49 protein-coding genes (2 of these 49 running past the window's edge) are annotated in these 57671 nt (G+C 45.6%); 38 read left to right on the top strand and 11 right to left on the bottom strand.

All coding sequences use genetic code 11. The features are described 5' to 3' along the window. Positions 1-1025, bottom strand: the 5' portion of a protein-coding gene (locus QNH28_RS02080) for a hypothetical protein (protein WP_283909959.1). It extends 427 nt beyond the left edge of the window; 1025 of the gene's 1452 nt are visible here — the first part of the coding sequence; the start codon lies at positions 1023-1025; its stop codon lies off the left edge, out of view. 80 nt (positions 1026-1105) lie between these two features. Beyond that, positions 1106-2320, bottom strand: coding sequence for an MFS transporter (locus tag QNH28_RS02085; RefSeq protein ID WP_283909960.1), 1215 nt, complete (start codon positions 2318-2320; stop codon positions 1106-1108). A 161-nt stretch (positions 2321-2481) separates the two neighbouring features. On the opposite strand from QNH28_RS02085, the gene QNH28_RS02090 reads away from it, so the two are divergent. The 7 genes from QNH28_RS02090 (at position 2482) to QNH28_RS02120 (ending at position 8065) form a co-directional block, all read left to right on the top strand. Then, entirely contained in the window at positions 2482-2901 is a 420-nt protein-coding gene (locus tag QNH28_RS02090; protein WP_283909961.1) for a pyridoxamine 5'-phosphate oxidase family protein, read from the top strand. Between the two features lie 160 nt (positions 2902-3061). Beyond that, complete coding sequence (locus QNH28_RS02095) at positions 3062-3736, top strand: response regulator transcription factor (protein WP_283909962.1); 675 nt, start codon at positions 3062-3064, stop codon at positions 3734-3736. Then, a complete protein-coding gene (locus QNH28_RS02100) occupies positions 3733-5157 on the top strand; it encodes a HAMP domain-containing sensor histidine kinase (RefSeq protein ID WP_283909963.1) in 1425 nt (474 codons plus the stop codon). The genes QNH28_RS02095 and QNH28_RS02100 overlap by 4 nt, the downstream gene beginning before the upstream one ends. A gap of 70 nt (positions 5158-5227) precedes the next feature. Beyond that, positions 5228-6139 carry an ABC transporter ATP-binding protein gene (locus QNH28_RS02105; protein WP_283909964.1) on the top strand — a complete coding sequence of 304 codons (912 nt, stop codon included), beginning with the start codon at positions 5228-5230 and terminating at the stop codon, positions 6137-6139. After that, complete coding sequence (locus QNH28_RS02110; RefSeq protein ID WP_283909965.1) at positions 6136-6852, top strand: ABC transporter permease; 717 nt, start codon at positions 6136-6138, stop codon at positions 6850-6852. Before QNH28_RS02105 ends, QNH28_RS02110 begins: the two co-directional genes overlap by 4 nt. Before the next feature lie 2 nt (positions 6853-6854). Next, a complete protein-coding gene (locus QNH28_RS02115) occupies positions 6855-7589 on the top strand; it encodes an ABC transporter permease (RefSeq protein WP_283909966.1) in 735 nt (244 codons plus the stop codon). A 110-nt stretch (positions 7590-7699) separates the two neighbouring features. Then, entirely contained in the window at positions 7700-8065 is a 366-nt protein-coding gene (locus tag QNH28_RS02120; protein ID WP_094869696.1) for an ArsR/SmtB family transcription factor, read from the top strand. 361 nt (positions 8066-8426) lie between these two features. Here the strand turns inward: QNH28_RS02120 and QNH28_RS02125 are convergent, their stop codons facing one another. Further along, positions 8427-9188: a CPBP family intramembrane glutamic endopeptidase gene (locus QNH28_RS02125; protein ID WP_283909967.1), complete on the bottom strand. Its 762-nt coding sequence runs from the start codon at positions 9186-9188 to the stop codon at positions 8427-8429. 229 nt (positions 9189-9417) lie between these two features. Here QNH28_RS02125 and QNH28_RS02130 point away from each other — a divergent pair, with 229 nt between their 5' ends. Then, positions 9418-11658, top strand: coding sequence for a heavy metal translocating P-type ATPase (locus tag QNH28_RS02130; protein WP_283909968.1), 2241 nt, complete (start codon positions 9418-9420; stop codon positions 11656-11658). Between the two features lie 72 nt (positions 11659-11730). On the opposite strand, the gene QNH28_RS02135 is transcribed toward QNH28_RS02130, so the two are convergent. From QNH28_RS02135 to QNH28_RS02145, 3 genes are all read right to left on the bottom strand, one after another. Continuing rightward, on the bottom strand, positions 11731-12693 hold the full coding sequence (locus QNH28_RS02135) for an L-lactate dehydrogenase (RefSeq protein ID WP_283909969.1): 963 nt from the start codon (positions 12691-12693) through the stop codon (positions 11731-11733). Between the two features lie 172 nt (positions 12694-12865). Then, positions 12866-13366, bottom strand: a complete 501-nt coding sequence (locus tag QNH28_RS02140; RefSeq protein ID WP_042184392.1) for a CcdC family protein — start codon at positions 13364-13366, stop codon at positions 12866-12868. A gap of 233 nt (positions 13367-13599) precedes the next feature. Continuing rightward, on the bottom strand, positions 13600-13860 hold the full coding sequence (locus tag QNH28_RS02145) for a GlsB/YeaQ/YmgE family stress response membrane protein (RefSeq protein WP_042123669.1): 261 nt from the start codon (positions 13858-13860) through the stop codon (positions 13600-13602). A 249-nt stretch (positions 13861-14109) separates the two neighbouring features. Here QNH28_RS02145 and QNH28_RS02150 point away from each other — a divergent pair, with 249 nt between their 5' ends. Continuing rightward, positions 14110-15159 (top strand): lactonase family protein, encoded by a 1050-nt coding sequence (locus QNH28_RS02150; RefSeq protein WP_283909970.1) that lies wholly within the window; start codon positions 14110-14112, stop codon positions 15157-15159. A gap of 128 nt (positions 15160-15287) precedes the next feature. On the opposite strand, the gene QNH28_RS02155 is transcribed toward QNH28_RS02150, so the two are convergent. Next, positions 15288-17555, bottom strand: a complete 2268-nt coding sequence (locus QNH28_RS02155) for a poly(ethylene terephthalate) hydrolase family protein (RefSeq protein ID WP_283909971.1) — start codon at positions 17553-17555, stop codon at positions 15288-15290. Between the two features lie 390 nt (positions 17556-17945). Between QNH28_RS02155 and QNH28_RS02160 the strand changes: the two genes are divergently transcribed. The 5 genes from QNH28_RS02160 (at position 17946) to QNH28_RS02180 (ending at position 21739) form a co-directional block, all read left to right on the top strand. Next, on the top strand, positions 17946-19073 hold the full coding sequence (locus QNH28_RS02160; protein WP_283912027.1) for a sulfate ABC transporter substrate-binding protein: 1128 nt from the start codon (positions 17946-17948) through the stop codon (positions 19071-19073). Between the two features lie 99 nt (positions 19074-19172). Next, on the top strand, positions 19173-20027 hold the full coding sequence (gene cysT, locus QNH28_RS02165) for a sulfate ABC transporter permease subunit CysT (protein WP_283909972.1): 855 nt from the start codon (positions 19173-19175) through the stop codon (positions 20025-20027). Positions 20028-20236: 209 nt separating this feature from the next. After that, positions 20237-20395 (top strand): hypothetical protein, encoded by a 159-nt coding sequence (locus QNH28_RS02170; RefSeq protein WP_283909973.1) that lies wholly within the window; start codon positions 20237-20239, stop codon positions 20393-20395. Between the two features lie 144 nt (positions 20396-20539). Continuing rightward, entirely contained in the window at positions 20540-21403 is an 864-nt protein-coding gene (gene cysW / locus QNH28_RS02175) for a sulfate ABC transporter permease subunit CysW (protein WP_042184404.1), read from the top strand. A 111-nt stretch (positions 21404-21514) separates the two neighbouring features. Further along, complete coding sequence (locus QNH28_RS02180; RefSeq protein WP_283909974.1) at positions 21515-21739, top strand: YezD family protein; 225 nt, start codon at positions 21515-21517, stop codon at positions 21737-21739. 439 nt (positions 21740-22178) lie between these two features. Here QNH28_RS02180 and QNH28_RS02185 read toward each other — a convergent pair whose 3' ends face one another. Next, positions 22179-22448, bottom strand: coding sequence for a hypothetical protein (locus QNH28_RS02185; protein ID WP_283909975.1), 270 nt, complete (start codon positions 22446-22448; stop codon positions 22179-22181). 321 nt (positions 22449-22769) lie between these two features. Here QNH28_RS02185 and QNH28_RS02190 point away from each other — a divergent pair, with 321 nt between their 5' ends. From QNH28_RS02190 to QNH28_RS02235, 10 genes are all read left to right on the top strand, one after another. After that, a complete protein-coding gene (locus QNH28_RS02190) occupies positions 22770-25007 on the top strand; it encodes a helix-turn-helix domain-containing protein (RefSeq protein WP_283909976.1) in 2238 nt (745 codons plus the stop codon). Positions 25008-25290: 283 nt separating this feature from the next. Further along, complete coding sequence (locus QNH28_RS02195; RefSeq protein ID WP_283909977.1) at positions 25291-26211, top strand: ABC transporter permease; 921 nt, start codon at positions 25291-25293, stop codon at positions 26209-26211. A 10-nt stretch (positions 26212-26221) separates the two neighbouring features. Next, positions 26222-27082, top strand: coding sequence for a carbohydrate ABC transporter permease (locus QNH28_RS02200; protein ID WP_283909978.1), 861 nt, complete (start codon positions 26222-26224; stop codon positions 27080-27082). Between the two features lie 59 nt (positions 27083-27141). After that, positions 27142-28764 carry an extracellular solute-binding protein gene (locus tag QNH28_RS02205; RefSeq protein WP_283909979.1) on the top strand — a complete coding sequence of 541 codons (1623 nt, stop codon included), beginning with the start codon at positions 27142-27144 and terminating at the stop codon, positions 28762-28764. Between the two features lie 78 nt (positions 28765-28842). Next, positions 28843-30792: an alginate lyase family protein gene (locus QNH28_RS02210; protein WP_283909980.1), complete on the top strand. Its 1950-nt coding sequence runs from the start codon at positions 28843-28845 to the stop codon at positions 30790-30792. Between the two features lie 10 nt (positions 30793-30802). Further along, positions 30803-31942, top strand: a complete 1140-nt coding sequence (locus QNH28_RS02215) for a glycoside hydrolase family 88 protein (protein WP_283909981.1) — start codon at positions 30803-30805, stop codon at positions 31940-31942. A 167-nt stretch (positions 31943-32109) separates the two neighbouring features. Then, positions 32110-35973, top strand: coding sequence for a CBM96 family carbohydrate-binding protein (locus QNH28_RS02220; protein ID WP_283909982.1), 3864 nt, complete (start codon positions 32110-32112; stop codon positions 35971-35973). 196 nt (positions 35974-36169) lie between these two features. Beyond that, complete coding sequence (locus tag QNH28_RS02225; protein WP_283909983.1) at positions 36170-36583, top strand: GNAT family N-acetyltransferase; 414 nt, start codon at positions 36170-36172, stop codon at positions 36581-36583. Positions 36584-36799: 216 nt separating this feature from the next. Further along, positions 36800-37432: an NAD(P)-dependent oxidoreductase gene (locus QNH28_RS02230; protein ID WP_283912028.1), complete on the top strand. Its 633-nt coding sequence runs from the start codon at positions 36800-36802 to the stop codon at positions 37430-37432. 46 nt (positions 37433-37478) lie between these two features. Further along, positions 37479-39119: an NAD(P)H-hydrate dehydratase gene (locus QNH28_RS02235; RefSeq protein ID WP_283909984.1), complete on the top strand. Its 1641-nt coding sequence runs from the start codon at positions 37479-37481 to the stop codon at positions 39117-39119. 7 nt (positions 39120-39126) lie between these two features. Here QNH28_RS02235 and QNH28_RS02240 read toward each other — a convergent pair whose 3' ends face one another. Continuing rightward, a complete protein-coding gene (locus tag QNH28_RS02240; protein WP_283909985.1) occupies positions 39127-39582 on the bottom strand; it encodes a hypothetical protein in 456 nt (151 codons plus the stop codon). Between the two features lie 323 nt (positions 39583-39905). Here QNH28_RS02240 and QNH28_RS02245 point away from each other — a divergent pair, with 323 nt between their 5' ends. The 4 genes from QNH28_RS02245 (at position 39906) to sdaAA (ending at position 42515) form a co-directional block, all read left to right on the top strand. Further along, the gene (locus QNH28_RS02245) at positions 39906-40481 is read left to right on the top strand and encodes a DUF4269 domain-containing protein (RefSeq protein WP_283909986.1); all 576 of its coding nucleotides are present in this window, start codon (positions 39906-39908) and stop codon (positions 40479-40481) included. After that, positions 40447-40776, top strand: a complete 330-nt coding sequence (locus QNH28_RS02250) for a GNAT family N-acetyltransferase (protein ID WP_283909987.1) — start codon at positions 40447-40449, stop codon at positions 40774-40776. Before QNH28_RS02245 ends, QNH28_RS02250 begins: the two co-directional genes overlap by 35 nt. Before the next feature lie 153 nt (positions 40777-40929). Further along, on the top strand, positions 40930-41640 hold the full coding sequence (gene sdaAB / locus QNH28_RS02255; protein WP_283909988.1) for an L-serine ammonia-lyase, iron-sulfur-dependent subunit beta: 711 nt from the start codon (positions 40930-40932) through the stop codon (positions 41638-41640). Then, a complete protein-coding gene (gene sdaAA / locus QNH28_RS02260) occupies positions 41637-42515 on the top strand; it encodes an L-serine ammonia-lyase, iron-sulfur-dependent, subunit alpha (protein WP_042184434.1) in 879 nt (292 codons plus the stop codon). The genes sdaAB and sdaAA overlap by 4 nt, the downstream gene beginning before the upstream one ends. A gap of 28 nt (positions 42516-42543) precedes the next feature. Here sdaAA and QNH28_RS02265 read toward each other — a convergent pair whose 3' ends face one another. Continuing rightward, positions 42544-42846 carry a hypothetical protein gene (locus QNH28_RS02265; protein WP_283909989.1) on the bottom strand — a complete coding sequence of 101 codons (303 nt, stop codon included), beginning with the start codon at positions 42844-42846 and terminating at the stop codon, positions 42544-42546. Positions 42847-42907: 61 nt separating this feature from the next. On the opposite strand from QNH28_RS02265, the gene QNH28_RS02270 reads away from it, so the two are divergent. Continuing rightward, positions 42908-43105, top strand: coding sequence for a YwbE family protein (locus tag QNH28_RS02270; protein WP_042184438.1), 198 nt, complete (start codon positions 42908-42910; stop codon positions 43103-43105). Positions 43106-43206: 101 nt separating this feature from the next. Here the strand turns inward: QNH28_RS02270 and QNH28_RS02275 are convergent, their stop codons facing one another. Next, positions 43207-43932 carry an HNH endonuclease gene (locus QNH28_RS02275; RefSeq protein WP_283909990.1) on the bottom strand — a complete coding sequence of 242 codons (726 nt, stop codon included), beginning with the start codon at positions 43930-43932 and terminating at the stop codon, positions 43207-43209. Positions 43933-44249: 317 nt separating this feature from the next. On the opposite strand from QNH28_RS02275, the gene QNH28_RS02280 reads away from it, so the two are divergent. From QNH28_RS02280 to QNH28_RS02320, 9 genes are all read left to right on the top strand, one after another. Continuing rightward, a complete protein-coding gene (locus tag QNH28_RS02280; protein WP_283909991.1) occupies positions 44250-44732 on the top strand; it encodes a hypothetical protein in 483 nt (160 codons plus the stop codon). A 51-nt stretch (positions 44733-44783) separates the two neighbouring features. Continuing rightward, a complete protein-coding gene (locus tag QNH28_RS02285; RefSeq protein ID WP_283909992.1) occupies positions 44784-45803 on the top strand; it encodes a LacI family DNA-binding transcriptional regulator in 1020 nt (339 codons plus the stop codon). A gap of 305 nt (positions 45804-46108) precedes the next feature. Beyond that, positions 46109-47446, top strand: coding sequence for a glycoside hydrolase family 30 protein (locus QNH28_RS02290; RefSeq protein ID WP_283909993.1), 1338 nt, complete (start codon positions 46109-46111; stop codon positions 47444-47446). Between the two features lie 28 nt (positions 47447-47474). Then, a complete protein-coding gene (locus QNH28_RS02295) occupies positions 47475-50702 on the top strand; it encodes a cellobiose phosphorylase (protein ID WP_283909994.1) in 3228 nt (1075 codons plus the stop codon). 276 nt (positions 50703-50978) lie between these two features. Then, entirely contained in the window at positions 50979-51968 is a 990-nt protein-coding gene (locus QNH28_RS02300) for an ABC transporter permease (RefSeq protein WP_481858347.1), read from the top strand. 17 nt (positions 51969-51985) lie between these two features. Continuing rightward, positions 51986-52876 (top strand): carbohydrate ABC transporter permease, encoded by an 891-nt coding sequence (locus tag QNH28_RS02305; protein ID WP_283909995.1) that lies wholly within the window; start codon positions 51986-51988, stop codon positions 52874-52876. 92 nt (positions 52877-52968) lie between these two features. Continuing rightward, positions 52969-54663: a type 2 periplasmic-binding domain-containing protein gene (locus QNH28_RS02310; RefSeq protein ID WP_283909996.1), complete on the top strand. Its 1695-nt coding sequence runs from the start codon at positions 52969-52971 to the stop codon at positions 54661-54663. A gap of 117 nt (positions 54664-54780) precedes the next feature. Beyond that, positions 54781-56691 carry a cache domain-containing sensor histidine kinase gene (locus QNH28_RS02315; protein ID WP_283909997.1) on the top strand — a complete coding sequence of 637 codons (1911 nt, stop codon included), beginning with the start codon at positions 54781-54783 and terminating at the stop codon, positions 56689-56691. Continuing rightward, a protein-coding gene (locus QNH28_RS02320; RefSeq protein WP_283909998.1) for a response regulator crosses the window boundary here: on the top strand, positions 56688-57671 show its 5' portion. The gene runs 579 nt beyond the window's last position; the window shows 984 of its 1563 coding nt (coding positions 1-984); its start codon is at positions 56688-56690; its stop codon lies beyond the right edge, outside the window. The genes QNH28_RS02315 and QNH28_RS02320 overlap by 4 nt, the downstream gene beginning before the upstream one ends.

Here is a 57671-nt window from a genome sequence, read left to right on the forward strand (position 1 = left end):
AAATTATCGATCTCATCATAATCGTGGTTTATGCGTAGTCGGGAATGCATATTTGCCAGCTTTAGCAGAACAATTTTGTGGAAAATATTGAGTAGAAATCCGTAATAATATTGCCCGTACATCTGGTTGGCCAGGTTAACGGCAATCTTCGGTTCAGCTCGTGTCATGCAGCAAAAGGTCTGCTCATTCATCATATAATACGTGTCTGGACCCCATCGATTATAGGAATGCTCATGACAATAGTTCGCAATATACGCTGGATCGCTGGCACTGGCATAGGGCTTCCCGTTCAGATCAATTCCATCAAGCTGAGAGGCGCGATAGCGTAGATTTACACTAATCTCATCAGAATCTTCTTCATTCTGAAAGCCGTAAAAGGCCTGCACCTGCATTCTTTCATCTACGAAAAAGGGGAGCGTCTCGAAATAAGCCCCATTGATATCCGAATGATCTAGAAAAGGCTCCAGTCCATCCACCAGATTTCGGAAGACAAAATCCTCCACCATCTCAAAGGTCTCTTCCCCGCAATGGATATAAGTATAGTCATCCTGTACGAAGGTGTTCTCAAGTGCTCGGAAGCGGTCCGCGAATTCGAGTGCAATACTAAAGGGAATCGAATCCCCCTCAAGCTGGACACGTATCGTCACAAATCCAAGCTGAAAAGGACATATGAATATATCCGTCGAGAGAACTTTAAAAAATATGGACTGCTGCGGAATCTCCAGAATACAGTCCAGATTATTTACTCTGGAAAAGCGGCGGAAAGAGTCAGCATCCTTCTGTCGTGGAAAAAGGATGTGTGCAGCAAACGGTAAATAGGTGCGCTCCATTCGTTCATGGGAAACACAGTAGCCTTCTCCATAATAGGCATTTTCCAGTTCTTTATTATCCAGAAAAAAACGTGTGAAGCCATCATCCTGCAACTGCTGGATAAGCTTTTTAGAATCGCCCTTTTTTATTGAAAAGGGAAAAATAAACTGCATAAGCGCAGTATGTAATAAAGGCTCAGTTGAAAGCTTATCCATTCATCGTCCATCCTTGTGCTCAGAATATGCTTATAGATGACATTACCCTAAAAGGATTAGGTTGATACCATTCTAACATTCTAAATACTGGAACTCTTTCTTTGCACTGCTTGCCTGGATTGGAATCTCCATGCGGCAATGCTCAGCAAGAACAAAAAGGCGGCAAAACCGGCAAGTAACCCAGCGGTTTGTGCCACTTTTAGATGGTCCATAGACCAGCCCATGAATAGGGGCAGCAGGGCTCCACCGACACCTCCAGCAGCGATCATTATACTAGGTGTCGACTCTTCGGCTCCTGGCAGCATCTTGCTGGAGAAGACTAAAGCAATGGAGAAAATACCAGACATAAATAGCCCAAGCAGTAAAATGACAATGAACGCAGCCACTCGATTCTCCGTGAACGGAAAAAGAGTCAGCAGTAACAAGGTCAGTAAACAGCTGCTCAAAATGTACACGCGATAAGAAATTTTCTCTGCGATCACTCCAGCAAACAGTCTTCCCGTAGACATAGCTAGCCAAAAGAAAGTGACTGTCAGCGCCGCCGCAGATTCCGTCATCCCTAGCTTGGCGATAAAGATGGCGGGCATAAAGTTGACCAGACTCATCTCTGTACCTACATAGAGAAAGAAGAAAAGGATGAAGATGCCCAGCAGAATCCATTGCTTCCCTTTATACGGAAGCTGTGTGCTGGACTGCGAGGAATGCGAAGTTACTGAGACTTTGCGAGGGGCTCGCTCGTCTAGTATGCGCTGCAGATTCCCAAAATGGCCTCTTCCCCAGAGAATGAGGGAAATTAATGAGAAGCCAGCGACAATTAGAAATGCCAATCTCCATGCTCCGGTAGCAATGAGCGGACTGGCGATAAGAGGCATTACGAGTGCTCCTATCCCAAATAGGACTTCAAGTCGGCTCATCGCAATAGCGGTTCCTTCTGTCACAGCTCCGATAATGATGGTGCCGATGACGGCTTCGATCATGCCGAAACCAAAGCCAGCCGCAACAGCGATGACATACATCCATCCCCAAGGTGGTAGAAAAGCATACGCAATTTCAGCGGTCAGGAGAAGAGCGGTGGCGATAATGATGCCTCCACGTTTGCCAAAACGGCGATTGAGTAGGGGAGAGACAAGCACACCAGCAAGAAAACCAGCGAATTGACTAAAAATTAATTGCCCGCCGGCACTATAATTTTGGTCATAATGCTTTAACAGAACGGGAAGAATAGATCCCAGCACTACATGAGCAAGTCCAATGACAAAGTAGGAAAGACAGCCAATCCAGATCAGTTTTTTCACGAAATAGGCTCCTTAGCTAGAAGTAGGTTTATGGGATGTGGTCGGATTCAATTTGGACCTAAAGGGTACATTATAACAAGCACCATAATTATGATAAGTCCAAACCGAGAGCTTGGATATATAAACTTTTGTTTATATGCATGAAAGGAGAGATTTACGTAATGGATAACAAACAACTAGAACAACTCATTATTAAGGCACTGGATAATAACAAGTTCGGTTCCTTCGGTACGATCGAAGGAGGAAACAAACCCAAAGTTCGTTACATGGCTATTTTCCATGAAGGATTGAAAATTTATTTAGCTACGAATCGGAAGACGCATAAGGTAGAAGAATTATCAGATAATCCGAATACATTTTTGCTACTTGGCTATGAGTCAGGTGGAAGCAAAGAGGTGCTGGAGATTGAAGCAACTGCTGCTGTCTCTATGGATGAAGGACTGCGCACGAAGGTGTGGAATAAAGAGCTTGAGCCGTGGTTTACTGGACCCGACGACCCTAATTATGTGATTCTTGAGCTTACTCCAACACGTATCGAGTACATCGGTAGTAATAAAGAGCATGGTGTTTGGACTCCCTAAGCCCATTTCAAATGATTCCGAAAGCCTTCCTATCCCACTGAGGATTAGGAGGGCTTTTTTTTGAAAATATAAGAAAGCATAAGTCCCTGAGTGTTCCTGTTAAAACATGTTATAATGACTTCAACTTTTTACTTAATTTCTCAGGGAGGACTTAAAATACATGAGCGTTACTCTGTTATATATTGAAGATGATCGTGAAATCGGCAGTGTTGTTTCTGCGGATTTAAGTGAACGTGGTTATAGTGTACGTTGGCTACGGAGCGGGGAGGGAGCGACGGAGGAAGCAGCATCTTGTCAATTGGCTATTCTGGATGTAATGCTTCCAGGTCTGGATGGATTTACTGTTGGACAACGCTTGAAGCGGGTGTACCCTAAGCTACCGATCTTGATGCTCTCCGCACGAACTTCAATTGATGATAAGCTGCAGGGGCTTGAGTTCGCAGACGATTATTTGACCAAGCCTTTTCATCCGGATGAATTGGCGGCCCGTATCGAGGTGCTGCTCAGACGGAATGGAGCATCTGCTCAGGAATCGCTCACGCTTAAGCACCTTGTCGTTTATGAAGGGGATAACCGAGTAATAAATGCTCAGACGCAAGAAGAAATCATGCTTACAGGTAAGCAATTTCAGATTTTTTCTTATTTGCTACGCCATCTTGGTCAGATTATGACGAAGGAGCAGATCTATGAAACGGTCTGGGGGGAGAGCTATATCGAAGGGGACAAGACACTGATGGTACATATTCGCTATTTGCGTGAAAAGTTAGAGCTAGATCCGGGAAGTCCGGAAATTATTGAAACGGTCCGGGGGATCGGATATCGGGTAAGAGCATGAGGGGGTTAGGACGCATTCGCAAGCAGCGTAGCTCCTCTTTGCTATCGGGATATTTGCTTATTATCGTTTCTGCACTGCTTTTTATTCCTGTGGTTCTGCCGTTATCTTTTGTTCTCTACAATATGATTAATGAAGTGACTAAAGGGGCTCCATCTGTAGACACCTCTCTGTATTCGAGTGTTGCAGCGCTGGAGACCATGTGGCATAAAGAGGCGCTTCAATTGGAGGATGTTTCTTCGGAAGCCATAAATGAGCGTCTACATGAACTGAGCCGGAAATACACTGAGGCTACTATGTTTTGGGTAGATGGGCAGGGAATGACCCAGTTGATTCTCACACCTGATGAAGGCAATCCGGATCATGGCAGCGGAGTTCCGGAGGAGTGGACTGCGGCTGAGGCTATTTTTTTTATGAAAGAAAGTACAAAGCGTGATCCTTTAGCCATCGTCGCCTTCATGGGAGACCGAGTGGATGCGGGTAAAGGGTTTATTGTAATGCAAATTCCAAACAAGCTGCTAAACAAAGGGGCCTATGGGGGAGTCGGGGCTTGGGCTTTGTATTACTTTGTGCTCTTTGTACTTTTTGGAGGGTTCGCACTGGTTTCTTTGCTGTTCTTTAGAAAAATACGCAAACGGTTATTGCAGCTACAAACGGCGATGACGATTACAGGACCGGATAGAATGCCTAGGCCTATAGCGACAGGCAAACTAGACGAGATCGGACGATTGGAGGAAGCCTTTAATACGATGGTCGTGAAACTGGATGAAAGTCGACGTAGGGAAATAGAAGAAGAGGAGCTACGCAAGCGTCTAGTATCCAACCTATCTCATGATTTGCGTACACCGCTTACAGTCATCCGCAGCCACATCCATGTAATGACTAAGGAGAGCTTAACTCCAAAAGGGCAACAGTCCCTACAGCTAATGGATGAGCGTATCGCGGATCTTAGCGTCTTGATTGAGAATCTTTTATCCTATAATCTACTGAGCAGCGGAAGGATCACCTTAAAGCCGGAACGTAAAGATGTCTTGCGTTTGCTGCGGGAAAGTGCGGCTGCTTGGTACCCCGTATGGGAAAAAGAGGGTTTCGAGATCGATATTGATTTGGAGGCTGAGCCGTTATTCTGGATGGTGGACGAGGTGTGGTTTCGCCGTATTCTCGACAATCTGTTTCAGAATATTGTTCGTCATGCTAGTAGTGGTCTTTATGTAGGAATTTCTACGGAGCCCCGTAATGGGCAACGTGTCGTTATGATTACGGACCATGGCAGAGGCATCCAAAGTCCATCCGATTACAAAGGGGCAGGATTAGGGCTGTCCATCGTAGATCTTCTAATAAAACATATGGAGCTAGAATGGGATATGGAAAGTACAGGAGATGGCACCTCCGTTGTAATCCTTAATCCGCAGAGCGAAATTTAAACAAAACTTAAACTTCGTGCCGCCTTGTTCTTAACCTTGGGACGTTATGCTAATTACCGAGGTGAGGAACATGAAAGAAACAGTGATTGAAACGAAGGATTTGTTGAAAAAATACCGTGGCCGGGCTGCGGTGGAAAGTTTAAATTTGAATATCCGTAAGGGAGAGATTTATGGCTTTCTAGGCCCAAACGGGGCTGGGAAAACAACGACGATTCGCATGCTGCTTGGACTGATCACTCCGACATCTGGAAGGATTGAAGTGTTCGGCCAGGATCTTCGCAAGCATAAGCTGCAAATTTTGCGGAAGGTAGGGTCGCTTGTTGAATCCCCGTCCTATTACGGGCACTTAAGCGCTGTGGATAATCTTGAAGCCATCCGGCGTATCCTTGGTGCTCCGAAGTCACGGATTGCTGAGGTGCTTGATATTGTTTCCTTAACAGGGGAAGAGAAACGTCCGGTTAAAGGATTCTCCCTCGGGATGAAGCAGAGACTAGGTATTGCTGCTGCCTTGCTCGGGGAACCGGAGCTGCTTATTCTGGATGAGCCGACGAATGGACTTGACCCGTCAGGAATTCAGGAAATTCGCGGACTGATTAAACGATTGCCACAGGAACAAGGGATTACTGTCGTAGTATCCAGTCATCTACTTAGTGAAATTGAGCAAATGGCGGATACCGTAGGTATCATTCGCCAAGGGCAAATGGTGTACCAAGATAGTATAACGAATCTGCAGCGTCAGGCTGGTGGAGAAATGCGTCTAGCGGTCTCGGACCCAGAGTCCGCGCTGCGTCTTGCTGAAGAACGGGGGTACACAGGGATACTTCAAGACCAAAAGCTAGTCTTCTCCCGGATGATCGATGCAAGAGTTGCCTTGCTAGTCAAAGCCTTGGTAGAGAATGGGCATGCTATTTATCGTGTAGAGGAGCGGAGACAATCACTTGAGGACTTCTTCCTGCAGGTTGTAGGAGGAGAGGAATCATGATGTGGCGGGCATTGTCGGCGGATTGGCTAAAAATCCGTGGCAAGGGACTCTGGTTTTTAGTGTTTCTTGGACCGCTTGGACTTGTGGCCATGCAAGGCTTGAACTTCGGACTTCGTTATGATTATCTTCGCGAGCAGTATAGCGCGGATTTATGGGGTGGGCTTCTGAACAATGTGGCTGCATTTGTGCCTATTGCTCTTTTTCTCGGAGGGACCTTATTATGCTCGTTGATTGCAAATGTAGAACATCAGATGAGCTCGTGGAAGCAGCTCTTGGCGCTACCTATCTCACGTACTTCAGTATTTATGGCTAAGCTGGTGTTATGTCTGGTGCTAGTGGCGGTTTCTTGTTTGCTGCTCTCGGTGGGTACAGTTGGTTTAGGGCTTGTCTTGGGCTTCAAGGTCGAACTGATTCCGTATTTGGATGTGTTACGAATTGGCTTTGTATCCTATATTGCGGCGTTGCCGGTTATCGCTTTGCAGCTGTGGCTTTCCTTGGCTAACCGTAATCAGACATTGCCGGTTGCTCTTGGAATAACCTTATCTCTGGTGTCTATCTTCTCCATGCTACTTTCGGAGTGGGTTCCTTTAACATGGCCATATATGGCCTGGGATTCTTCGCATCGTCTCTTATTTAGCGGTGCAGGGTTACTGCTGGGGCTGCTGATTCTTTTGCCTGGTGCAGTGCACTTCGCAAGAAAGGATGTGGATTAACGATGAATTCATTTTGGAGAGTGCTATCGGCAGAACGATTAAAAATGTCTAAATCATATGTCTGGCTTTTAGTTATAGGTAGTCCAATTTTAGCATTACTTCCCGGGGCATTGGCAGATAAACAAGGGGAGAAGATGAGTTGGGAACTGCTGTTAAATGTGATGTCTATGATGCATGCCATGTTGTTTCTACCAGTGCTCTCGGGGATTTTCGCCGCACTGATCTGTCGTTATGAGCATCATGATGGAGGCTGGAAGATGTTGCTGTCGCTACCTGTGACCCGGTTATCGGTGTATCTCTCTAAATATGTGATGATTATCGGATTGCTGGCTGCGGTTCAACTAACGTTCCTCGTGATGGTGCTTGGAATGGGTTTATTTCAAGATGTTCCTGGTTCTATCCCATGGTCTTTGTTACTAAGTTCGGTATTCGGCGGATTGGTTGCTTGTTTGCCACTTGCAGCACTGCAGCTAGCGATCTCTCAAGGTTGGAGCAGTTTCGGCGCACCACTGGCACTTAATGTGAGTCTGACCATTCCCAATATGTTAATCGCCAATTCTTTAACCTATGGCCCTTATTATCCGTGGGTACAACCAATGTTGGCCATGATGCCGTATGGTGATGACACGTTTGGAGCGTTTAATTTACCTTTAGACACTTTGATGATGGTAGTGGGCGGCAGCTTCATTGTGTTTTTTGCGGCAGGACTACTCTCCTTTTATCGTAAAGCGGTCTGATTTACAGCGAATTTTATAAACGCCTTCTCAATGGACATCCAGAGCTGGTTTTCATATAATTGAAGAAAACAATCAGCGAAGCTAACTAGCTGGTGGAGGAGGGCGATAGCATGGAGCCAACGGCATTAGAGGATTGCGATAACACATGCAAGGGTTCGGAGCTTGAACCGGAATCCATTGCATTGATTCTGCCTGACCGAGAAATAACGGATAAAATGGCAGAGATGTTCAAAGCGTTGGGTGATCCCACACGAGTACGGCTCATTTACGCTTTGTCCCAGCAAGAACTATGTGTACACGATTTGTCCGTGATCCTTGATATGGGCCAATCTGCGATATCCCATCAGCTCCGATATTTACGGAATTTACGAATTGTGAAGCGCCGTAAAGAAGGGAAGACGGTATTCTATTCGCTTAACGATGCGCATGTAGAGCAGATCTTTCTGCAGACACACGAGCATGTACGTCACGAATAGCTAGGTATTAAGTGTTTTTTTTATTTTGAAAAAAGAGGGAATCCCATCAGCCATTTCGGCTTTTGGGATTCCCTTTTCTTCTTATTTCTAGTCTTAATCATTCTCTGTGGCTTATAGACCCAGTCGACGCTATTTGCCAGATTATCGCCTTTCGCGCAAAGTTGCGGACCCCAGTGCAGCTATTCCATAGAAAGAGGCCTGGATTTGGCCTTTTTCATGCCAATAACGGCTATAGAGTCCGGGTAGCACTCCAAATGAGAGATAATGCTGCTTTTAAGGCCAACTGGGTCCGATTGCTGCTTGGTTTGCGATGAATGGGCTCTAAACAAACGATTGGCGCTTCAAGCCAGGGGCAAACTTATTAACTAGATTGCTTTAGGCTGCTCGAAATGGCTGGTTTTCTAAAAGACAAGGCCAGCCAGACACAATGTACAGCGAGTACAAAAAGGATGAATAGATCGATTCCCATATATTCGCTTGTATTATCGTTTCCAACAAACTGAATCAGATTATGTACAAAATGAAACAATATTAGCGGAAGTATATTATTATTTTTCAGCATCAACAAGGTAAGCACAAAACCGATCAGAAGAGCATATACGAGCTGTAGAAGGATTTGCGTCATGTCCGTACCAGATAATGCATTAAGTAAGTGGGTAATAGAGAATAGAATGCTTGAAGTAATGACAGCCGTTTTAACACCTCTAGGAAGTAAAGTCTTGAAAATCAATCCGCGGTAAATACTTTCTTCCACAAAGGCTACAAGCAGCGTGAAGAAGATAAAGAACAATACCTCAGACGTACTGATCTCACGAAAACCTTTAAAGGAAATGGTGATCAGAATGACCACTAGAGGTGCATAATAGATCCAATTCCCTGAGGATATGGTGTTCAGAGGACGGAAGCCGAGACCACTCCATTTGTTCTTAACTGTGAAGTAGATGATCAGTACAAGCGCGATTGGAATAAAGGAGATCAGTACTGGGGCGGTATACGAAAGCTCTTTAATCGTAGCGTAAGTCCCGGCGGCAGATACCGCCAAAAGTAACAGCACCTCAATTATAACAACGGTCCAAACAGGATATTTCTGTGAAAAAGAAGACGTCTTGGCTAGCTTTGACATGGTCTACATTCATCCTTTCGTTATCTTTCAGTTGCCAATCCATCTCGAGTGTGATCATGCATTATTTTACATATTTTCACGAAAAGGTCAATTCATTTAATTTTTATGGAAGCGAAGAAAAATGGTGTATATCGCGTATTGACCTTCAAAAATAAAGGGAATATAATAGCAATAAGAAAACATATGAACAAGTGCTCATATATGGTTTTTATTTGAGGAGATGTGCCGTATGGAAACAATGCAGGGAAAAGTAAAACGTCAGTGGGAATTAGAAGGTTTGGATTGCGCCAATTGCGCCAGGAAAATTGAAGATAAAGTGAAGAAGATCGAGGGCGTATCGTCTTGCTCCGTTAATTTTGTTACGAAGACAATGACGATGGAAACCGCCGCAGGTTATGAGGAATCGGCGATTGTAGAAGCAAAGAAAACGGTGAAGGCACTTGAGCCCCATGTAAATGTGAGAGAGAAAACTCAGGGCAGTCGCAAGCTGCAGACTAACAGTAGTCCTGAGCATGGACATGATCACAAACATGGTCATGAACACGATCATCAGACTGCAGACGGACATAAGCATGATGATGCTGATGGTCATGGTCACAGTCACGAGCATGGGGAAGGCGATACCCGTAAGATTCTACTGCGGCTAGGTGGTGGTGGGATACTCGCGCTTGCCGGAATATTTTTACCAGTAGAGGGTGTAGTAGAACTGCTGATTTTCTTAGCAGCCTATCTCATCGTAGGTAGTGAGGTCGTCTGGCAGGCGGTTAAGAACATTATCCGGGGCCAGGTGTTTGATGAGAATTTCTTGATGGCTCTTGCAACCATCGGTGCTTTTGCGATTGGTGAGTATCCAGAGGGCGTAGCGGTTATGCTCTTTTACCAAATTGGAGAGCTGTTTCAAGGTCTGGCTGTAAACCGTTCACGCCGATCTATCACGGCACTTATGGATATCCGTCCCGAATTTGCTTACCTTAAGCTTGGAAATGATCTAAAACGAGTCTCCCCTGAGGAAGTAGCGATCGGTGATGTGATTGTTGTGAAACCGGGTGAGAAGGTTCCTCTGGACGGAACGATCCTTGAGGGTAGCGCTATGATGGATACCTCAGCACTTACCGGGGAATCTGTACCGCGTTCGGCTGGACCGGGAAGCACAGTATTAAGTGGGTTTATTAATCGGAACGGTGTTATTACGATGCAGGTTACTCAGACCTTTGGAGAATCAGCTGTATCCAAGATTCTAGAGCTAGTACAGAATGCTTCGAGCAACAAGGCCAAAACGGAGAACTTTATTACCAAATTTGCGCGGGCTTACACACCTATAGTAGTGATTACAGCTGTCCTGTTAGCCGTCGTCCCTCCGCTAGTGATAAGCGGGGCAACCTTTTCAGATTGGATTTACCGGGCGCTTGTCTTTCTAGTTATCTCCTGTCCATGTGCGCTTGTGGTCTCGATTCCACTTGGTTTCTTCGGAGGGATCGGTGCAGCTTCACGCAGTGGTATTCTGATTAAAGGTAGCAACTATCTTGAAGCGTTGAATGATGTGAAAGTAGTTGTCTTTGATAAGACCGGAACATTAACTAAGGGTCAGTTTAAAGTAACTGGAATTTATCCGTCGGGTAGCAAGTCTAAGGATGAATTGCTGCGGACAGCCGCTTATGCGGAGAGCCATTCAAACCATCCGATTGCCGAATCGATTCGGACGGCTTATGGAGAACAGATTTCTAAGGAAGCGATCTCCAATTATAACGAAATTTCTGGCCATGGGATCGAGGTTTCGATTGAAGGAAAGACCGTACTTGCAGGTAATGCGCGTCTGATGGAGCGTGAGGGTATAGCCTATGAGGTGCCAGAGCAGAGTGGTACAGTTGTTCACATCGCGGTGGAGCATCAGTATGGAGGTTATCTGGTGATTGCTGATGAAGTGAAGGAGGACTCGCAGCAGGCTATCCAGAGCCTCAAGAAGCTTGGCATCCGTAAAACAGTGATGTTAACTGGCGATGCTTCTTCTGTAGCTGAAGCTGTTGGGAAGCAGTTAGGTGTAGATGAGGTACATGCTGAGCTTTTGCCGCAGCATAAGGTAGAGGCCATCGAGAAGCTGGATCGTGAAAAGTCACATCGCGAGAAAATTATTTTTGTCGGTGATGGAATTAATGATACCCCAGTACTGGCTAGAGCAGATGTTGGGATCGCAATGGGCGGACTGGGCTCCGATGCTGCGATAGAAGCGGCAGATATCGTAATTATGACCGATGAACCGTCTAAGATTGCTGTAGCTATTGGCATTTCGAAGCGTACACGGATGATCGTATGGCAAAATATTATTTTCGCTTTAGGCGTTAAAGCTATATTTCTAATCCTCGGTGCATTTGGGATTGCTACGATGTGGGAAGCTGTATTCTCAGATGTTGGGGTAACCGTACTGGCTGTGCTGAACAGTATTCGAGCATTAAAAGTTAAAGATCAGGGATAAAAAAATCGCTCTTTAGGGCATTGGTGTTAATTACCGATCCCAAAGAGCGATTTCTTTTTTGTTTGCAGGAGATTAAATGTTGTCTTCCAAGTGTAGACTCTCAATGCCTGAGCGCACGATGCTGCAGGAGGCGTTGAATTTCTCAGCTTCTTCGGTGTTTAAATTAAGCTCCAGCAGTTCTTGAATACCAGTGTTGCCAATAATGGCAGGCACGCCGGTACATACACCACTTTGTCCGTACTCTCCATCCAGAATTGCGGATACGGCAATGATCTTGTGCTCATCATTCAAAATGGAACGAGTAATGTAGGCCAGTGCACTTCCAATACCGAAATGTGTGGAGCCCTTTTTGGTGAATATCTCCCAGCCCGCATCTTTGGTCTTGCGGGAGATATCCTCCAGATCCAGATGCTGGAACCGCTCGCGATGCTGATCCATAATTTGCAGGATAGGCTTGCCGCCAATGGTCACATGTGACCAAGCTACAAACTGGGATTCACCATGTTCTCCAAGTGCGTAGCCGTTAACGCTGCGTGGATCAATGGAGAACACATCAGACAACAGTGTCTTTAGGCGCGAGGAATCAATGGAGGTTCCTGTACCAATAATTCTGTGGCGGGGTAGCCCTGATATTTTCCATACCATATAAGTGACAATATCGACCGGATTAGCGGCGACTACGAATATTCCATCAAATCCCCCAGCCATAATCTTGGTGATAATTTCTCTAGTAATGACTGCAGAGGCTTCCAGGACGTCAAGTCTTGTCTGCCCTGTCTTTGGATTAGCGCCGGCGGTTAAGATAACTACATCCATTCCTGCGCAGTCGCTATGGGTTCCGGCATACACCTTGGTGCGTGTGCTTGTGAAATCCATGCAGTGAGAGAGATCAAGTGCTTGTGCCATAGCTCGGTCATAGGTGCGGTCGATCATCATGATCTCGTCGCAAATTGCCTGATTGACCATGGAGTAGGCGCAGCTGGAACCGACCATCCCGGCACCGACGATGGCAACTTTTCTCGATTTACTTTTCAATTGCCTTGACCTCGCTTTCTATTGTTAGGTATGCATATATTTTAACGTATCCCTCCACAAGTTACCTAACATCGGACACAGAAAAATGATTTTTACTTTAAGGCATTCAACCACGTAAGAAGCCATCTCAATCGTATGAATTGAGATGGCCTCTTAGAATAATAATGTATCCTTATGACTGTAGGGATTGTGCCTCCGAGGAGGTCATAGCTTTATAACGTTTGTACATAAAGAATCTCCAATGAAGAATCATTCCGAAGGCCAAGATGAAGAATAGTCCACCGGACTGTGGGATACTAACATAACTATTAATAAATTCATGAAGTAAGGTGCGAACAAGGAGAAGCCCCAGCAAAATGAAAGCAAAGCTCTTAGAACGCTGAGCATAGATTTGTCCATCCCGTTGTTCGAAGTTTGTGCTGCGTATTAGAGGATACGCGAAGATGAACCAGCCGATCAGAAAGGCGAGCGCTGCCCACCATAAAGGAAACCTAACTTCAGGTACAACGAACATGGCAAAGCCGGTCGACATACCGAGAGGTGGAATCCATATTTTTCGAATGGTAACCGGACGTGCACTAGCTTTTAGACGAATAAAAATAACCATTAGCGCCATGAGCAAGGTCCCTATAGTGGAGCCGATATGTAGGAGTGAGGGGTTAATGCTACCCATGATTCACGACCTCTCTATGATTTGAGTCACTTGTATCTTCATTATAACAGAAAAACGATGGCAGAACATTGAAGTGTAGCCGCTGTACGGAGGTAGTAGCTCCGTGAAAAGCACTGCATACTACTTTAAGTAGAAAGGGGCCAAAAACACCAAATAGCAGGTCAAGGTAGTTAACCTTGACCTGCTATTTTTAATAATATAAGTAGTCCAATAATTATTGGTTCAGCCTAAGCTTATGAACGGCTGCGTCCACTTGTTGAGCGAAGAATAAGGCTGACGATAAAGATCAGAACAACGGCCCCGATCAAAGAAGGGAAGAAATAGAAATCACTTACTTTAGGTCCCCAGCTTCCCAGAAGCACGCCACCGAGCCATGAACCGATAATACCTGCGATAATGTTACCAATTACCCCGCCTGGAATATCTCTGCCCATAATCAGACCTGCTAACCAACCAATGATCCCACCAACAATTAACATCCATAAAAAACTCATGTTACTTCAACTCCTTCGTTTTGTTGTTTTCGATGTCTACTATTAACCTTGCCAACCATGTTTAAACCACTTGTAAAAACTTACTACTGCCGGGAGAGTTAGGAAATGGCCTCAAAATGCGAGCTCGATAATGTATTACAACTATAAACATGCTATAGTGAAAAAATATTATGAAATACTGAGTAAGTTGCTATCAGTAAAGGGTAATTAAGAAGTAAATACAATTTATACGACAAAGGAGTCGCTACTATGGAACGGCCTAATGAGGTATTGTTTTATGTGGGAACGTATAACCCTGAAGGTGAAGAAGCTATTCTACTATGCTCACTTAGTCCTTCATCAGGTGAAATGAAGATTCTTGAGGGTACTAAGGGCATTGAGAATCCGTCGTTTTTAGCAGTGAACAGCACAGGCAGCGTGCTATATGCGGTTAGTGAGAAGGATGAGGGCGAGGTCTATGCTTATGCGATTGATCCTGTTACTAAAGCGCTGAGTCCACTTGGAAGTCGTCCTACGGAAGGTGGCGCTCCTTGTTATGTCTCGATCAGTCCTAAGCAAGATTACATATTCGTCTCTAACTATTCCGGTGGCAATGCCAACGTATTTCCTGTAAATGAGGATGGTTCGCTTCAGGTCATGTCTGACCAAGTGAAGCATGTAGGTTCTGGGGTTCGTGAAGACCGCCAGGAAGCTCCGCATCCGCACTCCGTTATTCCAGACGCAAGCGGCCAGCATATACTGGTTTGCGATTTGGGACTGGATCAAGTTTTGATCTATCGCCATGAGGAAGGTAAGCTGTCCAAGCATCGGGAGATTGATCTGCCACCAGGTTCAGGCCCCCGCCATCTGGCAGTACACCCTTCAGGACAATGGATTTATCTGGCGAATGAACTAAACTGTACAGTAACGGTATTTGCTAATGAGGAACAGAACGGAAACCTAAGCATTTTACAGCATGTTAGCACGCTTCCAGAGCAATATAATGCGGGTAGTGACGACACAGCTTCCGATATTCATGTATCACCATGTGGCAAATTCTTGTATGTCTCGAACCGGGGACAAGACAGTATCGCCCTGTTCCATATTGAGGATTCAACAGGTCATCTTGAAGCGGTAGATTGGCAGGTTACAGGCGGACGTACTCCGCGTAATTTCGCCATTATTGGTGGCAAGCTGCTCGCTGCGAATCAAAATAGTGATATTATTACTTCGTTCTCCATCGACAGTGAGAGTGGCAGATTAATTCCTACAGGGAATGAGCTGAAGATAAAGACACCAGTCTGTATTCAAGCCTTGTAGGCTGGGAATAGGTTATTGTATGTTTCAATATTAGGGGCTATTCCCCGTAATCCAACAAAATAAAAGGCCTTCCAATCAGCTGTACATGTGCTGAGGGGAAGGCCTTAATGGTATAATGGCAAGTTACCTTAAAACATATTTGGAATTCCTAGATCGTAAAAGCCGATGTCATCTAGCATGATTTTATCTCCCTCGTCTTCAAGGTAGAAGGTGATTTCCGTCAGATTCTCAGGCTCTAGCTCGGGTTCTTCCTCTTGAAACTGTTCGAACGGCATCTCATAGGTTTGAAAAACAGCTTCGGATAGATCACCGTACTTTCCATCATTAATCCGTTCTTCAAGCCACGGGAATAGGGTGAACTGAGTTTGTGGCAGTGGAAGAATATCCATTACCTCACTTAGCGGCAAGCGTGCTGAGGTATCATTTTTGTCGGTTAACTCAACCTCTACATTGGGAGGTAAAGGGATACTAACTTCATCTTTGATATCACTATTGAGGTTTGCTAAGGAGAACGTAAGGCCATCTGCACCTGAAAGGGCCATTTCAGTAACAACACTTTCTTTAAGCTTAATGTTGTAATAGGCTTCCTCGTCCTTTTTGGCTGTGCGTTCAAGAACGACACCATAAGTGGCTTTGCTCTTCGATTCACGATCCTTCGCAAGCTCTTCCGACCAGGATAATCCGGATGCTTCTGCTGTTCCGAGATTAACGGTATTCTTGTTGCGGTCCTCGTCAAATGTGGCTACGGGTCGATATCCCCCATCCTGGAATCGATTGTAGTAAGTAGTCTCCGGTAGCCATTTCAGTCCGCTGCGGTAATCCCGGAATAAGCTCTGGTATTCGTCTTTTCCATGTAAAGTGGTCTCCATAAAAGCTGACACGTACACTTTAGCGATTTGCCGCTGCTTGTCTGCTTCCATAATTTGCGCTCGATTTAAAAAGAGGCCAGCAGGTAATGTCTGATCATACGCGCCCCAATCGCTGTTGAATTGACTGTGATTGGCGTCTGCAATATACAGCGAGCTTTTGAAAGCAGAGGACCCTTGGGAATAGGAAGTACGTATATACTGCCGATCACCATAGAAATCATGTACATCCCCATCGCGAGCCCCTTGCAGAGTTAAATAGTTGACATCCTTGAGGCGGGCTTGCTGATCATCAATCGTTTTGTCCGTAGGGGCTAGAGCGACTACAGAGGCTATATTAAAACGATCTACTGCCTTCATAACGGGATCATTTTTGAACCAGCGTTCAGCGTCTGCAGCCATAGCAACAGCTTGTCCTCCGCGGCTATGGCCGAGCAGGGCGGTTTTTGTGAAATCTATTTTTTGATAAAAAGGATTGCTTGGTTCATCCGAGAAAGCTGCGAGCTGTTCCAGATGTTTCAGAATGATCCAGGTCCGTACTTTGAAATCATTGTCCGGAATACCGGACCAAGCAGAATAGTTCAGGAAATTCTCATCCAGGGAAATGGCGATAAACCCTCGGCTGGCCAAGAGTTCACCGAGATAAGCGTACCCTCCGTCAGAGTAATCTTCCATCATATGATTTCCGTGCACCATCAGTACTACCGGATAGGGACCTTCGCCCTCAGGCATCCATACACGGCCGTTTAGTGGAAGTGCACTATAATCGAAGCCCCAGAATAAAGTGCGCAGCTTTGACCAATCCTTAATATAAGCAGAAGCATCTACTGTAGAAGAGAGCATACTTGTATCCTCGCCATATTCCGTACGATGCAAATCCTTACCACTAGCATAGGTGAAGGTCTGATAAGCTAGATTGCCAGGTTGTGCTGGATTTGCGGCAGTCAGTGGAATTACATCAGAATCACTGATATCGATGGGTTCCAAAGTAGGTAGTTCCTGCACTCCGTTTGCCAGAGCAAGCTGGGAAAAAGTCACCGTAATAGTAAGCAGAAGTCCCATAGTTATTCTTTTGCTGCGCAGCAGACCGATGGCTAATCCGCCCAATGCACCTAATACTGATAGTAGAACAGCAATGAGAGCCGCAGCTTCAATCTCAAAATCAGCGTAATATAAGATTAATAGAATAGCTCCAAAATCACTCAATACACAGCCTGCGAATAGTCGTGGGATACGCAGTCCGGTCAACGCGATCAGTACAGCAATGATATTGCTGGCAATGGCCAGCAGAATGGTGCTGGTGCCTGCAGCAAGTGCAATATCTGTTGGCACCCCTAATCCAGTGGGTATGCCTAATATAGCAGTGGTGAAAGCTAAAAAGCAAACGATCCAAAGACCAGCGATTGCTGTCCTCCAGACCGTTGTATCATAACGGTAAGTTCCCCTAATCCTTCGTCTAATTTCTTGAGTCATTCGCCTGTGAAGCCGTGGTCTTATCGGCGCAGGGACGTACTCTAAATCCATACCCATGATTCTCACTCCCGACATTAAGCGGTAATTTCTCTAGACCATAAGCATAGCAATAATATTACTTTATAGCATCAATAACAAGTGGATCTTACAGGAACCCACACCATTGCCTGTATAGCGTGGGATTTGAAAGATTCTCTTTGTCATTGGTTGGAAAAAAAGGTTTGACACGGTTAAAGGGTTTCAGTATTATATCCATATAAACCAACTAAGTAGATAGGAATAATTGAAGAAAGTTCTTACCGTACAGACGGAGGAACGCCTGCATTAGGCTCGCAGACACGTGTCATAGGACCGGTTTGACCTGCCATACGTGGGCTTTCCTCCGTTCTTTTTGTTACCCAACAAGAAAGAAATGATGGCAAGAAAAAACATGGGGGAGTGGAAATGATGAAGAAAAAAATGAATAAAGGGCTTCTTGTAGGATTTAGCTTGTTGCTGACGGCAGGACTTACTGCTGCTTGCGGCGGCAATAACAATAGCGGCAATAGTGCTAGTTCGGCAACGGACACACCAGCAACAACCAACACAGCAGAGGCCACGAATGCTGCTGAAGCTACAAAAGCGCCATCTAAAGATCCGGTAGAACTACTTAACGTGTCCTATGATCCTACTCGTGAGCTATATGAGAATTATAATAAGGCTTTTGCAGCTTACTGGGAGAAAGAAACGGGACAAAAAGTCACGATTAAACAATCTCACGGTGGATCAGGTAAACAAAGCCGTGCTGTGCTTGATGGTCTGGAAGCGGATGTAGTTACGCTAGCCCTTGGTTATGATATTGATGCCTTGCAGGAAAAGGGTCTTATCAATGAAGGGTGGCAAAGTAAATTTGATCATAACAGTTCCCCTTATACTTCGACGATCGTGTTCTTAGTACGCAAAGGGAATCCAAAAGGAATCAAAGATTGGCCGGATTTGCTCAAGGAAGGCGTAGAAGTGATTACACCGAATCCGAAAACATCAGGTGGCGCACGTTGGAACTACTTGGCAGCGTGGGGTTACGCGCTAGACCACAACAATAACGACGAAGCTAAGGCTGAGGAATTTGTGAAAGAACTGTTCAAACATGTTCCGGTGTTGGATACGGGTGCGCGCGGTTCAACGACCACTTTTGTAGAGCGTGGAATTGGCGATGTGCTGATTGCATGGGAGAATGAAGCTTACCTTTCTGTAGAAGAGCTTGGTCCAGATAAATTTGATATCGTAAATCCATCTGAGAGCATTCTGGCTGAACCGCCGGTAGCCATAGTAGATAAGGTTGTGGATAAAAGAAACACGCGTGAAGTGTCCGAGGCTTACTTGAAGTATCTCTATACGGAGGAAGGACAAAAAATCGCGGCTGAGAACTACTACCGTCCAACGCTAGAAAGCGTGAAAGAACAATATAAGGATAAGTTCCCGGAAATAAAGCTCTTCACATTGGCTGATAAATTCGGAACCTGGAAAGAAACGCAAGAGAAGCATTTTAACGATGGCGGGATCTTCGACAAGATCTATGTGCCTGGTGCTAAATAACAAATTAACAAAATGACTTTATATTTTGTTTTAAGAGATTTGTCCCTAGTAAGGGGCTGATCGGCTAACCTGCCGAAGGCGAGAAAGGATGAATAGGGGATGAATGTCACCGCAACTACTACGGCTGCATCGGCGACAACGCGGAGAAAGATACTACCCGGTTTTGGAATAACGATGGGGTACAGCGTGCTTTACCTGAGTCTCGTGGTACTCTTGCCACTTTCAGCGCTGTTATTCAATTCTACTGGGCTGAGCTGGGCGAAATTCTGGGATGTAGCTACCGATCCGCGTGTATTGGCTTCGTATCGTGTCAGCCTGTCTACGGCAGCTGCTGCTGCTTTTGTGGATGCTATTCTAGGTCTTCTGCTGGCTTGGGTACTGGTGCGTTACGAATTTCCCGGCAAAAGAATATTTGATGCGCTGATCGATCTTCCGTTTGCCTTACCGACAGCTGTAGCGGGTGTCTCCTTGACGGCTCTCTATGCTACAAATGGCTGGATCGGGTCGTGGCTTGAGCCGCTTGGATTAAAGGTGGCATTTACTCCTCTTGGCATCACTCTAGCCTTGATGTTCATCGGGATACCGTTCGTCGTGCGAACGGTACAGCCGGTGCTGGAGGATTTGGACCGAGATATGGAGGAAGCCTCGGCAACCCTCGGCGCAGGCCGCTGGAGAACCTTTCGTTCAGTAGTAATGCCCGAGCTGTTTCCGCCGCTGTTAACAGGCTTTGCTTTGGCATTTGCCCGTGGTATTGGTGAATTCGGCTCCGTCGTGTTCATCTCCGGTAATATGCCAATGAGGACGGAGATAGCGCCTTTGCTTATTATGTCCAAACTGGAGCAATATGATTACGCTGGTGCTACCGCCGTCGCGTTGCTCCTGCTTCTCATTTCCTTCTTAATGCTGTTAGTCATTAACACGCTCCAGCGTTGGGTTCGTAAGACTTCTCGTTAAATCTTTAGGTTTTTACTCTCTATATTGCAAGTATTTAATTTGGAAGTTTTGTTTTGCTGAGCGATTCTTAGCGAAGCTACACCCTAACAGGTAAATGACGACTTTATTTTACGAAGCATACTTGCTTCCATAAAATGCAGAACCCTCCGTTAGATAAAGTACTCGAAGAGTAATCTGGGTGTTGGAGGAGCGATAGCGATCTCGAAGTTTTGAACCAGATAACTGGTAAAAAAGGAACGGAGAGGAATATTGGAACTGTAGAAGCGTTAGCGTTCGCCTTTATCCTCGGATTTCTACCGCGAGGAGCGGTTCAAATCAGGAAATCTGAGGATAACAGCGATCGGAAGTCCAATATTCCTTGGAAGTGACCCATTACCAGTAATCTTGTTTGAACGATTCCAGCCGCCCGATAACTCCCAAATTCACTCGAAGACACTTCATATTTCCCGTTGTTCGGCATTTTTCAGAAGCTAATCATGCTTTCGTAAAACCCTTTAAAGGAGGAATAACTTGTGGCAGGCACCATCCCACTCCAAGCCCCCCGGCTACAGAAGAATACGTCCTCACCAGCGACAACGGAAACCAAGGCTGTAAAATGGGTGTTGATAGGAGCTGCTGGACTAGTCCTTTTTTGGCTGATTGCTCTGCCTTTGATTGTCGTGCTGACAGAGGCGCTCAAAAAGGGCTGGGACGTATATATAGCTGCACTGACGGATCCAGATGCCCGTTCCGCGCTTCGGCTGACGTTGCTTGTTGCAGCGATCACTGTGCCACTGAACACCTTCTTTGGTGTAGCGGCTGCGTGGGCAGTAACCAAGTTTCGTTTTCGTGGCAAAGGGTTTCTCATTACCTTGATTGATCTCCCCTTTGCAGTATCGCCTGTCATCGGCGGTCTGATCTTTGTGCTCGTCTTCGGAGCTAACGGATGGTTTGGTCCTTGGCTGAGTGCCCATGATATCAAGATCGTATTTGCGCTTCCAGGTATCGTGCTGGCCACGCTGTTTGTGACGTTTCCCTTTGTGGCGCGTGAGTTGATCCCGCTGATGGAGGATCAGGGCACGCAGGAGGAAGAGGCGGCGATTACACTCGGAGCTCACGGGTGGCAAATCTTTTTCAGAGTTACACTACCTAATATTAAATGGGGTTTACTATACGGCATTATTTTGTGTAATGCGCGGGCCATGGGCGAGTTCGGTGCAGTCTCTGTAGTCTCCGGGCATATACGCGGGGAGACGAATACCCTGCCGCTGCATGTTGAGATTTTGTACAATGAATATCAATTTTCAGCGTCTTTTGCAGTAGCTTCACTGCTCTTGTTGTTAGCTTTGGTGACGATGATTATTAAAAGCTGGTTATCACGAAAAAATGCCCATTGACAGTACTTTTGGTTCCGTGCTAAGTTAATTCATAGTATACTGGTTGGTAATGACGGAATTATGGAAATTAGGCGGATATAATCCTTTGGATGGGGAAAGGGAGGCTAGAGAATGGCTAAACCGCTGAAAGTGGATGAATTATGGCTTACGCGGATTGCAGGGCTTCTGGATGATATGGAATTTGGCTCCTTGCACATTGTAGTGCATGAAGGTCAGATTGTTCAGATGGAGCGTACGGAACGCAAACGTTTTGAGAATAGCAATGGCAACGCAAATGGGCGTTACATTGGTGAGAGCGGAACCCGGCGGGCCGATTCCCAATCGGCAGGACGTTGATACAATCTCGGGCAATCATAAAGGGATCTATTATCTTTCTGGATAAAAATTATGGAGTTGCCTCAGCAGCCTTAAAATCCCTGCTGGGGCAACTCCTCTGTTTTTTGATACGAAGGACCGATCGGACTCAGAAGACCCTAAACACAGTTTTTTTTTTGCACATTTGGCATGCTAACGGACCCCATATTCGCTATTGGCATGAAAAACACCAAATAGTTGGCTCTTTTTAATGAATAGCTGCAGTGGAGTCCGAAACCGCGCTCCAAAGGCTAATAAATTGCAAATAACGTCAACTGGGTCCTTAAGTAACAGTGGGTTATCAGGACTGGTGCGAATATTGTAACAAACCAAAAGACAGAGCAGTGATTCTTCCGAACATGGAGAAACGCTGCTCTGTTATCTTTTTACCAAGAAAGCGACCGACGATATAGGCAGCATTTTAATAACGATTTGTCTGACGTGAAGAGGAAATCCCTTCAACCAGCAGTACGAGCGCAGTGATGCCATGCATAATCCAACCTAAGAGTGGGATAAACGCTAAAATCGAGGTGATAATGCCTAGAACATTCCCTACGATGGGTTTTCGCTCTCTTTGCAGGATTACAATGGCTACAGCGTGGAGCAAAAAGGCAACGGCAAGAGGGACCCAACCATTCGCTATAATAAAGAGACCGCCGAGGACAGGCAGAGCCAGAAAAGCCTCATACACACACGTTCCCCATTTAAAAAGCTTTGCTACAGGAGACATTATGCCACCAACCTTTTTAGAATATTGTTATAAATACTATTCCACACAGTGAGTAATAGGATTCAAAAATATAATACTTACCACTTTGGTGGATGTGTATGGATTTTGGGAATGGACGGTATTTTCATATTCATATATAGTGTGAGTTAGATATTTCCAAAAGAGTGTAAAGATATACGCTCACCCAATAAGGAGACAAAATTTTACCATTGGGTGATTTTCAATTTATAAAGGAATCATCAAGGGGAGATCACATTGCTTAGAAAATCCTTTTTCACAAAATTGCTTATCGCTTATCTTATTATTATATTCGCTTACACTATGATTGCGGTCTGCCTTTCTTTTTTTAAGGACAGCCAAAGCGTGCGATCGGAATTAAGTCAGAAGCAGCAGAATTTTCTTATGCAATCGCGAGACAAAATTGACACGAAACTCGGTGTTTCTTTCAATTTAATTACACAATTGAGATTAGATGATCATGTTGTTAAATTCGCTGAAAAAGATCGCGATTACTATGAGATCACGCAAGCCTCTTATGCACTGAAAAATCATATAGATGCATTCTCTGAATTCGGCTATAGCATCGATTTAATGAAGACTAACGATGATTTGGTTATTACGCCGCAAATTTCGTCGGATAGAAGACGCTATATGGAAGATATGGGAATGACTAATGAGGATTTGGCACAATTAGGCACAGACAGTACGAGTCCAAACATAACGATATCGAGCAGTCAAAAAATAACGTCGACGAACGATGAAAGCGCATCCATAAGAATCGTAAATCCGGAACGGGTAGGAATAGGGAATTCATTATTTTTTGTTGTCTCATTCTTTGAACAATTGCTGCTACCACCCCTATCACCTGATGCGCAAGAAGCTTTTGCCATTATCGAGAATGGTCGATACGTAACGCTTAAATCAAGCTTTGATGATAAACGGGAAAAGCAATTGCTTGCCTATCCACTGGCACAACTGGATGAACAGGCAACCGTGGATTATAAGAAGCTATCCAATGATGAATTCGATTTCCATTTAATCCGCTCGAATACGATGCCGCAATGGTCGTATATGTATGTTACACAGAACTACTCTTTGGTAGACTCCTTTTCCCCCAATTTAAAAGGGGCTGTACTTTTATTAGCCATTCTTATCTTTGTGGGACTTGCGTTCGCCTATACAGTTTCCAGGCGCATGTACCGGCCTGTGGGTCATCTCGTCGGATTGTTTAAGAGCTACGGTGAGCCTGCGGGAGCAGACGAATTCGCTTTCTTGAACGAGACAGCGACGAGTATAAGTAAAGCCAATGAACAGATGAAATCCGCGCTACATGAGCACAAGCTTTCGATGAGAGACAAGTTCCTGCGGGATTTGCTCCATGGACTCGTTCCACCTGAGAAGGTGGATGAACTGCTAAATGCACATCAACTGCAAAGCCTTTCTAGCAACTTGAGCATTTGCGTGATTTCATTCTCGAACGCTAAGGAATTGGAGGAGCAATATTCGAAAGATGCGATTCTTACGATAAAATCAAAGACTTCCTTGATTATTTATGAGCAGTTGAAAGTTCATTTCCCTTGTGAACTGCTTGATCACGATTTCACCAAATTTGTCTTCATAATCAGTGAATCCGATACGGAATCCATTCAGAAGAAGCTCATGAAAGCGATGGCGCAAATCGAGGACGCACATGCATACGGGTTGACTGCAGCTGTAGGCCAGCCCGTAGCCTCAGCTGGCGAAATTGATCGCTCCTTTATTCAGGCGCTTGATATTCTGAAGCGAAGATCGGCAGTGGACAAGACTTCCGTCATTACTTATAAACAACTCAGTCAAGTTCAGATGGTCAGCTATTATTATCCTATCGATACGGAACGAGAGCTGATCAGCTATGTGATTCGCGGCAAGCGGGAGAATGCTTTAAATACGCTAAACCGCCTTCTATCGGAAAATCTGGAGCAAAGGCAGTTAACCAGGCAGCAGCTCGACCAGTTCAGCTTGCTTGTGTTGGCTACGCTGAGTCGAATTATTCAGCAGTTGAATATGCCTTTCGAAGAGTTCGTTCAAGCTCATAAGGAATCTCTGGACATCGTACAGCACGGCGAATCGAAGGAGCTGATGGTTTCCGCCATTACTTCCTTGTTTGGCGCCATGATGGATACGATTGATCAGCAGAATGAAATGATGGATCACAGTACGGTAAAGCGGATGATTGAATATATTCATGACAACTACAATAGGGATTTATCGCTTAGCATGATAGCGGAGGAGTTTAACTTCTCTCCTGGTTATGTCAGTATCGCGTTCAAAAATCATTCCGGAGAAAATTTTAAAGATTACTTGAATTTTTATCGTGTGCAGCAAGCTAAAGAAATTATGCGTCAGCAGAAAGATATCAAAATTGGCGATTTAGCACTAATGGTCGGGTGCAACAATACGAACACGTTTATTCGCATGTTCCGCAAGTATGAAGGATTAGCTCCTGGCCAATACGCAAAGAAGCTTAACGAGAAGGATTGAGCCTTCAAATAATGAGAATCGTTGATTCAAAAAACAAAGCCGCCTAGCTTAAGTGCCAGGCGGCTATTGTATGTTCGACGGGCGTTTCCCTATATAACGAGAAATTGTTGATACATAAAATAATGCACATTATGAACCCAGACATAAAGAGTTGCTGCTAGATGAAATAATGGCGATAGACAGCGCTTACATTCATTCCTATAGTTTAAATTGCAACGCTGACCTTTCAAATGGGAGCGCTCCTGAGGGGATCAGCTAAACATCGTTGCGAGAGGAGAAGAGAGTGCTGCTTAACTTTAAAGAAATAAAAACCAACCTGATCAGGGACCGTTATCTTTATCTGCTCCTGATACCGTTTCTGGCTTGGTATATCATCTTTGCTTATAAGCCGATGTACGGCCTGCAAATCGCCTTTAAGGATTTCAGTGTATATAAAGGAATTGAAGCGAGTCCCTGGGTTGGATTTGAACACTTCGAGACCTTTTTTAAAAGTCCATATTTCTGGCGGCTATTAAAAAACACAGTATTGCTCAGTATGTATCAATTGCTGTTCGCGTTTCCTGTGCCGATTATCCTCGCTTTGTTATTTAACGAATTGAAGAATGGAGTATTCAAAGCAACGGTGCAGACCTTCACGTATTTACCCCATTTTATTTCGGTCGTTGTCGTAGCTGGGATTGTGACTAACTTTTTGGCTCCTAGCAACGGCATTATCAATATCCTGATCGAAATGATGGGAGGAGAAAAGCAATACTTTCTGACCAATCCCGATTATTTCCGTACGATTTTTATCGGGTCCATGGATATTTGGAAGGAAGCGGGATTTGGTACCATCATCTATATAGCTGCATTGTCCGGTGTCAATCCGGCTTTGTATGAAGCAGCGGTTATCGATGGAGCTAATAAATGGAAGCAAATGTGGCATATCACGCTTCCCGCCATCATTCCGACGATCGCAATCATGCTTGTCATGAAGGTGGGCTCCATGTTGGAAGTAGGCTATGAGGCGATCATTCTTCTGTATCAGCCAGCCACCTATGAGACGGCCGACGTTATTAACACCTACGTGTACCGGTCCGGTTTACAGGATGCACGTTACGACCTGGCGACAGCGGTGGGACTATTCAATGCCGTCGTTGGATTTATTCTAGTCGTATTTGCCAACAAGATGAGCAAGAAATTAACAGAGACTGGATTATGGTAGGTGATGGAAGATGAAAAAAACCAGAGGCGAAAAGCTGTTTTATATCTTTAACTGTGTATTTCTTGGAATGATCGCTTTGCTTGCACTGTACCCGTTTGTCTATGTCTTATCTGCATCCATCAGCTCCTCCCAAGCGGTCGTTACAGGCAAGGTGATCTTGCTGCCGCGCGATATTAACTTTGACTCCTATGCAAAGGTATTATCGGAAAAAGGGATTTGGATTGCCTATTTGAACACATTTTATTACACCATATTCGGCGTAATCGTCAATTTAATTCTCACCATTTGCGGTGCCTATGCCCTGTCCAAGAAACGGGTTATGGGACGCACGGCCATCAGCTTCTTTATCGCGCTGACGATGTGGTTCCAACCGGGCATGATTCCGATGTATCTCAATTTCCGAGATTTGAACATGCTTGACAACAGGTTTACGATAATTATTGGTTTCGCGATTACGACCTTCTATGTCTTCCTCATGAGAACGTTCTTCCAGAGTATTCCGGAGGAACTCGAGGAAGCGGCAAAGGTTGACGGAGCGAATGATCTGACGATCTTATGGAAGGTGTATCTGCCGCTGTCCAAAGCCTCTCTTGTGACGATAGGATTATTCTATGCGGTGCACCGCTGGAACGGCTATTTCTGGACGATGATCCTACTGAGCGACGAGAGTAAGGTACCGCTACAAGTCTTGCTAAAGAAACTCATCGTAGAAATGAACGTGAGCGACGAGATGGGCAATATGGCGGTATATTCTAAGGAAACGATCATTTATGCGACTATCATCGTCTCTATTATTCCGATTGTTGCAGCCTATCCCTTCATACAGAAATATTTCGTCAAAGGTACCATGATCGGCTCCGTCAAAGGATAGTTGGCTGCTTAAATTTTTTTAATATGAAATCAAGAAACCAATAATTGGAGGTCGTAAATGTGGGTAACACAAAATGGATGAAATCATCTGTAATAATCATGCTGACAGTCGGTATGCTGCTAGCAGGCTGTAGTAACAATAACGCTCCGCAAAATAGTGGAAGCGCGGCGAATGATTCAAAAGAGTCAGGGTCAAAACCTCTATCCGGGCATCTGATCGTTAAAGACCCGCTTGAACTGACGATCCACATGCACTACTCAGATAAGTTTATATTCGACGATAACTGGCCCGTCTTCAAAGAAGCGGAAGCCATGACCAATATTAAATTGAAGGGAACCGCATCTAAAACCTCGACGAATAGCAAAGAACTGTTCAATACCATGATGGCATCCGGGAAAATTCCGGATCTGGTTCATCATCAAATTAAGGAGCAGTATGACAGTCTGGGGATTGAAGGAGCCTTTCTTGAGCTAGATGGATTGATCGAAGAACATGCCCCAAACATTAAAAAGTTCTTTTCCGAACATCCAGATGCAGCCAAATATATGAAGGCCTATAACGGTAAAACGTATTTCCTTAACTTTACTCCGGATGGACCGGCTGCCAAGGGATGGTTTGTACGGCAGGATTGGCTGGATAAATTGGGACTTGAGCAGCCGAAAACGGTAGATGAGCTGTATGCGCTATTGAAAGCTTTCAAAGAAAAAGATCCGAACGGTAACGGATTAAACGATGAAATTCCATACTTCAGCCGGACGAAGCTGGATGGAATTTACGATCTGCTGATTCAGTGGGGCGTGCGTGGCGGGGCCGATGCGTCTAAACGTGGATTTTATGCGGACAACGGTGTCGTCAAGTACGGTATGTATGAGCCAGGATATAAGACGGCAATTGAAAATATTGCGAAGTGGTATAAGGAAGGCTTAATCGATAAAGAAATTTTCACCCGCGGAGCGAAAGCGCGCGACATTTTGCTCGCAGATAATGTCGGTGGCATAACGCACGACTGGTTCGCTAGCACGGCTAATTTTAATGACATTCTTGCACCTAAGATTCCAGGCTTCTCCTTTGTTCCAATGACGCCTCCAACGAATACCGAGGGTAAAGTCATCGAAGAAAGTTCCCGCAAAGAAACGCATGCGAGTGGATGGGGAATCTCGGCGGCAACTAAGCATCCCGTCGAAGCGATCAAATATATGGATTTCTGGTTCTCCGAAGAGGGCCGGAGGCTGATGAACTTCGGCATCGAAGGAAAGGACTACGATCTCGTGGACGGCAAGCCGAAGTTTAAAGATTCCGTATTGAAAAATAAAGAAAAGACAGTGATTCAACAGCTTCAAGAAGAGGGAGGCCAAATTGAACTGGCGTTCTATCAAGACTACGCTTACGAAGAACAATGGACAAGTGAGACTGCATTGAAAGGCATCAAGGAATACATTGACAATGGCTATATTATGGAGGCTTACCCACCGATTTCGTATACAGATGAGGAACGGAACAAATTTGAGGAGTTAAATGCTGGCGTATTGACCTATGTTGAGGAAAAGCTGCAGAGATGGGTGCTCGGTGTGGAACCGATCAACGATGAGACATTCAGTAAGTATATTAAGGAATTGGAAGACTTAGGGATCAAGGATTTGCTTGCTTTAGAGCAAGGTGCATACGACCGTTACATGAAATAGCTGGCATCGCTCCTTCCGGAGTCTTGATGATTTCGGAGGGGCATTTCGAATCGAAAATTACATGATGGAGATGAATAAATGAATCTGCAATCATTGCTGAAAGAGCCGATGACTACGACGGAGCTATTAGCTAACTTGCGCTCACGGCTTGAGCCGATGGACGAGAAAGCTGCTTATATCGCAGCACATATGCCTGATCACGTGCGCGAGACGATCGCGAATGCCGAATTCTCCTATCAAGGAATGATCATGCTTCCTGGTACAGGGGGAGTCAGGGAGTTTGTTGGGAATCCGCCTAGCTGGCTAGAGCGCAGACATAATGACAATGAGTATTTATGGCAGCTGAACCGCATGACTCATTGGCAGGATTTGCTGGAAGCCTACTCGCTCACCAAGGACGCGAAGTATGGACTCAAAGTCATCGACGAAATGCTGGATTGGATCGAAACGGTCACTATTCCTGAGGACTTACTCGATAAGCCCATTGGCTATTTTACGGAATGCCATCCGCTGAGGGTTTTGGAGATTGGTATCCGGGGCTACAAAATTTGGCCGCTTGTCTTGGAGCATCTAGGCCGCTCGGAGCTGTTTACGGAGGCAGTATTAGAGCAGTATTTAACGGTCATTTATAAGCAAGTAAAAGCTTTGCGTAACGTGTCGCCTCAGCTATGGCCTAAAGCGGATCATAACCATTATTTAATGGAATGTTTGGGCCTTCTGACGACTGCCCTTTACTTTCCCGAGCTGAAAGAAGCTGAGGAATGGAAGGCTTTTGCGATCGAGGGCATCGAAAAGTGCAGCATGGCGCAACTGACAGAGGACGGCGGCCAAATCGAGGGCTGCCCATCGTATCATAATGGCTGTATGTTCTGGTTTGGGATGGCTGTGGTTCTGGCTAAGCGTTTCCAGTTTCAGTTCTCCCCAGCATACATGGAACGGTTTAGAAAAAATCTGGATTACTCCATTTACTCGTTAAGACCAACCGGGAAATGTGTACCTGTCGGTGATTCCTATGCGAATCCGCTTGCTGTAATGTCTGGTGTCTATGGGTATTTTGCGTTGGACGATGTTTCCTGGCTGGGGCTTGCAACGAATTTGATCGATGTGACTGAGGTGGTACGGGAAGCAAGCAAGCATGTATGGAGGGCACTCGATGTTCGCCAATTCGTGGAAGAGCTGCATTCTCTGCAGGGTAGACAATTTGTATTAGATAAGCAGACGACATTCTGGAATCGTACGTTGGATCAAGCGATTATCCGCAGCGGCTGGGATTCGAAGGCTCTTAGCTTTTTGTTTACATGTAAAAGCCCAATACAGAATGCCCATGCCCATATCGATCTGATGAGCTTTGATTTTACGGCACTCGGAAAAGACATGATTTGCGATCCTGGATTTTTTTGCTATCGGGATGATGAGGACCGTAAGCAGTTTAAGAGCTCGAATTATCACTCTACGCTGCTGATCGATGAGCGAGATCATTTCGAGTATATTAATTCCTTTACATTTGGGCCGCAAAAGCCCGGTGGTATCTACAATGTAGCAGATAGAGGCTTCTACCGGCTCGCGAGTGCTTGTCATACCAACTACGATCCGGTTGTTCATCATCGGCATATTTCGCTAGTTGATAATTGGTTCGTGCTTATTGCCGATCGGGTAGAAGGGCTGAATGAGCATAGCGTTCAGCGCTATTTCCATCTGGATTTTGTCGAAGTGGAGGAGAACCCGAACGGAGTGATCGCGACAAGTGATATTGCGAATCTGGCGATAGTGACAAGCCATACGGGGAAATTGGATCTCTTGGAGGGAAGATTATCCGATGAGACCGATCTCTCAAGGCCTTCGACAAGGGTCCGCTTTCAGGATAGATACAGCGGTACTATGACTTTCTTGACACTGCTTATTCCTTTCCAAGGGGGGCAGCAGCCTGCCGTTCAGATTATTGAAGAAGAGGAAGGTATATTTAGCTTCGAGCTTGGACAGCGATATTTGGTTTCGATAAACGAAAGAGATATGCACATATCCAAATAGGAGTGAAAAGATGTTAAACCTGCAGAATGCCGATCAAATTTGGTTAGAGAATGTCATTGCCAAACTAAGGGACAAAATGGACGTAGTATGTGAACGATCAAAAAACAAAATTCCATACACGACAAGAAATGGCACGCACGACAATCAGATCGAAAAAGATATCAACTGGTGGACGAATGGATTTTGGGGCGGTATGATGTGGCTCATGCACCATGAAACCGGCGCTCAGAAGTACAAGGAAATCGCCAATTTCACGGAAAGTGCATTGGATGCCTGTTTCCATCAATTCTACGATCTGCATCATGATGTCGGATTTATGTGGCTGCCTACGAGCGTTGCTAATTATAAAGTAACCGGAAATCCGGAATCCCGTAAGAGGGCGATGCATGCTGCCAATCTACTTGCTGGACGATTTAACCTGGCAGGCGGATTTATCCGCGCTTGGAACGATGATACGGCCAGCGAAGATACGAGAGGGTGGGCGATCGTGGATTGCATGATGAATCTTCCGCTTCTCTATTGGGCGAGCGAAGAGACTAAAGATCCGCGATATGCGCAAATCGCAATGAGGCATGCGGACACCGCTCTAGAAGCCTTTATCAGGCCGGACGGTTCCGTGAATCACATCGTGGAGTTCGATCCATTCCATGGAGGCGTGGTCCGAACTTACGGCGGCCAAGGCTACGAGGATGGCTCGTCCTGGACACGTGGGCAGACCTGGGCTTTATACGGCTTTATGATCAGTTATACGCATACAGGAAAGCCGGAGTATTTGCAGGCGGCCAAACGGGTGGCGCATTATTTTATGGCTAATATTCCGGATAACGGCGTGATTCCGATCGATTTCCGGCAACCGAAGGAGCCCGCTTACGAAGACACCACGGCAGCGGTGATCGCCGCTTGCGGACTGATTGAGATCGCCCAGGTTGTTGGAGAGCACGAAAAGGAGGTCTACCTGAACGCCGCGCTGAAGCTCCTGAAAACAGTGGACGCTACTCGCTGCGACTGGACGACCGATTCCGATCAGCTGTTAATAGGTGGTTCAGCAGCGTATCATCATAAAGACATTCATGTTTCAATCATTTATGGGGATTATTATTTTATGGAAGCTATTTTTAAGCTAAAAGGAAACGACCTATATTTGTGGTAGTAAGACGATAGGATAATTAGTTTCTCTGGAAAAAGCTAGGCGTGTATTGGTAAAACAAATGAAGTCAACACCTCGTTGGATGGCGTTATTCTCGAAGTAACCCATCCAACGCATGCGAATACCTCGATCAATGAATGATTAATATCCGTATTACAGGAGGTAGTATGATGAGAAATTTATTAAACTTACAGAAAAAAAGGACTTCTTGTTTACTTATTACGCTTATAGTCTTCACTCAAACGTTGTTAACTTTATTTGCTGAGCCTCAAACCGTAAGCGCTTCATCTGGTGTTAGCAATATGTCAGATGCCTCTTTCTTTGGGGTTTGGGATCAAGCTCAACAACGATGGAATACGCCGAGCAAACTAGATTACGATGGTTTCCCAGGGTTAAGCTCCGTAGAATCAGCTGTTAAAGCTGGAAATTACGAGCAGGCTAAAAGTGATATGCTGGAATATTTTAAAAATAGAACAAACAGAAAGGTTCCAACTGTTTTCGGTTCAAATCCTGCGATGGTACCTCTCTTGATGGATCAAATCGTAACACCGCTTAAAGAATACTACTTAGGTACCATTACAGTAGAACCTGTATCCGCAGTGTACAGCATGAATATACTTTCTACGGTACAAAGCGCGCTTGGCTCCGATCTTAGCTTCATGCTAATAGGACGTTACAAGGGAACGAATCAAGCGAATATTTACAGCCTTGAGCAAGATTGCTCGCTAACAACGCTTACTCAATGCCGTCCTACGCTTGAGATCCAATATTCGGATGCTACGGGTGTTCATACAGTAAATTTGACGTCTACGAAGGATACTTACATTCGTGGCAATGATACGGCTATCCACGCCAGCGAGACGCTGCTTCAGGTACAGGAATCCGGTGCTCCCTATGATTCAAATACGCGTAAAGCTTATCTGAATTTTGATTTATCGTCGATTAAAGGCACGGTTACGGCAGCAACACTGAAGTTATCAGGATATTCTGAATTAGATAAAAGTACAGATGTGATGATCTATAAATCAGGCGACACGGCTTGGGATGAGAACCTCCTTACTTATGCAAATCACAATGGAAAAACATTTTCCTGGCAAGGGCTGTCCTCAGGTACGGATTGGGCTGGTCCTACACCAAACATTGCAGATATCGAATACCATTATCAGATCACTCGATTTTCCTGGCTTAATCCTCTTTTAGCGGAATATTTAAATACAGGTACGGAAAGCTTTGCGGCGAAATATATCGATTACATGGTCGATTTCATCGTTGATGGAGAGGCCTCTACGAGTGAATATGGAGCAGGATCATTTCCTAGAAACTTTGACGCTGGGATTCGGTCCGCCAGTTGGGTAAAGGCTTACCATGTGTTAAGAGAGAGTTCTTCTATGAGTGCTGAATCCAATATAGATATTTTGAAAACATTCTGGAAAAAAGGGACCTACTTAAATAGTCCGGGCGGCTTTAGTCCCGTTGGAAACCACGGTATGGTTGAAACAGAGGGGTTGTACACCCTTGGACTCTATTTCCCTGAGTTTACTGATTCTGCTACCTGGCTGTCCACGGCTTACTCCCGATTTGACTATTTAATGTCGACACTGATTTTCAAAGACGGATCTTATTCCGAATCAAGTGACACCTATACCACGGTAACAACCGCTCCCATGATTGCGATCAAGCAGCTTGGAGTTATGAATAATGTTCCTTTCGAAGGATCTTTTGATAGTAATTTGAACAGTTTAGGTAAATACTTGGCCGATATTGCATTTCCTAACGGCTACGCTGTTAATTTCGGAGATAGTCAGTACACTGATCTCAAAGCTACTATAAAGCAGATTGGCGAGCTTACTGACGATGACGCCTTACGTTATATAGGAACTTCTGGAGCACAAGGTACAGAGCCCTCCTACACCTCCATTCTATATCCGGTAAGTAAAAGTGCCATGATGCGTAGTGGTTGGTCTCCTAATGATCGCTATTTGTTTACGAATGTTAAGCAAGCGGCGCCCCACAGGCATCCCGATGATAACTCCATTACTTATTATGCGTATGGAAGACCGCTACTGGTTGATCCAGGAACCTACTCTTATAGTAACGATTCGATTTCAAACTGGCTGCGATACTCAACTGAAGCGCATAATACGATAGAAATCAACGATACGCCTCAAAATCTAACAGAGGGCTGGATGCAAGATTGGACGGATAATAGCAAGTTCAACTTTGTTTCGGGTGTTACCCAAAATGTGCCTGGATTCAAGCATTCTCGTGACACGCTTTTCCTGAAATCGTCCTTTTCGATAGTTTCAGACGTTGTGCAAGCACCACTCGGAACAAATAAGTACCAGCAAACCTGGCACTTTTTGCCTACGGCCAATCCGGCGTTAGATGCGTCCACCCAAAAAGTAAGTACTGTGTTCAATGACACGTACGGTGATATCCAAGTCGTGCCCGCTGATCACGAACAAATTACGGCTACGCTCGATAATGGTTATTATTCCAATGCTTTTTATTCGGTGTCCAATTCTACCTACGCTTCGTTTACCAAGACCGTATCCGGAGACACTACCTTTGATACGGTCTTGTATCCGACCGCAAGCGGGGAGGATCGCGACATCAAAGTCACTCGAATGGCTCTATCAGTTCCGACTACCGTAGCCAGCTCGCTGAAGATCGAGAACGTCGGAGATGCTGACACTTCGGGCTATTATTATGTCTCTCACGAAGACAATCCGCGATTCAGACGCAACTTTGATACCTTTTCATTTGATGGGAAGTTGGCTTATGTCGAAAAGACGAGCAGCGGTAAGGTCACATCAGCCATCCTGAAATCGGGATCGACACTGGAGCATAGTGAGGCTAATCTTATTGCATCTAAAATGCCGGTGAATGATATTGCTGTTGACTGGAATGGCACAACTCTGGAGATTACCGGGTCGAATCTGGTCGCCGCCAATGACCCTAACGCTGTATCGGCCGTTGCGATACGAGCTTTCGGCGCTACTAGTGTGAAGTTGAATGGTAGTCTGATTTCCGACTTTACCGTTTCCGATGGTTATATTTATGCGGTAGGCGTACCTTCATGGTCATCTTCTTCTGAATATCTGAATAGCTTCGATCTGGGAGTCGGACATTCAGGGGTCCAGTCCATAGAGTTCGACCTGATCCCGACAGCCGACCAAGTAGGAGCGGTAATCGGTTATACAGGACAGTCATCGGCTGTGAGCAGTGAGTCTGATTTACCCATGCTTCTTCGGTTGAATTCTGAAGGTTACTTCGATGTTCGGAACGGCAACAGCTTCGAGCAAAAGGAGAAACTCAACTATAAAGCAAATGAGCTTTATCATGTTACCTTACTTGCTGATCTGGACTCGAAAGCGTATAACGTTTATATCGCTCCGCAGGGCAAACCGGAAATTCAGATTGCGGACCACTTCGCGTTTCTGACCGGAGCTCCTGACCTAATGGATATTGGTAAATTGGTAATGAATAGTCCAGTTGATGATCAGCTTCGGATTAATAACCATACGGTAGGTCTTCCGGATTTCATTGAATTAGATGTGAACTCAGATGCATACGTGTGGGCAGCAAATCCAACGACAAACTATGGAACCGGTAAAAAGCTGGAGGTAAGAAACTCAACTAGTTCAAGTGTGTTTCGCCATTCTTACCTACGATTTGATTTAGGTGATCTACCGTCAGATTTAACCTCATTTACTGCGAAACTACGGCTGACATCAGCTTCAGCGGGAACATTTACCGATCAAGCGCAGTTTGTCCAGGATGATTCTTGGGGAGAAACGTCAATTAACTATAATAACAAGCCAGCAGGAGGGGCACTCTTAGGGGAATGGAGTATGCCATCGGCTGAGAATTCTGTGGAGCTGAATATCAGTTCTCAATTTAACACCGAACTTGTCGGAGACAAGAAGTTAAGTGTAGTTATTACTTCACAGACGAAAAACAATGTTTCTCACTATTATTATTCGAAGGAGAACGGAGGAGGCAAACCGAAGATTGTGATTTACACGAAATAAGCTACGGGTAGCAATAAAGCTTCATATCATGAGAATTGGTGATTCAAAGAAGCCGCCTAGCCTAAGTGCCAGGCGGCTTTTGTATATTTGACTGAGGCGAGTCTTGCCTGTGCACCGTTGAGTCGTATATAGTTGGGACAGCAATGCTGAACGGTGCTAAGTCTATTTTATTGTAAGATGCTAGGAGGAGAACGGCATGGGGACAACAGGAAAGCTGGATATACGTCATGAATGTCCTTCAGTGGAACAGTATTTAGCGCTGAGAAAAGAGGCTGGACTGAGTGCAATGAGCGCGGAAGGTGCTGCAATAGGGTTGCCTCGTTCTATTTTTGCGGTAACCTTGTATGAGGAGAATACCTTAGTCGGGATGGGCAGGGTGATTGGCGACGGGGGATGCTTTTTTCAGGTTACGGATATTGCAGTTAAGCCTTCACATCAAGGACGGAGTTTAGGGAAATTGGTCATGCGAGAAATCAGTGAGTTCCTTCATACTATACCGGACAAGGCTTATGTAAGTTTGATTGCAGATGGGGAAGCTTCTAAATTATATGCACAATATGGTTTTGAATCGGTCATGCCACGTTCTCAGGGTATGTTTTTGCGTCGTTAATGCGAGTACATGCGCTTATTAGGGAGTGCCCCTTGTATTGGCTAAGGGGTTTTTCGTCTGGAAGCTAATTGCTGGGGATCTGATTTCAATGGGATCTCATGGGATAAATAATGTTTAAAGGCTGTAAGGGAAAAGCTATTAAGATGAGTATTGAAAATATAAATAACAAGGAAGGTCGTACGCTGGCCTTACCCGGAAAAAGTGAGGAAAATACAGATGGATGTTGTAGTATTGGGTGCATCAGGAACGATTGGAAAGGCGATTGTACAGGAGGCTTTAAAAAGAAAACATGAGGTAACAGCTGCGGTACGGAATCCAGAATCAGTAACCCTTGAACATGAACGTCTGCACATCACGACTGTAGATGTTCTAGATCCTGCTTCAGTCGCAGCTGCAGTCCGTGGACATGAGGAGGTAATCAGTGCCTACGGTCCAGCACTCGGCCGAGAGAAGGATTTGATAACAGCAGCTAAGGCAATTGTAGAGGGAATGCAAGAAGCTGGGCTAAATCGACTGCTAGTTGTGGGTGGTGCAGGTAGTTTGAAGACTGAATCTGGAGAGCTGTTGATGGATACGGCAGATTTCCCTGCTCAGATTAGACCACTGGCAGAGGCACATGCGGAAGCTTATGAAATTTACAAAAACACAGAACTGGATTATACGTATGCCAGTCCTGCTGCGGTAGTTCATTCAGGTCGACGTACAGGTCAATTCCGCATTGGACTCGACCGTCTCGTTTTTGATGAGAATGGCGAAAGTATAATCAGTGTAGAGGATTTTGCTGTAGCTATGGTGGACGAGCTGGAGGAAGGGAATTTTAGCCGGACGAGATTTACTGTAGCTTATTGATATCAAGCTAGTTGTGGATTGAAGTGTAGCGGAAAGGGGCCGAACCATGTATCTGGTAACTGCTGAGCAAATGCGGCGGCTGGATGGAGAAACGATCCAGCGGCTGGGGATTCCAGCTATTGCGCTGATGGAGAATGCGGGAAGAGTGATCGCAGAGGAGATCATTGCGCTGTGCCGGCGGAGAGGTGGAGAGGGCTGCAGGAATGCAGTCAATGCGGAAGACGCCGGGAAGGATGCCGCGCTGGCTGGCGCGGCATTTCAGGTCAGCGCAGATCATGCGCTGACCCTGGACAATGCCGCCGCCGAGCGATGGTTCATCCTCGTCGGCAAAGGCAACAACGGCGGCGATGGCCTCGCCGCCGCACGGTATCTTCGCGAGACGGGCATCGCCGTCACGCTTGTCTATGCGGTGCCGCCGGAGTCGCTCTCCGGCGAGGCCGCCCTGCAGCGCGATGCGGCTGCAGCCATGGGCCTCCCTGCCGTGGTATACGGCAGGGATCGGCTGGACCTTGCCGAGTGCAGCGGCATCTTGGATGCGCTGCTCGGCACTGGCGCCGCGGGAGCCCCGCGCGGCGCCTATGCGGAGCTGATTGCCGCAGCGAATAGCAGCGGCAAAGTGATCGTGTCCGCGGACATCCCGAGTGGTCTGAACGCGGACACGGGCGAGACGCATGAGCCTTGCATTCATGCGTCAGTGACGGTATGCCTCGCGTTTCTCAAGCGAGGGCTCCTGCAATACCCCGGCGCAAGCGCAGCGGGGCATGTGAAGGTCCGAGCCATCGGCATTCCGACTTCTCTGGCCACTAACATTGGTGTGCAGGTTCACCTGCTGACACCGGAAGTGCTGCATGCCCATCTGGGCGTAGATCTGGCCCGCCGGCGTTCGCCTGAAGGCCATAAGGGGACTTATGGGCATGTCCTTCTTGCCGCCGGCACCTTAAGAATGAGCGGTGCCGGACTGCTCTCTGCCCGTGCTGCGCTTCGGGCCGGTTGCGGATTGGTGACATGGGCGCTTCCTCAGAAGCTGCTGTCCTGTATCATCGGTTCTGCCCCTGAACTGATGCTGGCCGATGTTGGCGGCAATGAAGATGGAACCTGGCAAGCAGGGAGCGTTTCAGAGCTACTGAAGCTAAGTAAAGAGCGAGACGTCATCGCTATTGGTCCCGGTCTGGGTCGATTCGAGGCTGATACAGAATGGCTTCGCAATCTCTGGGAAGGGACGGATTGTCCTCTGGTTATTGATGCGGACGCCTTGAATATATTAGCTGAGGCTGATTACAAGGGCTGGGCAAGTAGACGCCATCCGGTGATTCTGACGCCTCATCCTGGTGAGATGGCCAGGCTTGCCAATATAACAACAGCTGAGGTGCAACGAGACCGCATCGGTCTGGCTATGGACTACGCTAAAGAGCACGGGATCACGCTCGTATTAAAAGGAGCGCATACCGTTATAGCAACGCCTGAAGGGCAAGCTTATGTAAACACCACAGGCCATCCCGGCATGGGCACTGGTGGAGCGGGTGATGTGCTAACGGGCATCATTTCCAGCCTGCTGGCTCAAGGACTAAATGCTACGCAGGCAGCAGCTTTTGGTGTATATCTGCACGGTTTAGCAGGGGAGAGGGCCGCCCGTCAGCGGAATCATCCAGCGGCTATTATTGCCGGTGATATCATAGAAGCACTCTGAGTGCGGCTTATAACAGCAGTAAGCAGAGCAGTGGTAGAAATAGTGCAAACACAGGCAGTAACAGAGGGGATCGCTCCACGCCCAGCTGCGTCACACGCAGCAGCAACAATCCCAAAATTCCTGCCAGACCCCATAGCAGTAGCTCTGCACCTTGTTCTGCTGCCAGCCATAGACCTGCACCGAAACCTGCTACAACATATACGACAAGGGAAACGACATGGGATGTGGAACGCAGGAGGCGCAGCAGAACATCGGCTACTAGTGCAGCCGGCAGTCCATAAGCATAAATAGCATAAGGGATCGAAAGAGGCCAACCGTCAGGTACGCCATTATGTTGTGGAAACCCAAGCATAAGTAAGGAGATAAGGACGTACGTTAGCCCTGCGCAGGCTAATTTTGATAATGCGTACATGCCACTTGTTAAACGGATAGAAGGAATATCATAGTCAGGTATCTTGTTCATAGGTATACATTCCTCTCGTGGTGTGTTGTGTATCAGCTTGTACCCATGTCTTCACCGTTGACATGAATACACGTTGGCGGGGATTCATCTGATGGTCTAGATCTAACTGGCGGCTTTGGTGCTGTGTGGGGAAAGTGATAGGTTGCTCCTTACGTACTGTTCGTTCCCCATAATAGGGGTAGGTGGGATTCATTTTTCTAATACACTCCTCCTTGCCTTCTATCTTCCGTATATTTCTATGCATGCGCCCAGAAAAGCGTGCGCTATCTTCAATACATACATATGCGTTCATAAACCCAAGTCGGAGGAGGCGCTTATTCAAAATGAAGGATTGGCGAAAAATCGATGATTTGAATCGTGGAACCGCAGTTCAGAAAGAGGTCTATAACCTTCTTACAGAGCTGGAGATTATGAATTTGCTAATGGACTATAATCCTTTGTTGGTTGGAACAGTACCGCTTGGAATTCAAGTCGAGGGCAGCGATTTGGATATCATTTGTGAGGTTCATGATCCTGTGGAGTTTAAGGCGCTAGTTGTTCGGTATTTTGGATCCATAGACGGGCTTGTTAGCGAATCGCGAGTGGTTCAAGGCATCCCTCGAATAAAAGTTAACTTTATGGCAAAGGGCTGGCCTATAGAACTGTTTGGACAGCCGAAGCGAACGGAGCTCCAGAATGGTTATTTGCATATGATCGTTGAAGCTGAAATTTTAGCTCAAATGGATGATGATTTTCGCGAGCGGATCATTTTTTTAAAGACAAGTGGATGGAAGACAGAACCTGCCTTTGCGAAAGCTCTGGGATTAGAGGGCGATCCTTACGAAGCGCTGCTGGAGCTGGAAAAGCTGCCTCGGAGCGCTCTTCATGCTTTATGCCATTCTGCGTTATCTGGCGCATAACCGAGGCTTTAGCCAGATTTGTGAGAACGAAGATGGCCAGATGGTAGGTACGGCATTATGCGGGCATGATGGGCGAAGAGGCTACATGTATCATGTTGCTGTTCATAATGACTGCCGGGGAATGGGTGTTGGTCGTAAGCTTGTGACTCGCTGTCTTGAGAATCTCCGTACAGCCGGTATTGCCAAGTGCCACCTGATGGTTATTGGAACCAACGAACAAGGAAGAGGGTTCTGGGAAGGGATGGGCTGGCAGTATAGAGGTGGAATTATGCTGTACTCCCAGGATATCTTGTGATACTCAGGACATGAAATACAAATACTATCCTCTGAATACGGAATGTTAGGCATATTTATATCACAGCAAATGTCACGGTGAACTCCGACTGCTGGTGCAGTATACTATATAGGAGTACGATAATTGCCTATTCTTGCAGGCAGGAGGTCTTTTATGCGTTTTAAGGATGTATTTTCAATTATTGGTCCGGCAATGGTCGGTCCTTCAAGCTCACATACCGCTGGGGCGGCACGGATCGGGAGGGCTGCGAGGCAGGTGTTAGGTGAAGTTCCGCGTGTGGCCGAAGTAACGTTTTTTGGTTCTTTTGCAGCGACATATCAGGGACATGGCACAGATCGAGCGATTGTTGGAGGGCTGCTTGATTTCACCACCGACGATCATCGGCTTCCAGATTCCCTAGAGCTGGCAGCAGAAGCCGGGATGGAAGTTTCTTTTAAGCAGGGAACAGGCCTGTTTCCACATCCGAATACGGTTAAGCTGCATCTTATCGGACAAGAAACAGGAAGCGAACTGACGTTAACAGGGACATCTATTGGTGGCGGGAACATCGAGATTGTTGATATCGACGGTTTTGGAGTGAAGCTCACGGGGATCTATCCGACGGTTCTGATTAATCATATGGATTATTTGGGTGTTCTGGCGAGTGTTACGGAAGTGATGCGTAACGGACAGTTTAATATAGGGCATATGTCTCTTGATCGTAAGAATCGCAGTGGTGCAGCCTTAACGGTGCTGGAGCTGGATGAAGCGGCTACACCGGAGCTTATTGAAGCGCTTAAAGCGCTTACTGCTGTGAAATCCGTGAAGCTGGTTAATTTAAATGAAGGTAAGCAAGATGAGAAGGGGAAGGAAAGTTTAACATGAATTTTCAAACACTTAGCGAGCTGGCTGTATTGTGTGAGGAACGCGGTCTCACGATTGGAGCACTTATGCTCGAAGAGCAAAGCGCGGAATCTGGACGTTCCAGTGATCATGAATTTTCCACGATGCGTGAATATTATGGCGTGATGAAAGAGGCTGTTCATCGCGGGATGCATGAAGATACAACTTCACGGAGCGGTCTTACAGGCATGGACGCCCAGCGTGTAGGCGCATATAATGCAGCTGATGAACCGTGCCTAGGTGGACCTGCAGGTCAAGCTATGGCTTACGCGCTGGCTGTATCTGAAGTCAACGCTTCTATGGGCCGGATCATTGCGACGCCTACTGCCGGTTCATGCGGGATTATTCCGGGTGTATTTCTCAGCTGTCAGGAACGGTTTGGCTGGGATGACGACTACATGGTATCCGGATTGTTCGCGGCCGGGGCCATCGGTTATGTCATTGCCAATAATTCGTTTGTATCAGGCGCGGAAGGTGGCTGCCAAGCCGAGGTAGGTTCTGCTATTGGGATGGCCGCAGGCGCGTTAACCGAGCTGCGCGGCGGAACGCCTGCACAAGCAGTGCATGCTGTAGGGCTAGCACTTAAGAACACTTTAGGCCTGATTTGTGATCCGGTTGGCGGACTTGTAGAGATTCCTTGTATAGTTAGAAACGGATTCGGTGCAGTTACCGCACTTGCCGCTGCAGATATGGCACTGGCTGGTGTTCGTAGTGTGATTCCTTCAGATGAAGTCATCAAGGTCATGCTCGAGGTAGGCTCAGCTATGCCAGAGAAACACCGCGAGACTGCAGGTGGCGGTTTAGCACAGACACCTACCGGTCGTAAAATCATGCAGGATTTACGCAAAAAGAAGTAATTAATACGTCTTGAATCAGAATTCGTATTTAGAGCATTTTGAAACGTTCCAGCTGATCCCATAGACCTTCTTGCCGAAGGATTTCTGCCTGCCTAGGTCCAATAAGGTCGAAGTGGGGAAACGATGAACGATTATGAATATATTGGGCAGGCAATCCATTCTCCTCGCACCAGTGTTTCAGTGTGGTAAGATCACTACAGCCCACCTTGGTGACGGTAGTGATGCCGGGAAAGCGTGGATCCACCCAATAATGAGTCAAGAAGGCGATCTCTCCTGCGGAGACCGCTTTTTTCCACCGGGATAATTCTTCTCTATTGATGCCGAAGGCCATAAAGTCTCATCCTTATCTATTGTAGTTGACAACATTATAACCCATGAAAGGGGATTACATCATGAACGGACAAGTAAGAGCGGATATTCGTCCTGGGCTTGAAGTGGATATTGTACTTAAGCAGGATCAGCCTACAGGCAAGCTAACACACGGTACGGTAAAAGATATTCTCACGAACTCACCTCGACATCCGCATGGCATTAAGGTCAGATTGACTAGCGGACAGGTAGGACGAGTTAAGAATATTACAGGGAACTAAATAAACCCCACTTCTCCACATTAAAAAGCGACCCTAATCTTAAGGCGTCTGTTCACGAGAACAGAATGACCTCTGAGATTAGGGCTTTTTGGTTTAAGAGGTTATATTCGGCCCATAAAATCCTCAACAGATTTATCAGCTTTAGTCTGATTACATAACGTACAAGCGCAGACGCAATTATCTGGGGTTGTATGGCCACCTTTAGCACGTGGCAGTAAATGGTCAATAGTGTCCCCATAAGCGCCGCAGAAGTAGCAGGTATAGTTGTCTCTGGCTAGTATATAAGCGCGAAAATCCTTATTGCTATACAATCGCCTTATGGTTCGGCGATTCACAACGATAGCGGCATGTTCCCTAACTAGCGTAATCGCAAGCGCTAGATCGATCTCCTGATGCCAGCGCCGCCCTTTATCACTATGGCCGCGCATTAGAATCATCCCTTTAGCAGAAGGAATCAATTGGGTTGGATCTTCAGGATTTAGCTTCGCGCCTTGAGAATGTGGCTGTTTTCTTCGCTGCTCCAAACCTCGTACGCGTCGGTTCGGATTAGATTGTCCTGAGGAAGCAGGAGTGGAAGATGGCTTTCCCTCTTTGGGACGTTCCAATAGAGGGTGCTGATGGGTTTGGATCGTATCAAGCTTCACCAGTAAGGGGTTTGCTGTGAGCTTTATATTTAGTGTTTCCCGTTGTCTCCGACATTCACGACAGGCACCACGGCGTGACTGCCCCTTGGAACGTTTGCCTGTACGTCTGCGAAATTCAGAAAGCGGCTTCTGCTTGTGGCAATAAGCACACTGTTTAGTAGCTAGAAGGTCAGTATCGTTCATAGGTATGTTAGGTGCAGCGCATGTGCACGCATGTCCTGTCTCCTTGTTTTTAATATAAGAAACTATAAGTTTCACACCATACTTTATGTCATATATTTCAGGCTTAAATGCTTACCGCCCTTTTAAGGACGCAGAAGATACTTATAGTATAACGTAAAGCGCTGCTGTTCACATCGTACGTAAAAAAAGCGAAATCCCTGCTAAGTTTGTGATATGCATCTCGGCGGTAAACAGTAAAAACTTGTAAAATAGAAGGAGGGTGAAATCGTTATCAAAATAGGGTTGCTCTAATTCTTATATTGAAATGGGGTAGTGAAATGGAATTAACGAAGGGAAGGCCGGGTACAGTAACATGGCTTTATATTCTTCTTATTTTTTTGGGGGTTGGAGCGTTAGGAGGGGGCGGTGCTCTTGTAATAGATCCTAGCGGCGATCTAATGAAAATGCCGACTTCTATGCTGGAAAGATCGCCATTCTCAGATTTTTTATTTCCGGGTATTCTGCTATTTATCGTATTTGGTTTACTGCCTCTGCTCGTTGTCTATGGTTTGATCAAGAGACCCCAGTGGCACTTAGTGGAACGATTAAATCCTTTTAAGAAGTTATATAGCTTCTGGGCTATGTCTCTATATATCGGGTTTGGGCAAATCATTTGGATAACGGTGCAGACGTACATGCTGAATAGTGTTGCAATGATACATCTGATCTATATGAGTCTAGGGCTGTTGATTCAGGCCGTTACACTACTCCCCTCTGTACAATGTTACTTTTCGCTGGACGGAGGTACGGAAAGACGTTAAAATTGCAGTGAACAAAAGACATTCATTTGTCTGGGCAAGGAGCGAGCCGAATTGACAACGATATACGATATTGCCAAAAGAACCGGTTACTCTCCAACAACGGTTTCTAAGGCGTTTAATAATTATTCCGATGTACGGGAGAAGACTCGCCAGGAAATATTTCGGGTTGCCCAAGAAATGGGATATTTGCCGAATTCACATGCCCGTACACTGACTACTAAGAAATCATGGACCATCGGCGTGCTGTTCGTAGAGAATACAGGATTTGGTATTCGCCATCCTTTTTTTAGTGCTGTGATCGAGAGCTTTAAGAAGGTTGCTGTTGAAAAGGGTTATGCCCTCATGTTTATCTCCAAAGATGTCGGTGGTAAGCAAAGCGGTTATTTAGAGAATTGCAGGATTCGTGGCGTAGACGGCGTTGTTGTCTTCTTGTCCGATTATGAGGATCCGTACTTCCGTGAACTGCTTGAGAGTGATATTCCAACGGTTATTATTGATTTTGAGACTTCTGAGACGCATACGGTATGTTCGGATAATACAGCTGGGGCAGAGCTGGCAGTGGAGTACCTAGCTTCTTTGGGGCATCGCAAGATTGCCCATATATCCGGAGGCATGAACACATTTCCAGGTAAAATGCGGGAGCTGGGTTACAAGACCGCTATGAAGCAGCGAGGGTTTAAAGTACCCAAGTCCTATGTTGTAGACGGAGCCTTTTATTCTCGAGAAAGCGGCTATAACGCGATGCTTGAGCTTCTTAAGCTCCCTGAACGTCCAACCGCCATCTTTGCTTCTGGTGACTTGCTAGCCTTAGGGGCTATTATGGCTGCTAAAGATAGTGGACTTTCCGTACCAATGGATATTTCAGTTATGGGGTACGATGACATCGATCTTGCCGAGTATGTTTCACCTGCATTGACAACGGTGCGTCAGGATACGGAACTTCTTGGAAGTAGAGCGGCAGACATTCTATTAACTACAATTGAAGGCAAGGTGTTAGATAAGGAAGCGATTTTAATTCCGGTAGAAGTGGTTGAACGGGAATCCTGTGCACCTCCGATTAGCGGAAATTAGTCTGATAAATCTTGACGAACTGAAAAGAGTCCTGCTAAAGTAAAAGACAGTATAGCTTTCAATTGTTCTTATAAGATGAGATAGTGGTATTTGGCACATCTTATTAAGTGAGATGGAGCTATAATCGACGTATTGTTATAAATGCTCTTTCAATTGATTTGGAAGATCATTTTTTTTCGAAACAATCGAAACCGGTTTCGATTGTTTCGAATGGATGGCTCATTGCTCCGAATTTACAACATCGGAAGATGATCCAGTAAAGACTAGTGCTTTGGTAAGAAAACAATTCAGAGGAGATGGATGAAATGACAAAGGTTCAAACTGTAGTAACTGCAAAAGATACAGGGGAACGCTTAACTCCGAAAGATGCAATTGTTTTTAGCGCAAGAGTAGGATCTGGGTCTGCTGATGTGGAGCTTAAGCCAGAGCAGGAGTTTCAAAAGTTGATTGGATTTGGCGGCGCTTTCACTGAAGCTGCAGCTTATACGTTATCACGCCTGAGCTCCGAGAAACGAGCAGAGGTTATTCATCGGTACTTCCATCCTGTAGAGGGATTAGGCTATAGCATGGGGCGTGTTCATATTCACAGCTGTGATTTTGCCCTCGGAAATTATACCTATGTTGCTGATCATGATATAGAGCTAGCTACTTTTGATATCTCTCATGATCATAAGTGGGTACTTCCGCTGATAAAAGACGCCATGGAAGTAAGAGGCGGTGCATTCACAATGCTGGCTTCTCCTTGGAGCCCTCCGGCATGGATGAAAACAAATGGAGAAATGAATAACGGTGGCTCATTGAAACCGGAATACGCAGAAGTTTGGGCACGCTACTATACGAAGTTCATTGAAGCTTATGGAAAAGAGGGAGTACCGATTTGGGCGGTTTCCGTACAAAATGAGCCGGCTGCCGTTCAGGTCTGGGATTCATGTATTTATAGTGCGGAAGAGGAGCGGGATTTTGTTAAAAATCATCTTGGACCGGTAATGCATCAAACCGGCCATTCAGATGTGAACATTGTAATCTGGGATCATAACCGCGATATTATGGTCGAGCGTGCTTCGGCCGTATTATCTGATCCTGACGCAGCAAAGTATGTGTGGGGTACAGGTATTCACTGGTACGGAGGCGAGGAGTTCGACAAGGTAGAAAAGGTGCATGATTTATTTCCTGACAAGCATCTGTTGTTCACAGAGGGCTGCCAAGAGGGCGGTGTTAAGCTGGGGGAATGGTTTACTGGCGAACGTTATGGCAGAAACATGATTGGAGATCTCAATGCGTGGACAGAAGGATATCTGGACTGGAACCTGGTACTGGATGAGACTGGAGGTCCCAACCATGTAGGCAATCTCTGCGATGCGCCGATTATTGCAGATACGACAACGGATGAAGTGCACTATAACAGCTCCTATTATTACATTGGGCATTTCAGTAAATTCATTACACCAGGTGCGGTACGGATCGGATTTACGTCTGAAGCGGAAGGTATCCTGACCACAGCATTCCGTAATCCTGACGGTAGCATTGCTGTTGTGCTGATGAATGAAAGTGAAGATGTACACAGTGTAACGCTAGGTCTAGGCGAAGAGATTGCGAGCTGCGAGCTAGCGCCTCATTCCATCGTAACGCATTTGATTTCATAAATAATCTACAACTTAGGAGGACATAAATATGAGCAATTATTATTTCGAATCAGGTAGATTTGTAATGGAGCAATTTGACGAAGGAAAGCCTTTTTCCAGTTTTCTACCGGGTCTTGCCGGACTGAAGGGAATTCCGATGTGGACTTTTTATGTGAACCGGGGTCAGGCCATTTGCAGCTTCGGGGTACGCGATAAGAACTCACCGATCATGGAGTTCTCCCCCGCAAATATCTCTTATAAAAACGTAGGGATGACCGGGTTCAGAACCTTTATCAAAATTAAAGGCGAGCAAGAGATTTATGAACCGTTTCAATCTGCACGTCCGGATTCTGCTGCTAAGCGAATCATGACTATTTTACCTAACGGACTTACCATTGAAGAAAGCCATGCCGGGCATGGTCTGAAGACGACCGTACACTATTTCAATCTGCCTAATGACGATTATGCAGCGTTAGTACGTCGGGTAGAGATTGAGAACATCGGCGGTAAAGAGATCGAGCTGGAGTTGATGGATGGTCTGCCTGAAATCTTGCCTTACGGCGTAGAGAACAGTGGATATAAGGAAATAGGGAATCTGCTACGCAGCTGGATGGACGTATACAACCTAGAGAATGGCATTCCGTTCTATAAGCTTCGTTCCAGTACCAATGATGATGCACAGGTTAGCGAAATCACGAATGGCCATTTCTACCTGTCGTTCACTGGTGAAGGAGAAAAAGTCTCACCCATCGTAGATTTCGAGCTTGTCTTTGGTGGCAACACCTCGCTTACTTACCCAGACCGCTTTGCAGGATTAACCCTGTCAGAACTGGGCGAGCTTCCACAATATCCGGTCAACAAGGTTCCGTGCGGTTTTAGTGGAGTGGCAAGACGTTTGGCGCCGGGTAGCAGTTTGATCTTGAACACTCTGGTTGGACATGTAAATGACATCGATAAAATCAATAAGAAGGCGGAGCAGCTATGCCGCGATGAATATATCTTGTCTAAATCTCAAGAGGCCGCTGGTCTGACTGAAGCGTTGACGGAAGACATTGCTACTCACACTTCATCGGCTGTGTTTGATGCGTATTGCCGTCAATCCTATCTCGATAACTTCCTGCGTGGAGGCTATCCTTTTGTCTTTGACAATGGTGGTGATGGCTTTGTAGTTCACTTATACTCGCGTAAGCACGGTGACTTGGAGCGTGACTACAATTTCTTCTCACTCGCCCCAGAATATTATTCACAGGGGAACGGAAACTTCCGTGATATGAATCAGAATCGTCGGAATGATGTGTTTTTTAATCCGAAGGTGGGTAGCTTCAACATCAAAATGTTCTATAGCTTGATTCAGGCGGACGGTTACAACCCACTGAGTGTGCAAGGAACAACCTTTGAAGTGAAACCGGATAGTAAGGCGCAAGCTGCGGAGTGGATCGGAGAAGCTGCGGCAGATCATCAAGCTGAGCTTGTAAAGCTGTGTAGCAGTCGATTCACACCAGGTAGCCTAGTGAACTATATTGCGGATCATAATGTTACCTTGAAGGTAAGCGAGCAACAATTTTTGTCGGGACTACTAGCCCTGTCACAGCAAAACATTGAAGCTGCTTTTGGCGAAGGCTTCTGGTCGGATCACTGGACATATAATATGGATCTGGTAGTAGGTTATTTAGATATCTTCCCTGACAAAAAGCAGGAGCTTCTATTTGGGGATAACACTTATGCGTTCTATGACAGCCCAGCGTATGTGCTGCCACGAAGTGAGAAATATGTAATCAGTGACGGAAAGGCTCGGCAATATGGTGCACTCCTTGAGGATGAGGAGAAGCTGCACAAGCTGAAATGGAAAGCTGGAGATACACATTGGCTGCGTACTGAAGGCGGTCACGGCGCCATTTACCACACCAATTTGTTCGTGAAGATGTTGTCCCTTGCCTTGAATAAATTTGCTACACTTGACCCTTTCGGTATGGGTGTAGAGATGGAAGGCAATAAGCCGGGCTGGAACGATGCTATGAATGGACTGCCAGGATTGTTCGGCTCCGGAATGAGTGAGACTTTTGAGCTGAAACGTACCGTAGTCTTTTTGTTAGATGCTCTGAACGACAAAGAGAACGTCCAAGGAGCTGTAGATCTGCCAGAAGAAATTGCTCAGCTGCTTGAAGAGGTATATCGAGCGGTAACAGCTGTTCTTTCGGGAGATTTGGAACAATTTAATTATTGGGACACTGTAGCTTCAGCGCGTGAGGCCTATAGAGCACGTATCCGTTTTGGTATTACTGGGGTTGAGTCTGAAGTAAACTTAGAATACATTCGTGAGGCCCTTTCCAAGTTCTTGGTCAAAATCGATGAGGGGATCAACAAGGCGGTAAAGCTCGGTAATGGGCTTACCCCAACCTATTTCCGCTTTGAGGCGAAGAAATTCCAGCAGGTGACAGACGCTGAAGGTCAACCGGTACTTAGCGGATACGGCCTCCCAAAAGCTGTGGTAGAGGAGTTTGAGGTATTTGCATTGCCATATTTCCTTGAGGGACCTACTCGTTGGTTGAAGACACTGAAGGATCCGGTGCAAGCCAAAGAAATCTATAATTTGATTAAGCAAACAGAGCTATATGATCCGACTACGTCTATGTATCAAACCTCGGTTAGTCTAGAGGGAGAGTCTCATGAGATCGGACGAATGAGAGCCTTTACGCCAGGCTGGCTAGAGCGGGAGTCTAACTTCTTGCATATGTCCTACAAGTATTTGCTTGAGCTGCTGAAGGGCGGGCTATACGAGGAATTCTACGGCGAGCTGAAGACCTCTCTAGTTCCGTTCCTGGATCCGGCTGTCTATGGACGCAGCACGCTTGAAAATTCATCCTTTATTGCGACTGGAGGCAATCCTGATCCTAATAATCACGGTAGAGGGTTCGTAGCAAGACTAAGTGGATCGACTGCTGAATTCCTGAGTATGTGGAGAACGATGATGGCCGGAAGCCATGTTTTCAGAGTAGAAGATGGACAGCTTACGTTATCTTTGGATCCGGTTCTACCAGGCTGGCTATTTGATGAACAAGGCAATCTATCTTTCAAATTCCTAGGTGGCACGGAAGTAACGTATTCGAACCCACAATGTGAGAATACGTTTGGTGAGAAGAAGGCTGTTATTCAGAGCATGACGCTCTTCTATCACGATGGAACGGTGACCGAAATTTCTGGAGCACTCGTTCGTGGTGAAGAGGCGGAGGCTCTGCGGCGTGGAGAGATCAAGCAAATTCGAGCAATAATGGCATAACACTAGAGGGGGGAGGGCCTAGGCCCTCCCTTATCTTTTGCTCCAAATATAAGAAAGTATAAGTTTTACGTTATACATCATCCTTATATTTCTCGCATAAACGCTTACCGTCCTTAAAGGGCACCGAAAGCGTTTTAGCTTGAAACCGAAAAATGGAACCTATAATCCGAAATTCGATGCCTTACGGAGACAGGCAAAAGCAAATACAATGAATATATAAATATTGTAAGCGCTTTAGAATATAAATACAGATATAATAGCCTGGAGGTCCATAGGATGGAGAAAAAGAACAGTATGGAAGTAAGCCCAGCGATGAAGCCGTTAATTCCTGGCAATTTCGAAACCGGTAAAGTTAATCGAAGCCCGCTTTGGAAGAGGCTCATTGCCCAGCGTCATTTGCAGACAATGGCTCTATTGGGCATTGCGTGGATGATTATCTTCAACTACATTCCGATGTATGGAATCATCATTGCTTTTAAAGATTACAACATCGTCAAAACGATTGCTGAAGCCCCATGGGCGGGACTGAAGCATTTCAAAGAATTTCTGGATGATGATAATCTATCGAATGTAATTAAAAATACACTCGGTATTAGCTTGTTTAAGTTAATCATCGGGTTTCCGCTCCCAATTATATTTGCTCTATTCCTCAACGAGGTTCGTTCGATAAGATTCAAGAAAAGCATTCAGACGATTTCGTATTTACCCCACTTTCTCTCATGGGTGGTACTCGGGGGGATCTTGGCTACATGGCTCGCGGATGTTGGGATTATCAATAATATTTTGCTAGCGCTTCATCTCATCGATCAGCCAATTACATACTTGGCTGAGCCCAGTTACTTTTGGACGATTATTATCTCCTCTGATATCTGGAAAGAACTTGGATGGTCAGCAATTATTTATTTAGCAGCAATCTCCGGTGTTTCTCCTGAAATGTATGAGGCAGCGACGATCGACGGCGCTGGTAGATTTCAGAAGATGTGGTATGTTACCTTGCCGGCGATTAAATCGACAATCAGCATTCTCTTTATTCTCGCAGTCAGCGGAGTGCTGAACTCCAACTTTGATCAGATTCTGGTCCTGCGCAACTCATTAAATGATAGTGCAAGTAATGTAATTGATTACTATGTTTATTATACAGGGATTCTATCGGGCCGATTCTCTTACTCAACAGCAGTTGGATTGTTAAAATCGGTTATCGCTCTAATTTTGCTGTTGATTGCCAACCAAGTATCTAAAAAAATCAACGATACATCGTTGTTCTAGGATAAGGAGGACCATATATGTTTGCACTTAAGCGTAAAACGAAGGGCGAGGCCCTATTCGATATCATCAATAACATTATCATGCTGTGTATCTGCTTCATAACGCTATACCCGATCTGGTACGTATTGGTTAACGCCTTCAATAACGGTAGTGATGCCATGCGGGGAGGGATCTACTGGTGGCCGCGGGTGTTCAGCTTTGAGAATTTCGAGGCCGTTTTTGCCAGTCCCGGTATTATGCAGGCGATGTGGATCACTGTTGCTAAAACAGTCTTGGGGACAGTGCTACACGTATTTTTCACAGCGATGGTAGCTTATGCATTCTCCCGTAAAAACCTTATTGGCGGTAAGTTCTACATGCTTATGGGTACAGTGACTCTCTTTTTTGGCGGGGGACTCATTCCTACTTTTCTGCTGATGAAGGATCTTCACTTATTGGAGAATTTCCTAGTCTATATTATTCCGGTAATGTTCAGTTTTTTTGATCTCATTATCTTCATGACCTTTTTCCGGGAGATCCCCGAAGGACTTGAAGAAGCGGCACGGATTGACGGTGCTAATGATTGGTCTATCTTTTTAAGAATTGTACTTCCAGTATCCATGCCTGTAATTGCTACCATTGCGCTATTCCACGGCGTGTATCAATGGAATGATTACTTTACCGGTATGATCTATATCAATAACACAGATTTACAGCCGATTCAGACCTATTTATTTCGAGTCGTAGCACAATCGAGCTCTAGTCAAATGATGGTTGCTGTACAGGGCAGCAGCGTTACGAGAAGCGTAACGTCACAGTCCATTAAGCTGGCGACGATGGTAGTGACCACACTGCCGATAGTATTCGTATATCCGTTCCTGCAGCGTTATTTCGTTAAAGGTATGATGATCGGTTCGATTAAGGGCTGATCAGAAACAAAGGTAACTCCTCCAGATGCTTACAGCTGTAGGCACTGGGGTTGAGCTTATAATTAACTTTCATAGAAAAGGGGTAAACAAGCATGGGCATGAAACGTAAGCCAAAAACAATGGGAGTTCTGCTTCTCGCAATAATGATGACCTTGTCAGCCGCAGGCTGCTCCAGCGGGAATAATGCTGGCAAGAATGCCGAAGGCAATGCTAACAGCGCTAAGGCTACTAATACGGGGGCAAGTGCAGAACCGACTGCTGCTGCATTATCGGCAGATGAACCTGGCTGGAAAATTGATACTTCACCGATTACGTTTGACTGGTACCTGAATTTCTCATGGTTCCCTAATAAATGGGGCGTGGACCCAACCTCCCAATATGTAACAAAGAAGACCGGGGTTGATATTAACTTCATCGTTCCTGCTGGTAACGAGAATGAGAAGCTTAACACTTTGATTGCCTCCGGTAAATTGCCTGACTTCATCACTTTGGGCTTCTGGGAAGATGCGATTAAGAAAATGGTCGAAGGTGAACTTGTTCTTCCATTGAATAAGATTGCTGAAGAATACGATCCATACTTCTTTAAAGTATCCGATCCTGACAAGCTCGGTTGGTACACTCAGGATGATGGTAATGTATATGGCTATCCTAACTCTTCTTCCTCACCTGCAGATTACGAGAAATATGGAGATGAATACGTATCCAACCAAGTATTTGCGGTCCGTAAAGATATGTATGAAGCTATTGGAAGTCCGGATATGCGTACACCAGAAGGTTTCTTGAATGCGCTTAAATTAGCCAAAGAGAAATTCCCAGAAGTGAACGGTCAACCGCTTATTCCACTCGGTCTGCATGAGTTTACTGAGAACGGCAACGATTCTTTGGAAGGCTACCTGCAGAACTTCTTGGCAATCCCGAGAGAAAAAGATGGCAAGGTATACGCTCGTGAAACCGACCCAGAATATATCCGCTGGATGAAGGCTCTTCGTCAAGCCAATCAAGATGGTTTGCTGGCTAAAGATATCTTTATCGACAAACGTCCACAAATGGAAGAAAAAATTGCACAAGGTCGTTATTTCGCAATGCTGTATCAACGTACAGACTTTGCAGCACAGTTAGGAACGATTTACCAACAGGATCCAACCAAAACTTATATCGCTGTTGATGGTCCTTCCAATACAAACCTAGATAAACCAACCCTTGATGGCCCTGGTATCTCCGGTTGGACGGTAACATTGATCTCCAAAGATGTTAAGGATAAAGCACGTGCTATCCGCTTCCTGAGTTATTTGAACAGTGAAGAAGGTAATAAAGACTTATTCTTGGGCGAAAAAGGTGTCAGTTACGACACTATTGATGGAAAAGATCAATTTAAACCAGAAGTATTCGATCTGATGAACAAAGATCGCTCGGCGTTTGATAAGCAAATCGGTTCTTCATTTACATTCTGGATGATGCAAAATACGAATATCACCAATCAATGGGCTCCTAAATCTGTAGAACCATTCAAGCAATTGGAGGATTGGACTAAAGGTAAATCGATTAGTTCCTCTGTATTCCAACAAATCGAACCTACAGGAAACTCTCCTGAAGGAATCATCGCTACTAAGCTGAAACAACTACGCGGTAAAACTATGCCGAAATTGCTTATGGCTTCTTCTGATGCGGAATTCGACAAGATTTGGAATGAGTATTTAGACAAGAGAAAGAAGGACGGCGAAGATGTATTTGATGCCTACCAACAGAAGAAGTATGAAGAGAATAAAGTGAAGCTGTCCGTAAAATAAAAAAGCATAACCCAAAATGCCCGCTAAATGCGGGCTTTTGGGTTATTTTTAATCGATAATATGGTATAAAGTTAAGTATGTGAAGCATTCCTATTTAGCGAGGTGGACAGGACAGAAGTGTATAGAGTGAATAGGCGAGAGCGAGCCAGAGCAACATGGCATTCATTTAGTTATTGGTGGGGTCGAAGATCCCTTCAGAGTCGTTTAATTGCAGCCTATGTTTTTATTATTCTTGGCCCCTGTTTGTTGGTATCTGTCTACTTCTATAAGTCGATCAATAATACTTATCTTCGTGATGCCCTGGAGAAAAATGATTATTTGCTGCAAATGGAAAAATTGCATATCTATAATCAAATTGAGGCCATGGAACGTGCTGCGCAGATGGCATATTCTGATGAAGATGTGGAAGAATTCCTAGCGAATGTAACGGAGCCACAACTAATAGATTTGGTTAATTTCAATACAAATGCCTATGTGAATATGACTCGTATTCAATTTAACAATCCGAATATTGAGCATTTGCGGCTATATTCGAGAAGTAATACGGTACATGAAATTTGGCCGATTATCTTTCGCGAAGAGCGAGTTTCTTCCACTCCATGGTTTCAGAAAGCGCTTCAATTGAAGGGGCAGGAATACTGGTCTTTTCAGAAAAGTGACCCGGATTTGATGCAGAGATACTTGGGAGCACCGACAGAGAGTCTGCCAAAGGTTTCGTTGCTGCGTGAGAAGAGTCGTCCAGCAGATAATCATATCGGCATGGTGCAGGTGGATATGATGCTGAGCCGATTTACACCCAAGACGTATACAGATGTCCGGGATAATCAGACCCAAATGTTCCTTGTGGATAGCGAAATGCAGTTATTTACTCGGCCGGACCATTCCTTTTTACAGGATAATTCGGAAATGGCTAATGTTATTGCAGATCGGTATAGGAATTTTCGGGCAACAGGGGAATGGGACAGTGATTATTCAGAGAATGGAAAATCGTTCTTATTTATTAACACCCCCTTGGATCGCATAGATGCTTATTTGCTAAATGTAGTGTCGATGGATGGAGTTATGGGGGATATCTCTCGGAGTCGCAATTTTATCATTGGTGCTAATATTGGAATCATTGTCTTGTTAACACTGATCGCTTACATTATGAATGCATTCATCCTGAAAAATCTGCGCAGATTGACCGAAACGATGAAAAGCGTGCGCAGAGGTGAAGCGTATAGTGGAATTACGATTCGGGGTGGGGGAGAAGTCGGTGAGCTTGCCCATCATTTCTCTAAGCTAATGAATACAATTAATACGTTGGTCGCTCAGGCTGTGAGCAAGCAGGCGTTATCCAAAGAGGCCGAGCTGCGCACGCTGCATAACCAAATTGATGCACATTTTTTGTATAACACGCTTGAAAATATTAAAATGCTTGCTGAAATTGAGAATCAACGCACGATATCAGACGCACTAACTTCACTCGGTGGGATGATGCGCTATAATTTCAAATGGTCTGGGGAATATGTGAAGCTTCGGGATGAGGTTCGCCACATTGAGAATTACATTGAAGTAATGAATATTCGTTTTGAGTATCCGGTTAAGCTTGTGCTTCATATTGAACCTCGATATTTGGAGCTGGAGGTGCTGAAAATGTCACTGCAGCCTATTGTAGAGAACAGTGTTAAGCATGCTTGGAACGGTGAGAAAGAGAATTTAGAGAACCCGAACATTCATATTCATATTTCGGAAACGAAGGGTGATATTTTCATAGAGCTTCGTGATAATGGTATGGGCCTAACTCCTGAGCGTCTGGTTGCTTTAAACGAGGCGATTTATGCAAAGGATGAATATTGCGACAGCTCTTGTGAACCGAAGGATGTAAACCGGAGAGCAGGTGGTATAGGACTGCGAAATGTACACCAGCGTCTGCAAATCTTTTATGGCGAAGAATACGGGCTTGTAGTACAGAGCGAGGCAGGGAGTTGGACCATGGTACGTCTGACCTTGCCGAAAGTTCTTTTGACGGGAGAAAAACAACCATGAAGAAATTACTGATCGTTGATGATGAGAAAAATATTCGTGTAGGCCTGAAGATCATGATCGAAAGGGAATTTCCGTCCGCTTATACGATCGTAATGGCGAGCAACGGCGCAGAGGCGCTCGAGGTATTTAAGACAGACGGTGCAGATATTATTATTACGGATATTCGTATGCCGGTGATGGATGGAATTACGCTTTTGGAGCAGCTATCAGTGGAGGTAGGGGGCGAGAGAAAACCAGCAGTGGTGATCCTAAGTGGGTATGATGATTTCGAATATGCTAAATGTGCCATACGTTATCGTGTGAAGGATTATTTACTTAAGCCGATTCGCCGAGATGAGCTGTTCGAAATCCTGCTGCATATCCATAAGGAACAGGAAGAACAGGAGTTCAGCGTCAAGAAAATAGAGCGGGAAGCAGAACAGTTTCGCAAAGAGCTACGCTCCAGCCGTTTACGGGGACTGCTGCAGCAGCAGGAGGTTCAGTTGGAGCCCGAGCAGCAAGAGGAGCTAAATGGTTTGGAGGTTCCTTTTACAGTTGGCGTGCTGAATTACTATTTTAATGATGGGACTCGGATGAAGGCGACAGAAGTTCAGGGTCTGGTCGAACGGCTGATGGGGCCGATTGAGAAGTGTTTTTCGGAAATTTTAACCGACTGGGAAGGTAAGTTAGTATTAATCGGGACTAGTTCACAGAGCTTCATGGAGCTGTCCCGTCAAGCTGAAGCCAGAGAGATAACTGGTTTGTCGATCGGAATCAGCAGTGAGGGAAAAGGTCTCGAAGAACTTCGTTCCTGTTACAAGGAAGCATGCCGGGCACTACAGTATACTTTTTTATTTCCGCAAGAAGGATTTTTGAATTATGAGGATGTCAGTCAAAAGCGGCGTAACTTTCCTTTGCCGAAGGAGGAGCTTCGTAAGCTGCTTAATATGCTGGGGACAGAACGTGAGAAGGAAATAAAATGCCTGCTGTCTGTTATTTTT

Origin of the sequence: Paenibacillus sp. G2S3, assembly GCF_030123105.1 — a bacterium.
Lineage (GTDB): Bacteria > Bacillota > Bacilli > Paenibacillales > Paenibacillaceae > Paenibacillus_AQ.

Excerpts from the sequence above, each read along its gene's own strand:
- QNH28_RS02295 (WP_283909994.1), top strand. The coding sequence starts at position 47,475 with ATGAGCAATTATTATTTCGAATCAGGTAGATTTGTAATGGAGCAATTT.
- QNH28_RS02240 (WP_283909985.1), bottom strand. The coding sequence starts at position 39,582 with ATGAACAAGATACCTGACTATGATATTCCTTCTATCCGTTTAACAAGT.
- QNH28_RS02160 (WP_283912027.1), top strand. The coding sequence starts at position 17,946 with ATGAAGAAAAAAATGAATAAAGGGCTTCTTGTAGGATTTAGCTTGTTG.
- QNH28_RS02270 (WP_042184438.1), top strand. The coding sequence starts at position 42,908 with ATGAACGGACAAGTAAGAGCGGATATTCGTCCTGGGCTTGAAGTGGAT.
- QNH28_RS02230 (WP_283912028.1), top strand. The coding sequence starts at position 36,800 with ATGGATGTTGTAGTATTGGGTGCATCAGGAACGATTGGAAAGGCGATT.
- QNH28_RS02300 (WP_481858347.1), top strand. The coding sequence starts at position 50,979 with ATGGAGAAAAAGAACAGTATGGAAGTAAGCCCAGCGATGAAGCCGTTA.
- QNH28_RS02235 (WP_283909984.1), top strand. The coding sequence starts at position 37,479 with ATGTATCTGGTAACTGCTGAGCAAATGCGGCGGCTGGATGGAGAAACG.
- QNH28_RS02310 (WP_283909996.1), top strand. The coding sequence starts at position 52,969 with ATGGGCATGAAACGTAAGCCAAAAACAATGGGAGTTCTGCTTCTCGCA.
- QNH28_RS02245 (WP_283909986.1), top strand. The coding sequence starts at position 39,906 with ATGAAGGATTGGCGAAAAATCGATGATTTGAATCGTGGAACCGCAGTT.
- QNH28_RS02210 (WP_283909980.1), top strand. The coding sequence starts at position 28,843 with ATGAATCTGCAATCATTGCTGAAAGAGCCGATGACTACGACGGAGCTA.
- QNH28_RS02280 (WP_283909991.1), top strand. The coding sequence starts at position 44,250 with ATGGAATTAACGAAGGGAAGGCCGGGTACAGTAACATGGCTTTATATT.
- QNH28_RS02100 (WP_283909963.1), top strand. The coding sequence starts at position 3,733 with ATGAGGGGGTTAGGACGCATTCGCAAGCAGCGTAGCTCCTCTTTGCTA.
- QNH28_RS02105 (WP_283909964.1), top strand. The coding sequence starts at position 5,228 with ATGAAAGAAACAGTGATTGAAACGAAGGATTTGTTGAAAAAATACCGT.
- QNH28_RS02115 (WP_283909966.1), top strand. The coding sequence starts at position 6,855 with ATGAATTCATTTTGGAGAGTGCTATCGGCAGAACGATTAAAAATGTCT.
- QNH28_RS02225 (WP_283909983.1), top strand. The coding sequence starts at position 36,170 with ATGGGGACAACAGGAAAGCTGGATATACGTCATGAATGTCCTTCAGTG.
- QNH28_RS02145 (WP_042123669.1), bottom strand. The coding sequence starts at position 13,860 with ATGAGTTTTTTATGGATGTTAATTGTTGGTGGGATCATTGGTTGGTTA.
- QNH28_RS02095 (WP_283909962.1), top strand. The coding sequence starts at position 3,062 with ATGAGCGTTACTCTGTTATATATTGAAGATGATCGTGAAATCGGCAGT.
- QNH28_RS02180 (WP_283909974.1), top strand. The coding sequence starts at position 21,515 with ATGGCTAAACCGCTGAAAGTGGATGAATTATGGCTTACGCGGATTGCA.
- cysT (WP_283909972.1), top strand. The coding sequence starts at position 19,173 with ATGAATGTCACCGCAACTACTACGGCTGCATCGGCGACAACGCGGAGA.
- QNH28_RS02125 (WP_283909967.1), bottom strand. The coding sequence starts at position 9,188 with ATGTCAAAGCTAGCCAAGACGTCTTCTTTTTCACAGAAATATCCTGTT.
- QNH28_RS02090 (WP_283909961.1), top strand. The coding sequence starts at position 2,482 with ATGGATAACAAACAACTAGAACAACTCATTATTAAGGCACTGGATAAT.
- QNH28_RS02130 (WP_283909968.1), top strand. The coding sequence starts at position 9,418 with ATGGAAACAATGCAGGGAAAAGTAAAACGTCAGTGGGAATTAGAAGGT.
- QNH28_RS02220 (WP_283909982.1), top strand. The coding sequence starts at position 32,110 with ATGAGAAATTTATTAAACTTACAGAAAAAAAGGACTTCTTGTTTACTT.
- sdaAB (WP_283909988.1), top strand. The coding sequence starts at position 40,930 with ATGCGTTTTAAGGATGTATTTTCAATTATTGGTCCGGCAATGGTCGGT.
- QNH28_RS02305 (WP_283909995.1), top strand. The coding sequence starts at position 51,986 with ATGTTTGCACTTAAGCGTAAAACGAAGGGCGAGGCCCTATTCGATATC.
- QNH28_RS02150 (WP_283909970.1), top strand. The coding sequence starts at position 14,110 with ATGGAACGGCCTAATGAGGTATTGTTTTATGTGGGAACGTATAACCCT.
- QNH28_RS02200 (WP_283909978.1), top strand. The coding sequence starts at position 26,222 with ATGAAAAAAACCAGAGGCGAAAAGCTGTTTTATATCTTTAACTGTGTA.
- QNH28_RS02140 (WP_042184392.1), bottom strand. The coding sequence starts at position 13,366 with ATGGGTAGCATTAACCCCTCACTCCTACATATCGGCTCCACTATAGGG.
- sdaAA (WP_042184434.1), top strand. The coding sequence starts at position 41,637 with ATGAATTTTCAAACACTTAGCGAGCTGGCTGTATTGTGTGAGGAACGC.
- QNH28_RS02110 (WP_283909965.1), top strand. The coding sequence starts at position 6,136 with ATGATGTGGCGGGCATTGTCGGCGGATTGGCTAAAAATCCGTGGCAAG.
- QNH28_RS02155 (WP_283909971.1), bottom strand. The coding sequence starts at position 17,555 with ATGGGTATGGATTTAGAGTACGTCCCTGCGCCGATAAGACCACGGCTT.
- QNH28_RS02120 (WP_094869696.1), top strand. The coding sequence starts at position 7,700 with ATGGAGCCAACGGCATTAGAGGATTGCGATAACACATGCAAGGGTTCG.
- QNH28_RS02215 (WP_283909981.1), top strand. The coding sequence starts at position 30,803 with ATGTTAAACCTGCAGAATGCCGATCAAATTTGGTTAGAGAATGTCATT.
- QNH28_RS02275 (WP_283909990.1), bottom strand. The coding sequence starts at position 43,932 with ATGAACGATACTGACCTTCTAGCTACTAAACAGTGTGCTTATTGCCAC.
- QNH28_RS02250 (WP_283909987.1), top strand. The coding sequence starts at position 40,447 with ATGCTTTATGCCATTCTGCGTTATCTGGCGCATAACCGAGGCTTTAGC.
- QNH28_RS02265 (WP_283909989.1), bottom strand. The coding sequence starts at position 42,846 with ATGGCCTTCGGCATCAATAGAGAAGAATTATCCCGGTGGAAAAAAGCG.
- QNH28_RS02290 (WP_283909993.1), top strand. The coding sequence starts at position 46,109 with ATGACAAAGGTTCAAACTGTAGTAACTGCAAAAGATACAGGGGAACGC.